Source organism: Ruegeria sp. CDSB117 (assembly GCF_059611005.1).
Genome location: NZ_JBXWOS010000025.1, coordinates 1 through 54885, shown reverse-complemented (window position 1 = coordinate 54885; position 54885 = coordinate 1). Strand labels below are relative to the sequence as shown.

Sequence of the window (54885 nt, the reverse complement as noted above, 5' to 3'; positions counted from 1 at the left end):
CGCCATCTGATGTCGAACGTTCACTGTATTTCTGGTCCAACTATGACGGTTGGGTCAGGTTCGTGTGACGTTCAACACTTGCGCCGTTTCGGCACAGCATCTCCGCCCTTGCCCCCTTTCGCGGCTGAAACGCGGGCGCGGTTCTTCTTGCTGCTGGGTTTACCCTTGGGTGGCGGCGGGCCTTTGGTGGGTTTGCCGCCGGGCTTTACGCTTCCGTCTTTGTTCTTGTTAGCGGGCGTTTTGTGGGTTTTCTTCTTTGCGCTCGTTGCCGTGAATTTAACATCCGCCTCGCTCAGTGACGAGTCGCGGTGCGGTGTCGAGCTATGTTCTTTTGATCGAGTCTGTTTGAAACCGCGTTCCGCTGCTTTTCTGGGCTTACGATCTTCGGGTTTGGGTTTGCGGTTACGGGGCGTCGGGGCATCGTTCCAATCAACGGGGGTGGTGTCCCCTTTGCGCGGACGCGGTTTACCCTTGGGCGGGCGGTTGGACCTTGGACGCTCAAACGCTGGCACGTCAGGCGCGCCATCCAAGCGTACAACATCTTTCGAACCTTCGATTTTCATGCCCGGGCCAACAGCCGCCATAAAACCCGCAACACTGGCTTCGCGGATCTCGACGTAAGACACATCATCGGCAATCCGGATCGCGCCAATATCGTCTTTGGTCAGATCACCGGCCTTGCAGATCATCGGCAGCAAATGACGCGGCGATGCGTTTTGGTTGCGACCTTCAGACAAGGAAAACCAAACGCTCGGACCAAAGGCAGCCCGAGGTTTCGGGCGGTCGGCCGTCACCGGGGCCAACTCTTCTGGCGCTGAATGGCGCAATTTATACTGACGTAGATACGCAGCCGCTATTTGCTCAGCGGTAAATTTTTCAACCAGGTGCTGAACCGCGCCCTGTTCGCTTTCGGTAGCCTCAACCTGCCAGTCATCCGAGGCAAGCATCCGCGCCTGATCCCGTTCGTTCACCTCATCTGAAGACGGGGCGACGCCCCAATCCGCCGTGAGTTTTGCGAACTTTAGAATGCGCTCGGCCTTTTTCCGCGATGACGGTTCGACCACCAGGGCGCTGACGCCCTTTCGCCCTGCTCGGCCCGTGCGCCCAGAGCGATGCAAAAGCGTCTCGTGACTGTTGGGCAATTCAGCATGGATCACCAGATCGAGGTTCGGCAAATCAATCCCGCGCGCCGCGACATCTGTCGCCACACATACCCTCGCACGCCCATCGCGCATCGACTGCAACGCGTTAGAGCGTTCACTCTGCGTCAGCTCACCGGACAGTGCCACCACAGAAAACCCGCGGTTTGAAAGCCGCGTGGTCAGTCGTGACACCATCGCGCGGGTGTTACAGAAAACGATGGCATTGGGGGCTTCGTAATACCGCAATGCATTGATGATCGCGTTATCCCCGTCCCGCGGCGCCACCATCATCGCACGATATTCGATATCGGCATGTTGGGTTTTCTCGCTGACAGTGCTCACCCGCTCGGCATCGCGCTGGTAGCGCGTTGCCAGGCTAGCAATGGCGCGCGGGACCGTGGCTGAGAACAGCAACGTTTGCCGCTCTGCCGGAGTTTCATCTAGGATGAACTCAAGATCCTCGCGAAATCCAAGGTCCAGCATTTCATCGGCTTCGTCCAGAACCACAGCCCGGATCGCGGTCAGATCAATGGAACCACGCATGATATGATCGCGCAGGCGACCCGGCGTTGCGACAACAATATGCGCCCCACGCGCCAGAGCCCGGCGTTCATCACGCATATCCATGCCACCAACACACGAGGCCAGAAACGCACCAGCATCCGAGTACAGCCAGCTCAGCTCGCGCTTGACCTGCATGGCCAGTTCCCGCGTTGGCGCAACCACCAAAGCCAACGGCGCGCCGGACGCCCCGAACGTCTCATCTTCGCCCAGCAACTGTGGTGCGATCGCCAACCCGAACCCGATGGTTTTTCCCGATCCGGTTTGCGCCGACACCAACATATCGCGCCCTTCCAGCTCGGGCTGTGTCACGGCCTGCTGGACTTGTGTCAAAGTATCGTAACCCTTGCGGGCAAGCGCATCTGCGATGGTCTGTTTCACGGTGGTGTTCTTTGTATCAGCCGGGGGATACGTGCCTTGCGGTATTGCAATCAGCGCATCTTCCAAGGTTAAAGACCGCCTCTTAACGGGAGTCGCTGGCAATGTATAGCCGTGTCTTATGTGGTGACCGAGTTAAAAGACCGCCAGTCAGGAAGGTGTATTTTGCTGAATTGGTCTGTGGCTTCAGCCTGCTGTCAAAAGCCGATGCGAAACCAATACTTTACCAGATAAAGTGGTGCCCGGGGGCGGAATCGAACCACCGACACGAGGATTTTCAATCCACTGCTCTACCCCTGAGCTACCCGGGCACGGGAACGGCGTTTGCCGTTGGGTGGAGGCCTTCTATGACTTGCTACAGGCAGTGTCCAGAGGCTTTTTCACATTTTTTCAATGTGGACGTTGTTGCTCTGGTTCGGGATCGGAAACTTCGGTTTCAACATCCTCTTCCCGCTGCGATGGAACCGCGTAGGACCCGTTCAGCCACTTGGCCAGATCAATATCAGCACACCGTTTCGAACAGAATGGCCGAAACTCGGTTACAGACTTTTCTGCGCAGATCGGGCAGCTCATTTCAGCACTTCCGACAACGGGATACGGCCTCGTTTGCGCTGCAGCTCGTAGTGGCCAAGCGGGGTCCAGCCTGCAAGCGTGGTTTCGATCGAATCTGCCTTCAACGCAGCGCGCAGAGAGGCCTCAAACCCACGGCGATCCTTTTTGGGCATTGGTGCTAGGTCCAGAGTGATTTGCCCCCCTAAACCACGAACGCGCAATGCCCGGGCAAGCCCCTTGGCACAGGCGAAATTGGCCTTGGTTCCGGCCGCCATCGACGTGTCGGACCCGGTGTTGACATCCACAGCGACCAAGGCCCGGGTAGGCTGAATATATAGATGGCCGCCTCCGGGCAGTGGCTCAGAAATACCACGCGCCACGTCCAATGCGTCCAATACACCATGCGTTTCGAAACTACCTGGCTGTGTCACAACCTCCGCCGGGTCGGTCCAGTCGCGCCAGGCCAGAACATGGGGTCCGTCACCTTCCAGCAGCAGCTCGGGCTCAGTTCCCGGATCGTTCAAAACCTGATCCGCATGGGCCAGCATCGCGCCGATATCTTCGGCGATTTCAGCCGCGCCTTCGCCCTCACAACAGGATCGCAGGATCAGGCCATGGCTGCTGCCCTCCATGCTCTCGTGAGCGATCTCAAGAAGGCGGTCACGCTCATCTTCGTCGTGGATGGAACGTGAGATATTCAAACCGGGCGCATCAGGCGTGACGATCGCATAGCGGCTTTTAAACAGAACCCGATCGGTCACTGGCAGCGCCTTACCGGGTTCGGCATAGCCCGTCACCTGAACCAACATCAGTGCACCGGGTGCGAGCCCTTTGACCTGTCGTAAAAAGGCCGGACCATCTGGCGTGGTCAGGAACATGCCACCCTGCCCTTTGACCGGTCGGTCGGCACGGGCACGGTAAATCGTACCCGGCGCGGGCGCGTCAGCTGCAATCAGGAAATCGTCCAGCTGACCGTCGACCATAAGGGCGGCAGCTTCGCGGTTTTCGATGTGATCCAGAACAATGGTTCGACCCTTCATGACACCTCACGATACAGGGGATAGCCGATGCCTTGCAAAAGCGCGGCAGTCTCGGACAAGGGGAGCCCCACGATGCCGGTAAACGAACCAGAAATCCACGGGATGAAAGCCCCGGCGGGGCCTTGAATGGCGTAAGCGCCTGCTTTGCCCTGCCAATCTCCGGTCGCCAGGTAAGCGTTGATTTCAACGTCTGACAGGCGTTTGACCTTGACTTGAGACACCACATCACGTTGCAGAACGCGATCCCCGCGCCGTACAGCGACCGAGGTGATTACGCGGTGCCGCCGACCGGACAAAGCATGCAGGAATTCAGCCGCCTGGCCCGCGTCTTCCGGTTTTCCCAGAATACGGCGACCCAGTGCGACCGTGGTATCCGCGCAAAGAGTTACATCGTCGCCATCGGCCTGTACCGCCTGCACTTTTGCCCGCGTAATGCGATTGCAATAGGGCACCGGCAGCTCACCTTTCAGCGGCGTTTCATCAATGTCGGGTGCACGGATGGCATCGGGCTGCACGCCAAGCTGGGCCAACAGGTCCAGCCGCCTTGGGCTGCCCGATCCTAAGATAAACGCCATTGCGGCAGGCGTTACTTGAAGCGGTAGTTGATCCGACCCTTGGTCAGATCATAGGGGGTCATCTCGACCTGAACTTTGTCGCCGGCCAGAACACGGATGCGGTTCTTGCGCATCTTGCCTGCCGTATGTGCGATGATCTCATGGCCGTTTTCCAGCTCGACCCGAAACGTCGCATTAGGCAGGAGTTCCTTCACGACACCGGGAAATTCGAGCGTATCTTCCTTGGCCATGTTGTCTCCACATTTAAGTTGCACTCGCAGAATCTGCGAGGATGTGCGCTTAAATGAGCCCATTTTGGGCTTATTTCAAGGGCGGAATCACCTAAAGGGCGGATAATGTGACCGATTCGACTCGGGGGGCTTGTTCTTCCCATTGCGTTCGGTTCAGCACCTGGCCGTCGGCACGCACTTCCGCGATGGCGGACAGATCGATGTCTGCATAGGTCCAACCGGGGTGGTTAAGTGTGCCTTCGGCCAGTACGCCGGTGGCCGGAAAGCCCTTGTCTGGCGGGCCGAAAATGCCACCCGTTCCGGTATTCATATCTACAGCCTCGGACCAGTCGTTGTTCCCGACCAATGACGCCATAACCGTAACGCACTGATTTTCCAACGCTCTTGACATAGCACCAATCCGAACGCGCCAGTAACCTGAAAGCGCTTCGGTACACGAGGGGACAAGGATTAGGTCGGCGTCGCTGAGCGCACGGCCCAGCAACGGAAACTCGCTATCATAACAGATCAACACCCCGATCTTGCCCAGCGCCGTATCGAACAGTTTCAATGGGCCGCCAGGGGCGATATCCCACGACTCGCGTTCGAACCGGGTCATGATCTGTTTGTCCTGGTGGTCCTGTTTGCCATCTGGGGCATAAAGTGCTGCCCGGTTCACAGGTCGACCGGGGCTGTCCACAACCGGGGCCGATGCGCCCAGAATGTACGCCTTGTACTCCTGTGCGAGGCGCTGGTGCAGGTTTTGCACATCCTCCATCCGATCCGAGACTGCATGGATCGAACGCTCCAGATCACCCGCCACCTCGGTTCCATCGAGTGTCGACAGTTCCATCGCGCCGTATTCGGGGAAAACCAGCAGTTCCGCCCCCTGCCTCGCGGCGTCTGAGACCCAGCGGTCCAGCTTGTCCTCATATTGCGCCCAACTGTCGAGCCAATCGAGGTTATAGGCGGCGGTGGCGACTTTCATGGGCTTTCCTTGCGGTCCAAACTCGGGCGAATTTATGTGTGAGTTCGCGGGCTGTATAGCCCCATCCTGACACCTTGTGATTTGAGTTACCCTTTCCGCAATGACCCCGAACTGTCAAATGCCGCAGGATACATGAATGACTGCCAAAGCTTGCTCTTGTCGGAAATGAGCGGCCAACGAAACCGTCATTGTTGACCGGTGAACCAGCACACAATTCATTTTTGAAGTGCTGGTATGTCAGCATGCAACCATCTGTCAGTCTGCAAGAGACAGATTCAGTTGATGTCTTGGCAATGATGAGAGAGCCTGAGGGTAGGTTCTGAGGGGCCATCAAACACGCACCCAATAATCCAGTTCAACTTAGGGAGAATGAAAGTGGCGAATGCAACCTACAAGAAAATCGATGTCGTCGGCACGTCAACGGAATCTGTTGATGCAGCTATCAGGTCGGGTATCTCAAAGGCGGCTGAGACAGTTAAAAACCTTGATTGGTTCGAAGTTTCGGATATCCGAGGTCACATAACGGATGGCGAAGTTGGTCACTTCCAGGTCGCTATGAAAATCGGGTTCAGGCTCGACTAAGACAAGGCACAAGAACAGCAAAAGACCGATTTGTCCGCAGAGCAGACGAAAACTATCTACAAATCCCGCATCCAAAACTGCAGTCGCTTTGCTGTCTCGCCCTCTTCGCCAACATCCTTCCACGAAAACTGCGCGATCACACCGGGCAGCGGCTCATATCCCCGCGCGCGCCAGAAGGTATCCAAGGGGCGATAATGATTGGGCCGCATCGGGTGGTCTGGGGCGCGCTGTACACTGCAAAAGGCGCATTTTCTGTAGCCCAGCTTGCGCGCGTGTGCCTCGCGAAGGTCAAAGAACTTATGCCCTACCCCCTGCCCCCGATAGTCCGGCAAAAGGACAGATTCGGCGCAGTAGAAGATGTCGGTCAGGTCCAGGCCCGAGCCTTCAAAGGCGGCGGCGAAATCATCAGCGTGATCGGTCAGAGGGGCACCGGTTGAAGCGCCTATCAGGCGGTCACCATCGAACGCTCCAACAACGACCGCTTTGTCGCTGTCACGGTAAGATTGCAGGTACTTCCGCTCGTAATCGATGTCGCCGTCATACAGATACGGCCATGCCCGAAACACTAGAATCCGCAAACGCGCCACATCGTCCAAAGCATTTGTCAGCGCCGCGCCAGTCAGGGGGCGGACAGCTGTAACCTCAGCCATTCGAAACCTGCTTTGTCCAGTCAGCGAGGTTGTAGAACGTGGTAACGCGGGTGATCTTGCCGTCTTTCAAGTCAAAGAACGACCCAGCGGGCAAGCGATAGGTCTGGCCGTGGGCTTCGGGCAAACCCTCATCCGTTTGCAGATAGGTGCCGTTCACAGTGAACTCGGCCGAAGCGCGGGTGCCGCCTTCGGCCTCAAACACCACGATGTCCGTCAGGTGTTCCTTGTAGCAGCGGTTCATATGGGCGCAGAAGGCTGCAAATTTTTCCTTACCGGTGCGAATCTGGCCTTCGTTCACGTGATGCGCCACGTCATCTGACAGGCAAGCCAGCATGCCGTCGACGTCACCGGTATTGAAAGCGTCGAAATAGGTTTTGACGGTCTGGTTCATGGTCACTCCGTAGGTTCGCCCCAGCGACCTTTGAGATGCTGAATGATCTGGTCGCGGGTCTGTCGGTAGTGAATTAACTTGTCTGCGCGGCTTTCGCCCAGTCCGGTAGGGTCCATTATTGGCCAATAATCGACATCCAAGTGAAAAATGCGCGTCAATTCCAGAGCCTGGCGCTGACTGGCTGGAGACAACGCAACGATCAAGTCGAACGAGCTGAGGTCGTCACCCCATTCCTGCATCTCATCAAACGAGCGTGACCGATGGCGGGACAGTTCAACGCCGACTTCCTGACAGACCGCAATGCAAAACCCGTCAATCTCAAGGTCATTTCGCACACCGGCGGACTGCACATAAGTGCCCGTACCATAGAACTTTTTCATGAGCCCTTCGGCCATAGGGGACCGAACCGCGTTATGGTCGCAACAAAACAGGACCGACTGCGGTAAAGGCTTCACGCGTCAGCCCCCGAAATGCAGCACGCAGATCAGCGTGAACAGACGACGCGCGGTATCGGTATCTATGTCGGCCTTACCTTCAAGTCGCTCCTGCAAGACGCGGCTGCCTTCGTTGTGGATGCCGCGACGGGCCATGTCGATGGTTTCGATCTGGCTGGGCGGCAGAGTTTTCACCGCGTTGAAGTAGCTTTCGCAGATCTGAAAATAATCTTTGACCACTTGCCGGAACGGCCCCAGCGACAGGTGAAATTCTGCTGCCTTCTCCTCGGCCTCGGTGGCTATGTCGAAGACCAGCCGTTTGTCGCGGATCGACAGCTGCACACGGTATGGTCCATCAGGCGTGACACGGTCATCGCGCACCGGCAGCGCAAAGCTGTTTTCTTCCAGCAGATCATAGATCGCAACCTTACGCTCCTGCTCGATCTCGGGGGTCGGCGGAGGCAGGTTTCGGTCGTCTAGTTCGATGTGCGAGATACGAGTCATAAGGCGTGGTCCGTTCAGGTCGGCACAGACTTATAGCAACAAAATTGAATGGGCAACGCACACGGACCAATTCCTGACAAACTCGCTACAAAGGGTGATCCGAAGGGTCAATTCCGTGCTTCAACAACAATGTGTCAACAAGCGAGCCTTTGGCGATTTCACGATCCATAAAAATCTTCCGAAACCAAGATCCAAAGAAATGCACGGACATCTTATTCTGCCAGTCCAGAAACTCGAGCGCCGACATATCCGGATCATTCCAGTACTTTCTGTACCTGAGAGGGATCGCATAAAGCTCGGCGCGGGCAGAACACATATCATGTTCCGGCGTGTTATAAATGTAGTGAAAGAACAAAGGTGGCCCAAAGGTCGAAAGCGGCAAACTCCAGACAGTTGATCTGCCGAATATGTCGATGTAGCTCATTCGCCGATCCTCTGCCCACCAGGGCGGAACAAGGTCACTGTCAAAAGCAAAATCACACATTTTTTTCAATGCCGGACTGTCGCTTGGAAAGGCAACAACACCATTCATCATACGTCGACGTTTCAAATTCGCCTTTGGAAACAAATATCCCTGTTTGGTCTCGAACGGTCTGTTCGCGTAGGCATCGGCATCCACCCAGATATAGTCAGTATCCTGCATAAGCTTCAGGCGGAACAAATCCGCGTGTACGGCAACGGACCGGGTGATCGGGTCGCGATAAATCTCGGACGTGTCAAAAATTTCGCGTGCGTCGCGCGCCTCGATGTAATCCGGAATATCCTCGAGGTCGCCATAGTGGTAGACGATCGGCTTCTGGTCCACATCCGCGAAGGACTTCAGGCACAAATGCTCCAGAAAACTAAACCGTTTGCCGATCCAGAGTGTTGCCACGCGTTCCAAGTCTGGCTCCTTTGTGCCGGGTCGTCTTGCGGCTAGGGCGCCGTTGAACACCCATATGTTTCAAGTCCAATCCCTGAAAACCAATGCAGGTTCACAGCAGGTGTGACCCCATAGCCATAAACCTTCAGCCATTCAGACGCTTCAGTCGCGCCGTGACAGACAGCCCATGCGCCTCAAGGCTTTCGGATTGTGCCAGTTGCTCAGCTGCTGGTCCGATTGCACGCAGGGCTTCTGGTGTCATTTGGCTGAGTGTGGTGCGCTTGAGAAAATCCATCACGCTGAGACCGGAGGAGAAGCGGGCCGAACGGGCCGTCGGCAGCACGTGGTTGGGGCCGCCAACATAGTCTCCAATGGCCTCGGGCGTGTACTGGCCCAGGAAGATAGCGCCAGCGTGGACAGTCTTGGCGCTCAGCGCGACCGGGTCGGCCACGCACAACTCAAGGTGTTCGGGCGCGATGCGGTTCGACAATGCCGCCGCCTCGTCCAAATCACGCACGGTGATGATCGCGCCGAAATCACGCCAGCTGGCCCCCGCGATTGCGCGGCGTTGCAGGGTTTCAAGGCGTTTATCGACGGCTTTGACGACAGCCTGCCCAAACCCGGCGTCATCTGTAATCAGAATCGACTGCGCGCTTTCGTCATGTTCTGCTTGGCTAAGCAGATCCAACGCGATCCAGTCGGGGTCGTTGTCCTTGTCGGCAATCACCAGAATCTCGGACGGGCCGGCAATCATGTCTATGCCAACCTTTCCAAAAACGCGGCGCTTGGCGGCGGCGACAAAGGCGTTGCCCGGCCCGGTGATCTTGTCGACGGGCGCGATACTGTCGGTGCCATAGGCCAGTGCGGCAATCGCCTGTGCACCGCCTACACGATAGACTGTATCCACACCGGAAAGCTGCGCCGCCAGCAGGACCAGCGGGTTCACCTGCCCGTCCGGCGTTGGCACCGCGATGGCCAGACGCTCGACCCCGGCAACCTTGGCCGGGATTGCGTTCATCAGCACTGATGACGGATAAGATGCCAGCCCGCCGGGCACATAAAGACCAGCAGCCGACACTGCAGACCAGCGCCACCCCAGCGTTGCGCCTGCTTCATCGGTCCACGCGTGATCCTCAGGCATCTGCCTTTCGTGATAGGTCCGGATACGGTCGGCAGCCAATTCCAGCGCGGCCCGATCTTCGGCCGAGACCTGATCCACAGCCTCAGTGATCTGTTCAGCGCTGAAGGCCAATGTTTCGGGGGTCAGCTCCAGCCGGTCAAACTTGGCGGTCAGTTCGATCACCGCCGCATCGCCGCGTTTCCGCACGTCATCGATAATCTCAGCGACAACGGCGTCCACATCCGGGCTGTCCTCGCGCTTGGCGGACAATAGTGTTTTGAAGGCGGTCTCGAATTCAGACGACGTCGTGTCGAGGAAAACAGGCATGTTCTGGCACTCCGGAGCGTTTGATCGGGACATACCGCCCAGATGGGCCGGCCTCAACCCTCAGTCCTGTAGGTGCAGCGATTTGCGCATACTCAGACAGGGCACGTCATTGCGCTGACTGCATCCTCCGGTGGCTTCCCAGCCGTGCCGCGCATAGAAACCCTGTGCCGTTTGGGTGGCTTCAAGCTGCCCCTCGGTACAGCCAAGAGCGATTAGTTCCCGCTCAAGCGTCTTCAACAAAGCACCGCCAATACCGCAACCAATGTGACCTGGATCGATATACAAAAGCGTGACTTCTCCGGCTTCGGTCAGCCCACCGACTGCCGCAGGCTGCCCGTTATTCTCGGCGAGCCAGATTTGTGCCCCGTTCCTGATCCAGCCTCTGATCGTCTCCGGATCCTTGTTTGCGGTCCATTGCGCGATCAACTCAGGATCATCCTGATGGTCCGCCTTACAAAGTTCGGTAATTGACCGGATCAGAACATGGCTCAGATCGAACACGTCGAAAACGGTCGCACGCCGCAACTCCAGGCCCTGTGGAGACCCGGTAAATGCCTGCGCTATGCCGCGCTTATTCCGGATGAGACGGTGCCTGACCCGATGGGGCCTGATACGGCCGGGTCACATCCTTGAGGGTGACATCCAACGCCTCGACCGACAGGCGGATTGCACCGTCGCCTGCCAGCGTCAGCGTAATCTGTCCGGCGCCATCTTCTCCGGCTTCGAAATCGATGGACAGCAGAGACATCACCATGTCCTTATCGCTGCGGTCGACACCCTGACTGGCCACTGACAGGACCGAGCCGACAACCAAAACCGCCTGCACCCGTTCAAACGGGCGGTCACGGCGCGCGGCAGCGTCCTTGTCTTCCCAGCGGAAGCGATTCAGCAACAGACCAAAGCGACGTTCAGAGGGTCGCCACGTCATTTCGGTAATCGGGAAAATCGCATCCTGCGCCAGGGTCGAGATCACCTGAAGGTCATCGGCGTCCTCGGCCCCCAGATTCAGTGGGGCTTCGCGTCCGTCTTCGAAACTTGCATCTGTCATTGGCCTTTGATCCGTTCAATCTTTGCGCCCACGCCTTCCAGCTTACGCACCACATGTTCATATCCGCGGTCCAGATGATAGACCCGACTGACGGTCGTTTCCCCCTCAGCTGCCATTCCGGCCAGAATCAACGAGACTGAGGCCCGCAAATCCGTCGCCATCACGGGCGCTCCCTTCAGGCGTTCAACTCCGGTCACGGTCGCTGTACCGCCATGCACTTCGATATTTGCGCCCATGCGCACCAATTCGGGGGCATGCATGAAACGGTTCTCAAAGATACGTTCTTCCAGAACCGAAGTTCCCTCGGCCGTGCACATCAGTGCCATCATCTGCGCCTGCAGGTCGGTCGGAAAGCCGGGGAATGGCTCGGTCACCACATCCACGGCGCTGACACGACCGTTCTTGCGGACAACCTTCAGGCCATTTTGAGTTTCTTCGACATGCACGCCTGCCGCATCCAGCTTGGCCGCAAAGGATTCGACCAAAGCCATACGACCTCCCAACAGCTCAACCTCGCCGCCGCACATCGCAGGGGCCAGCATATAGGTGCCCAATTCAATCCGGTCGGTCACCACCTGATGTGTTGCACCATGCAGCCGATCTACGCCCTGAATCTCGATGGTCGAGGTCCCCTCACCCGAAATCTGTGCACCCATCTTGCGCAGACATTCGACCAGATCGACGATCTCAGGTTCTCGTGCAGCGTTCTTCAGAACGGTCGTGCCTTTGGCCAGCGTCGCAGCCATGACGATGTTCTCGGTCGCGCCCACCGAGGCAAAGCGCATTTCATGCACCGCGCCTTTCAACCCTCCGGGGGCTTTGGCGTGCAAGTAACCGTCTTTCAGTTCAATATCCGCGCCCAGCGCTTCAAGTCCTTCGACGTGCAGATCCATCGGACGCGCGCCGATGGCACACCCACCGGGCAGCGACACGACGGCCTGCCCGAAACGCGCCAGCAACGGCCCCAGCACCAGATTGGACGCCCGCATCTTGCGCACGATCTCATAATCCGCCGTCTGACTGGTCAGGTCATGGCTGGACATCGCCAGCACCTGCCCATCCTGCAACGAGGACACTTCGGCCCCCAGCGATTGCAGTAGCGCAGTCATTGTCTTGATGTCACTCAGCCGTGGCGCATTGGTCAGCGTCAGCGGATCTTCGCTGAGCAACGTTGCGGGCATCAGCGTCAGACATGCGTTCTTGGCCCCCGCAATCGGTATCTGACCGTTCAGCGGCCCGTTGCCCGTTACCAAAATCGAATCCATCTGCTCTTATCCCTCGTCCTTGCCGGCCTTGTCTCCGGAAGCCGCTCGCGCCTTGGCCTGCGCCTTGCGCCGCGCCATATTTGCCTTGAGCGCGGCCTTAAGCCGTTCTTCGCGCGCGTCCCCGGATTTACCGTCTTTTTTAGGTGAATTTTTGTCTGCCATTGTCTTTCTCTACAGGAGACGAAAAAAACCGTCCAGACACCCTTGCGCCGCGTTTCGTTTGAGTCTAATCACCCGCCCACAGCGCTGCTGTAGCTCAGAGGTAGAGCACTCCCTTGGTAAGGGAGAGGTCGAGAGTTCAATTCTCTCCAGCAGCACCATCAAATCAAAAACTTAGAGGATTGTCGACGTGGCCCCACAGGGGACTGGCGACCACATGGCGACCATCGCACAGGATCCCTAAGCCGGTGGCTACGTTGCGCCGATTGGCCTGAGCATTCGATAATAGGCTGCACCTATCTGACGAACCCGCCCCCCGGCCTACCCCCTCAGTCAACCGTGCGCATGCCAGTGAGGCTCGCCGATTTTGCGAGGCATGATTTTCAAAGGCCCATCCTCTCTGAGGTAAGGTTCTAACTGTTCTTTGAAGGCTGTCGAAATGGGGGCTCGGGACGAATGCCCGCTTCTGCCCGACAGGGGGCGTTCACACAAGACGGAGCTACGTCCTAGGTGCGGACAAAACCGACATTAGCTCTACTTGCCTGAATGACCATTTAAAGCCCCGCCGCAGACATTCATATTTCTGTAGATTGTGCGGAAAGTGAATCCTCAGGCTGTTTTGGCGGTTTAAACGCTAGCCGCGCGTACCATCAGCATCGCGCTTGCCGCGTTGATGGCCAAGGCAACAAATACCAGCAAGATGAGCAGAGTCGCTTTTTCTGCGCGAAAGAGATTTGTTGAGGGGGTGATCATGGTGGTCTCCTACCTTACCGTTTCTGGGTGGGGACGGATTTGAGGCTAGTGGTTTCGGTCGCCTTAAAGCGGGTTTGTTCCGCTCTGGCTGCCGGGGCTACTGTTTTGATCCTGAAAGCGGTGAAGCCCGCGAAGGCGGCCATCGCAAGTACAAGCGTCCAGCCCATGACCGCATCGCCAAATACCGCCGAAAGCGCGCTGGTCATGAGAGGGCCTGCAATGCCGCCGATGGTGAAGACAAACAGCATTGTGACAGCACTGGACGCGACATAGACGGGCACAGTGCGGTCCATCGCGTGAGCCAAAAGCAGCGAGTAGAGGGTGAGCATCGATCCGCCCAGCAAGATCAATCCGGCGAGCATTGCAATGTATAGTGGTGTGCCCACGATGTCAGCGTGGCGCGCACCGTCACCAGTGGCGAAAGTGGCGAAGGCCGCAAGGGCGCCGGTTGCGACTGTCGCCGTCACTACAATGACGCGGCTCCGATCCATGCGGTCTGACAAAAATCCAATCGGATAGAGAAACAGGATACGCCCGACGTAAATAGCAGCGATGCCAATAGCCACATCCGTGGCATCAATGCCAATGACAGCCGCCCGATACGGCACAACATTCATGAACACGGTGGACACGATACCAACGGTGAGCGCGCCGAGGGCGGCAGTGGGCGCGTCTTGAAACAGCGCCTTGAAACGCACATTTGCCCGTTCTTTGCCCTCGGGCGGCGTGCTGGGCGTGGCGGCGATCACCACAATGGCCAGACAGTAGAGTAAGGACATCAGCACAAAAGACTGATTCAGGTCGTCGGGTGAAACGATGACGAGAACCTGACTGAGAACCGACATCAACCCGAGGATAATGGCAAACACGGCAAGCAACCGGCCCCGCGATTTTTCGTCGACGGTTTCGCTGATCCAGGCGTCACCGATGGCAAAAAGGCCCGCGGTTGCAACGCCGGTCATCAGGCGCACGATTAGCAGCGTGGGCTCGTTCTCAGTCACGGAAAAAAGCAGGGCGGCAGCGGTGCATATGGCCGCCCCCGCAGAAAATGCACGAATATGTCCAATGCTGGTGATCCAGCCTGCAATGTAGAAACAGCCGATCAGGAATCCCAACGAGTAAGCAGCGGGCGCCAGCGCAGCGATTTCCTGAGACGCGCCGGTTTGGGCAAAATAGAGCGCGACGATGGTACCCGATGCCGCAGTCACCAGCTGTATCGCCGCGACCGCGATAAACAGGTATTTCAGGGTGTGGATTTGATCGCTGAATCGGGCCATGGAACTGCTCCAGGAAAGAGAGGAAAAGTGGGGCGCGCCTGACGCGCGACCTGCTTTAGTTTGGAAAGCTGACTTTGACTTCGACGTTCAAGCCGGGAATAAGGCCGCGCTCAAGATTTGGGATTTCCGCCCAGATGCGCAGGGTTTCGTTCGCGGCCAGCACGCTTTCAGCAAAAAGCACGCTGCCACCCTGTGCCAGTGGCTGAACGTCACCTGGCAAATGCAAGTCGACCTGAAAGCGCTCTATCAGAGCACTCAGGCCCTCTGGCGTCGACTGGTCCAGCGCGATCAGGGATTTGTACGGCATTCCGTACACAACTCGGACCGTGTCTGTGTGCACAATCTGCGCCAGCGCCTGACCGTTTTCTGTGTCCAGATAGGTGCCCACCTGTTTTTGGGCGAGCCCAATTTGCCCCGAAATCGGCGCCCTGATCTGTGTCGAAGCCAGCTCAAGCTCTGCCAATGCACGGTGCGCCTGCGCCTCTTGCAACGCCACCTTGGCCAGTATCAGCCGGTCCGTAGCGTTTTGAACGGCCAGTTCGGAAACCGCATCGCGCGCGCCAAGTTTCGCCTGCCGTTGCGCCTCGGCCTCCGCTGTTGCCAATTCGGCCTCACGACGGTTTTCGATCGCACGGCTGGCGGCGAGCTTTTGTTCGTAAGCCGGGGCCGCAATTTCAAACAGCAATTGGCCTTTCTCAACCGTATCGCCCGGCTTGAAATGCACCGCCGCGAGGATGCCGCGCACCGAATTGGCCACCAGGGCGCTCTCACTGGCCTCTATCCGTCCGGTAAATGTCTCTGCGGCGAGCATGTTGGTGAAGTCTTTAACAGGCTCTGCATGGGCACTGTGTGTCATTAGAAGACCCAACAGCAGAAGCGGGAGTTTTGCAAAAACGGTCATTGTTGGTCACTCCAGATGCAGGTCAAAGAAGGTGTTGAGCTCACGCCAAGCGTCATGAGTCTCCGGCGCGTTCACGAAGAAACCTGCCATGTAGTCGCCGTGTGACTGGCCGTCGTAGACATGTAGATCGGCGGCAACTCCGGCGGCGCGCAGGGCGCGGTGCATGCGCACCGTGTCGCTCAGCAACAGGTCGCGTGTGCCGGTCAGAAGAACCGCCGGCGGCAGGTTGTCCAGATTGGCGTAGATCGGGGACAGTCGCGGATCGGTACGGTCGGTACCGTCCGCATAAATGTCAAACGTGCCTTCAATCACACCCTCGCGGGCGCCAAGCGGATCAAGACCCTGCAACGTGATCCAGCTGTCCGACGTCTGCGCCAGATCCACAGCAGGCGTGCCTGCCATAATGGCCCCAGGCAAAGGGGTGCCCATGTCGCGCAGTTGTAAAACCGTCGACAACACCAGGTTGCCCCCCGCAGATGTGCCAAACATCGCAACTTTGGCTGGATCATAGTCCTTGATAACTTGCTGCCACACGGCGATCACATCATCTGTTGCGGCAGGAAACGGATGCAGCGGTGGGCGGCGATAGTCGACAGACACCACCTCAACACCCAAACCATGGGCCATCCAGATCGCTTCGGCCATGGCGGCCTCACCACCATTAAAAACGAAGGCCCCGCCGTGCACATGCACAAAAACGGTGTCCGCCCACCGGGGATCAATGGTGATTGGCGTGACACGGTAGGTGGTCACCCCCGCCACGTTCTCGATGGCGAATTGAGCGCCGGTCATCTCAAGCAAACGTGCGACCCCTTGCAGGGAGGCAGCGTCAAACTCGGCTTGCAACGTAAGCCATTGCTCGGTGGAGGATGGCGTTTCGGCATGCGTTCCAACTTGACGGCTTTCGATGAGCCCGGCCAGTTCCGGGGACACGCCCGCAGGAACCGGTGCGGTCCGCGCCGCCATTGGCAGACCTTCAATCACGGGCTTTGCGCTGTCTGCGGTGGCGACTGCAGGCACCGAAAGAGCCGCAATCAGTGCGCTTGTCAGAACAACTTTCAGGACGGAACGGCGTTTCATGTTTGGTCTCCAACTTTCAGTTTGGGTCATTCGTTTTGCTAAACTGGAGGTAATTTGTGGGGGGAGGCCGCGCCACTTCCAAAAGTGATCATTTCACGACAAACTGTCCGTCATGGACACGGTTTTGCAAAGCACCTTGGCGTTTCGCCCCGCGCTACAAGGGCTTGACCAAATTGCATCGCCGCGGGTGTCCGAACATGCCCTGAAAGAAGCTGGACTGTCGCGAGCGGTAATGGAAGACCCGACGGTGTTCCTCCCCTATCGGCTTCAGGCGCGATTCATGCAATCCGCCAGCCTGAAGATCTCCGAAAAACACATCGGTGCATATATCACGCAAGACTTCCACTACGCCTCCTTTGGGGCCTACGCAGACTATGTGCTCGGCGCGCCGAAACTGGATGCGGCCCTGGCGCGGGCCGAAAAAATCTTGCCGTTCCTGCAACGGGGGTCAGTTATGCGCACCCGCGTGGTTGGCGATCATTTTGTGCTTGGGTTTGATGCCATGCTTGGCGGAATCGCCGGGGCAAATTTGATCGATCAGGACCTGCCATTTGTGCTGCAGTCTGTGGTGCGCGAGTTCTGTGGACGCCGCTGGCGGCCGAGCTGGGTGGAGATGCCAGAGGTGCACCGAGGCACCGAAACCGCGCTGCAGTACATCTACAATGCAGAGGTGCGCGTGGGGGGATCCGCTGCCAGCATTGCGATCCCTCTGTCAGAAATCGAAACCCCTAATCCGCGGACAACCGATGAGAGGCTGGCGATGACGTTGGCAGGCATCCGCGATGTGCGGTCGCGGCAAACGCCCTCAACCACCAAAGAGGTGGTTGGGAACGCCTTGCGCGCGCAACTCGCCATGGGGCACGCCGACATCGAAACGGTGGCGGCCACATTGGGTGTCAGCGTACGCAAGCTGCAACGGCAACTCACTGCGGAGAACACCAGTTTCAAAGAGATCCGTGTGGCTGAACAGACAGATCGAGCCAGGTCGCTGCTGTCGGGCACTGACCTTTCTGTCGCGGAGGTTGCCTTCAATCTTGGGTTCAGCGAGGTCAACAGCTTCCGCCGCACATTTGCCAGCTGGTTTGGAATTTCACCATCTAAGTTTCGCAAATTGAGCGGTACGTAGGTAGCAAGGCCTCAATGGAGCGGCAATTGACGCAATGCGCAGCGAAGGTTCAGTTTCCGCCCAAATTGATGAATGCTGCGTAGCGAACCAGTGTCCACTTTGGGCTCAAAGCGGACGTTCGCTGCGCTGCTCACGAACGTCCACTTTGCGGACAAAGCTGCCGTCCACTCAGCGCAAGGCAATGCCCGCACCCGGCCCAAAGCGGACATTTCAGATCTGCGGTTCGAATGGAGAGCCGAACTTTGTTGCGCGCGCAGACCAAATTGAACGCCGGCAAGTAAGCCGACATTCAAAGGGTGGGTGTCTCAGGATCTTAGCTGCGCTAACGCAAGTCGGTTCTACATCCAATCCAAACAGAAATTAGAGAACTATCGATCGGGAGATTCATCGCGGAGAAGATTGTAGACTCTAGTAACTCAAGGTTTATGGAGCCAATATTGGCACCTGAAGCAAGCGAGAAGACTATGTGGTTGCCTAGTCTTCGCTTGGCCTACAGTGTTGTTGGGAAACTCTCCCACCGAAAAAGGAGCACCTATGCCTCGACTTTCAGAACGCAGAGACTTTGCCACCGAAGTCTGCGAGGAGGCTGGGCTACTTGCCAAAAAGTTCTTTGCAGATCGGGTCAATCTTATAGTTGATCAAAAAGGCGCTCAGGACTGGGTGAGCGAGGCGGACAAGAACGTCGAGACTTTCATTCGTCAAAGGGTCGCGGAGGCGTGGCCCAACGATGGCGTATACGGTGAAGAGCATGGCGCGGCAGCGGGAGAGAGTGGCTTTGACTGGGTTATTGATCCGATTGATGGGACCACGAATTTCGTGAACGGTATTCCTGCATGGACCATTGTTCTGGCTGGTGTCACTGAGGGCCAAACGGAAATTGGTGTGATCCACGATCCAAACGTGGATGAAACTTTTGTCGCAACTCGCGGAGAAACTGCGACACTTAACGGATCACCGATAAGCGTCGCGCTAGGAGTGCCGTTGCAAGATGGAACAGTGGCTGTGGGATACTCGAACCGGATTGAGAGCCATCATGTCTTACCTGTTATCGAGGATCTGATCGAGCACGGGGCGATGTTTCACAGAAACGCCAGCGGAGCGCTTTCATTGGCTTACGTCGCTGCCGGGCGCCTGTTGGGTTACGTGGAGGAGCACATGAATGCATGGGATTGTCTTGCTGGGCAATTGCTGGTCTCGGAAGCGGGTGGCGTTGTCGAGGATCAGGACGCCGATGAGATGATCCGAGACGGCGGGCGCGTGATCGTGGGGACACCAGATGTGTTCGAGACGTTGCGTGAGATCGCAGAGAACGCTTGGAACGCTTAGCTCCTACGTCAAAGAGACCCAACATGAATCAGGCTTGAGCGTAACTAAATCTGCCTGCCAGAAATGGCCTTGTGAGGGTTGGTCGTGCTTGCGGTCTATCGAACAATTCGAGAGTGCGCACCAAAGCAATGTGCCCACTGCTCCGTGCGTTACAATTGCAAGATCCCCGGCATTATGCGACCGGATAATCTTAGTGACTGTCCGAAGAATGCGTATCTGTGCTTCGATCGCTGGTTCCCAACCGCGATAGCTACTTTCCGGCTGAGCAAAGAAAGCATCGGCCGCGGCTTCGAAATCTTTCAGCGGCAAGTAACCGGTTGCGCTGCGGTCATTCTCACCAAGATCCAAGTTGCATTTCACTGACAGCTTTCGTGGTGCAGCAAGAATCTCGCCTGTTTCGCGGGCCTACCGCTCGTCGCTGGTCCATATCTGAGTGACGTTGGACAAGATTCCACTGGATGCAAATTCAGTAGCGCGCTTACGGCCCACAGCATTCAAGCCCCACTCAGTTATCGGGACGGTCGGATCGATAGAGACCTCGGGGTGAGTGATGATAATGAGTTTCGGCATTTAATCCGGCAGAAGAACGGGTCCTTTGTCAGCAAAACCCATTCTGATTTCGGTGCCGGGATCAAGCGGCGCATCGACGTCATCGTGTACGGCAAATACCTGACCGAATGCACCAATCAGCGTATATTCCATCCGAACGCCAACATAGGTCGCCTTCGCCACCTTGGCTGGTATGCCTTGGTCTGAGCCGATCACCAGACGTGAGGGTCGCACTGCAATCGTTGCGTTTCCTTCGGACAAACCGCGACGTGGCAGCGTGTGGCGGTAGCCTTCTATTTCTATCGTTGCTACGTCGCCACTGATATCGACGATTTGGCAATCCAAAAGGTTTGCCTCACCTATGAAATCGGCAACAAATCGGTCGTCCGGGGCATCGTAAAGCTGGCGTGGAGTGCCCATTTGGGCGATCGCTGCGTTTCGCATGACGACAATTTCGTCCGAGACCGCCAGTGCCTCCTCCTGATCATGGGTCACGTAAACAACCGTCAAACCAAGATCTTGCTGGATTGCCCGAATATCCTCTCGCACCTGACGGCGAAGCTTGGCATCGAGATTGGACAGCGGCTCGTCGAACAGCAGAACCTGAGGCTCAAGAACCAGCGCGCGGGCGACGGCAACACGTTGTTGTTGGCCCCCTGACAGTTCAGAGGGAAGACGGTTGCCGAACCCCTGAAGACCGACCAGTTCCAATCCATACATAGCGCGGCCGCGGGCTTCATCCTTTGCAAAGCCCGAGAATGTGAGGCCATACATCACGTTTTCCAACACGCTCATATGAGGGAACAATGCGTATGATTGAAACACCATGGAAACATCGCGGTCGGTGGCCGGCAGTTTGGTCACGTCTCGGTCACCAATCAGGATTTTGCCTGAGCTTGCCATCTCCAACCCGGCAATCATGCGCAACGTAGTTGTTTTTCCGCAGCCTGACGGACCAAGCAACGTGACGAGTTTTCCTGCGTCTACTTGAAGATTGATGCTGTCGACGGCGACGACATCCTTGCCGAACACTTTCGACACGTTCTCAAAGCATACCGGCGCGGCCTTGGAACCGATTTTGGTGTCGGTCATGGCGATCTCTCCGTTCCGTGCTGCGTACGTCGACCAATTTGGACCCGACCGACGAGAAGTTGTAATAAGCCGACTGCCGCGAGCATTACGAAAATCAGCGTTGTCGAATAGGCGATAGCAAGGCCATAATCGTTATTCTCGACCCGACCGATAATATAGCTGGTTGCCATGTCATACTCAGCGCTAACCAGAAAGATGACTGCCGAGATCGCCGTCATGGCACGGACAAAGCTGTAAACAAGCGCGGCAAGTATCGCGGGGCGCAGCAGCGGTAAGATGACGTTTCGAAAAGTCTGCCAAGAGTTTGCACCAAGAGTCAGCGAGGATTCATCCAGGCTGCGGTCAAGTTGCGACATGCTCGCGATGCCCGCGCGAACACCAACCGGCATATTGCGGAAGATGAAGCTGACAACCAGGATAACGCCAGTCCCAGTTATTTCGATTGGCGGAACGTTGAAGGCAAGGATGTAGCTGACGCCGATCACTGTTCCGGGAATTGCGAACGACAGCATGGTGCCGAACTCAAATGCGTTCTTGCCTGCAAAACTCTGCCGGGTCAGCAGATAGGCTGTCACCAATCCAACGGCCGCAGTCAATGGTGCTGCAACGGCCGCAATGGTTATGGTGGTCCAGAAACTGTCCCAAGCCGCCCCGGTCCAGCGAATACCCTCTTCTTCGAAGCGAACCGAGAATGCAGTGATGTAGTGTTTGATCGTCAGCGAGTTATCAACGCCCCATAACTCGACTACACTGCCGTAGATGATCATCGCGTATACAATTATGGTAAACAGCGCCCAGCCCAAAGCAATGAGCAGCACTGGAACCGAAAGGCCGGTTGGCATAAGCGGGTGAACCCCTGCATCGCCTTTGCCGGTAACAGTTGTATAGCTCTTTTTTCCCAACCAGACACGCTGCGCGTAAAAGGCTGAAAGTGTAAAGAACAGCAGAACCATGGCTAGAACTGCCGCCCGACCTTGATCGTATTGAGCGCCGACGATAGCAAAGAATATTTCGGTCGAAAGCACGTCGAAATTGCCGCCCAATACAAGCGGGTTGCCAAAATCGGCCATGCTTTCAATGAAGCCCAGAAGAAACGCATTAGCCAGACCAGGGCGCATCAGGGGTAAGGATACGGTCTTGAAGGTCTGCCATCTGCTGGCCCGGAGGGTCTGGGCAGCTTCCTCCATCGAAGGAGAGACGCCTTCAACCACGCCGATCAGTACGAGGAACGCAATTGGTGTGAACGCAAGTGTCTGCGCAATCAGGATGCCCGGCATTCCGTAAAGCCACCGTGTCGGTTGCGTGCCGAATAGTTCAGCAACGAACCGGGTGACAGACCCGGACAGGCCAAAAAGCAGGATTAGCGCCAGGCCGATCACGAACGGCGGGGTGATTATTGGCAGAACGGTCAGAGCTCGCAGCGCACGCTTGTAACGAAAGCCTGAACGCGTCACGACCAGTGCAAAGCAAAGACCTAGGGCGGTGGTGATGACGCCAACTAGGATGGCAAGGAACAGTGAATTCCAGGCCGCGCCACAACGCGCACCCTGAAAACACCCCAGACCCCACAGTCGATCATCGAAAAACTTCGAGAAGAATACCGCAATGGAATACGCACCATCTTCGGTGATAAAGGCGGCGAAAAGCATTTTGGCAATTGGGAAAAAGACAAACGCGGTAACAATTGTAATCACGCCGCCGATGGCGCTCACAACAAAGACGTCACCGTTAATGGCACCTCTTGCTGCGATCCCCTGAGTGAGCAGGAACAGAAAGCTCGAGGCACATATCATTGCGCCGTAGCCCATACCGAACTGACGATCGCCAAGGTCGCCAAACAACGCTTCCAGCCAATCGAAATTGAATCCTCTTATGCCGATGCTGAACCCTTGGGCAATCAACCAGCCGAAACCGAGCGCGCCGGACAGGATCAGAACGCGGGCATAAAGTGGATCAGATTTGGTGCGTTTCAACACCAAAAGCGGCAGCGCCAGAGCGATCAAGAGCGGCGCCAGCCAGAGTTTTTCACCCTGCCCAATCAGAAACGCAGCGGGGGCATAATCCTCATTGAAAGGGTAGCCGTCCAAAAGCCACTCGAACGACCACAGGCCGCCGTCGACCATGTACCAGGGCAACAGGCAGAATCCGACCCACCCGGCGATGATCCAGAAGATCAGGACCGGATGGGTCGTTTTTGAGTTCTGGTCAGTCATTTATTGCGGCAGAGTCGAAACCTCTTCGTCCCATTTCTGCAATAGACGCTTCCGTTCGTCTGAGGAGCCATACTTTTTGAAATCGTAGTCAATCAGCTTGATCTGGCTCATGTCAGGCGCACTGTCCGAAGTTTCCGCGCCCTTGTTTGATGGCACCTGAAAGGCGTTGACTTGAAGAGCAAGGTTCTGAGCTTCGGGCGAGAGGGCCCAATCGTAGAACTTTTTCGCCTCTTCCTCGTTGCGAGCTCCGTCTATGATTGACATTGAGCCAATTTCATACCCGGTGCCTTCGCATGGTGCGACAACTTTGATCGGGAACCCCGAAACGGCCTGTTTCACAGCATCATGCATGAAGACAATACCAATGGTATTCTCGCCACGACCGGCGGCCTTGATGGGTGCTGAACCAGACTTGGTGTACTGATTGATGTTCGAATGCAGGCCTTTCATGAACTCAAAGCCTTCATCCTCGCCGAAGATCTGCACCATTGAGGCCAGCGTCGTATAAGCCGTGCCGGACGAGTTCGGGTTCGCCATTTGAACATGGCCCTTGTACTCGGGCTTCAGCAAGTCTTTCCAGCAGGCGGGTTCGGGCAGGTTGTTTGCGGTGACAAGGTCGGCATTGTAGCCATACCCAAGCGCACCCGAGTAAATACCGATCGTCTTGTTGCCGGCGCTTTCCGCCTGAGATATCGCCCAATCATGAAGCTGGTCGCGCATTGGCGACATGTATTCCATCGTCAGGCCTTCTTCGGCGGCCTGCAAATGCGGGTCACCCGTGCCACCCCACCAAACGTCACCCTTCGGGTTCGAACTTTCGGCTCGGATTTGTGCAAAGGTTTCGCCTGAGGATTTCCGGGTCATATTGACGTCGATGCCAGTCGCATCTTCAAAGCTTCGCGCCATGAGCTGGCACCAATCTTCTTGCGCCGAACAATAGAGTGTCAGCTTATCGGCCTGTGCCGCCGACAGTGACGCAGCCAGAGCAATCACCGATCCAACCGCAGTGGATGTCAATTTCCTCATTTTTTCCTCCCTTTGAGCTTAGTACGTCCGGGTTTCCCGGTTCTTTCATGCCCTTCCTCATGCAGCATTTCGAAGTTTCTTTATAACAATTTTGACTTCTGGATCGTCCGTTAGATTATGCAGCAAATCTGACAGGTCTCTTTCTTGAACTAACTTTGCGGCCTTTGCCGGTGAGAACCAATGGCGCGTTCGTTCACCTTCTTCCTTCCAGCGTCGCTTCAACTTTTCGACGACCAGAGGATAAAGGGTAACGCGGCAGCGAACGCTGCTTCGCCCCTCGTATCGTTTATCATAGAAAAAATGACCGATTGGCCGTTGCGATATGGTACCGACTGCGCCTGCTTCTTCTTGAGCTTCTATTTCTGCGGCATGCCAAGGTTTTTTGCCGTCCATTGGCCATCCTTTTGGGATAACCCACCGACCGGTATCCCGCGAAGTGACCATAAGAACGCGCAACTTGCCAGTCTTATCCCAGCGCATCGGAAGCGCCGCAATCTGATCTGCCGTTTCGCTGTCGCCCATGCCACCCCTCAATGCCAAACGATCAAAAACCAAAAGGAAGCTGTCTGAATGGCAGGTTGGCCGGTTAACGCTTTGCCTTGGCTCGTATTCTGAATTTGATCAACCTGTGCATCTTCGCTTTGCGCTTCGAATTACTTGTGTTCGCTCGAATTCTCACAACTTTCTGAGGGTTATGCAACAAAAAATATTGCAATATGACCGAAAGCCCACAAAAGTAGGTTGCGAAGCCTAGTCGGGTCGTCGGATGTCCAAAACAAAAACGCGCGGCAAAATGTCTGAAAAGAACCAGAGCCGGGTAAAGAAGTCCGACCGGCGCCAACAGATATTGTTGGAGCTGAAGTTGCGCCCGCACGTTCGCATCACCGAACTGGCACAGCGGTTCAACGTCTCCAACGAAACGGTACGTAGAGATTTCGATGCTCTGTCGAACGACGGGTTGATAGCCCGGGCACACGGGGGGGCATCAGCCGCTGCGCAAGGGCACTATCCGGGTTTGGATGAACGAACAAACGCTCAGGTTGAGGAACGCGAACGGATAGGTGCCATTGCTGCAGAACTGATCCAGAGCGGTGAAACGGTCATGATTGATTCCGGCTCGACCACAATCGAAATGGCACGTGCACTGGCTTATATTGGAACGCCTTGCACGGTAATTACCAATTCCATTCCCGTAGCTATGACCCTTGGCCATGGGGCTGCACAAGTCCTGTTATGCCCAGGGGAATATTTGGCAACTGAGTCTGCAACTATCGGAACCGAGACGCTGGAATTTCTTTCCCGTTTCAACGTCGACAGGTGCATGATCGGTGCCTCTGGGTTGTCGACAGAAGGTCCTTCAGAAACAGTGCGGGGCTTTGCGGCAGTAAAAACGGTGATGCTGACGCGTGCCGAGAAACGGCACCTTCTGGTTGATTCCGGGAAATTCGGCCGGAAAGGCTTGTCTCAAGTAGGAGACCTTAACGACTTGGCTTCCATAGTCACCGACAAAAAACCAACAGGAGAATTGCGTAACGCTATTGAGGGCGCCGAGGTCGACGTTCTTGTCGCCGGGTAGACATAAAATGATTGATTAACAGCGGACAAAAAGCACCGCACATGACTGGGAGGAAAACATGAAGATCGATATCAAACTATTGCTTGGGGCATCTGCAATCGCACTCATGTCGATGAGTGGAATAGCGTCGGCGCAGGATTGTCCACGCGGTGACTTGGACGAGCGTTTTTGTGATGCCGACGGGGATTTGATCGCGGATATCCCTACAGACCCTTCCGAGCAAATAGATCCAGACACCTTGATCTTTGCTTACACGCCGGTTGAAGACCCGGCCGTATACAAAACTGCGTGGTCAGACTTTCTCGACCATTTGAAAGCAGAAACGGGCAAGGAAGTTGTCTTTTTCCCAGTCCAGAACAACGCAGCCCAGATCGAGGCGATGCGCTCAGGGCGCCTGCATATTGCGGGATTCAACACCGGCTCCAACCCACTTGCGGTAAACTGCGCAGGGTTCCGTCCATTCACAATAATGGCTTCGAAGGACGGTAATTTTGGTTACGAGATGGAAATCATCACCTATCCGGATTCGGGTATCGAAAAGGTTGAAGACATCAAGGGAAAGCAACTGGCTTTTACATCCCCTACATCGAACTCGGGATTCAAGGCGCCTTCCGCGATCCTGAAAAGCGACTTTGATCTTCTGCCCGAACGCGATTTTGAGCCTGTCTATTCGGGCAAGCATGACAACTCGATCCTAGGTGTTGCCAACAAAGACTACTTAGCGGCTTCAATTGCGAACTCGGTAAAATCGCGAATGATTTCGCGCGATGTGATCAACGAAGATGACGTCATCACGATCTACAAATCGCAGACTTTCCCAACAACTGGATTTGGCACTGTTTACAATCTGACACCCGAGTTGCAGGAGAAAATCCGCAATGCTTTCTTCAGCTTCGACTGGGAGGGCACGACACTTGAGGCTGAGTTTTCAAAGTCGAACGAAGGCCAATTTCTTGAAATGACCTACCAGGAATTCTGGGACGTCATTCGCAAGATTGATGCAGCAAATGGCGTTTCCTACGCCTGTCAGTGATACTCCAATAATCAGGCGGGCCTCAACGGGCCCGCTGTCCACCCTAATCTGGGGCAATTCATGCTGCGTCTTCAAAAGCTGACGAAAACATACAAGACCGGGGATCAGGCTTTGAAAGCTATTGATCTTGAGGTGCCTAAGGGACAGGTTCTTGCGTTGATTGGGCCCTCGGGCGCGGGCAAATCGACCATGATCCGTTGCATAAACCGCTTGGTTGAACCCACAAGCGGCGGCGTCCTTCTGGATGACGTGGACCTGACCAAGCTCGGCTCAGGTGCGCTGCGGAAAGCACGTCGTGAAATGGGTATGATCTTTCAGGAATATGCCCTGGTCGAACGCCTGACGGTAATGGAAAACGTGTTGTCCGGCAGGTTGGGTTACGTCGGGTTCTGGCGCAGCTTTCTGCGGCGGTATCCCCAGCCAGATGTAGATGAGGCCTTCCGATTGCTTGATCGGGTTGGCCTGTTACACATGGCGGATAAACGGGCAGATGAACTGTCGGGTGGTCAACGCCAAAGGGTTGGTATTTGCCGCGCCTTGATTCAAAACCCGAAACTGTTGCTGGTTGATGAGCCAACTGCGTCGCTGGACCCAAAGACCAGCCGTCAGATAATGCGGCTAATCACTGAGCTGTGTCAGGAGCGCGGATTGGCGGCGATCATCAATATCCATGACGTGGCACTCGCCCAAATGTTTGTTCCTCGCGTCGTCGGTCTCCGCTTTGGCGAAATTGTATATGATGGCCTTCCGACAGGCCTCACCCCCGAGAAGCTGACCGAAATTTATGGGGAGGAAGACTGGGAAGCGACAATCGAAAAAGTGGACGAAGATGAAGATGTCGAGGCTGCAGAATGAGCCATCAAGAATTGGACGACATGTTGGGAAAGGGCTGGCGTAAGCCTGCCTTTGTCAAAAACCCACTGCTCCGGTGGGCATTGTTTCTTGGGTTTTTCGCCTATCTGATAGCGGCTTTCATGACCATCGAAGTTGATTGGGGCCGCGTCTATGAAGGGTTGGACAGGGGTTGGGCGTTTGTGCTTGCATTTACCAGCCCGGACTTCGTTTCGCGGTGGTCAGACATTTGGAGCGGTCTGCTCGAGAGTATCATTATGACCGTGGCTGCGTCGGTCGTGGGTATCGTGATTTCGATCCCAATTGGTCTGGGGGCCGCACGCAATATTGCCCCCTTGCCAATCTACATGATTTGCCGGGGCATTGTCGCGATAAGTAGGGCGTTGCAAGAGATTATCGTGGCGATTTTGCTAGTGGCTATCTTCGGCTTTGGTCCGCTGGCAGGGTTTCTAACACTCTCTTTCGCGACCATTGGGTTTCTCTCAAAACTCTTGGCCGAAGATATCGAGGCGATGGACAAGGTTCAGGCCGAGGCGATCAAGGCCTCCGGCGCACGTTGGCCGCAATGGATCAATTATGGAGTTCAGCCTCAGGTGATGCCGCGACTTGTAGGGCTTTCTATGTACCGGATCGACATAAATTTCCGAGAAAGCGCAATTCTGGGTCTCGTGGGCGCTGGCGGTATTGGTGCGACACTGAACACTGCGTTTGATCGCTATGAATACGACACGGCTGCGGCCATTCTGACCCTTATCATCGGGATCGTCATGGCTCTTGAATACCTTTCGGGAGTTATCCGGGCGAGGGTTCAGTAATGCCGGTACTTGAACGCGACGATACGCAAATCTGGCGCCGGCGGACGACCGGTCAGAGTTTGGTTCGATGGTTCGGTTGGCTGTTGGGGGTAGCGATCTTCGTCTATTGCTGGCAGCTCATCTCGGAGTCGACGACGTGGTTTTTCGTTTGGGACGCACCCCGCATTGCCAACGATATCTGGACCCGTGCAACGCCTCCGAAATGGGACTACATCACTCAGCTGGGCCGCCCGATTTGGGACACCTTGAACATAGCTACACTGGGTACAATCATTGCCTTGTGCCTGGCTGTGCCGGTAGCCTTTCTTGCAGCCCGCAACACCACACCGTCGGCCCTGTTCATACGGCCCGTAGCGCTGCTGGTCATTGTCTCAACCCGCTCAATCAACTCGCTAATCTGGGCGCTGCTTTTGATTGCAATTATTGGACCTGGCGTCTTTGCCGGTGTTGTAGCAATCGCCATCCGTTCAATAGGGTTTTGCGCAAAGCTTCTTTATGAAGCCATAGAAGAAATCGATCGCACGCAGGTCGAGGCGATCACGGCAACCGGTGCGTCGCGCTGGCAGGTCATGGCATACGGGATCGTTCCGCAAATCCTACCAGCTTTCGCAGGCATTGCTGTCTTCCGTTGGGATATCAACATCCGCGAATCCACTGTCTTGGGGCTGGTTGGTGCCGGGGGGATAGGGTTGCAACTTTCAGCTTCGCTAAATGTTCTGGCTTGGCCCCAAGTTAGTCTGATCCTGATTGTAATTCTGGTCGCGGTTATGATAAGCGAATGGGTTTCGGCGAAAGTAAGAGGGGCCATCATTTGACTGGTTTCTCTGCGCAAGAGGCTTTTGAGGCCTACGAGGCTGTAAGACATCGCCTTCCGCAACCCAGATCTACTGAAGTGAGCTATCATCAGGCGGACACGCTGGAGGATATCGCTCACGAGTTTGACGTGTTCCTCCTCGATGCCTTCGGGGTTCTCAATATTGGTGATACGGCAATCCCAGGTACACCAGATCGGGTCAGGTCGCTGACAGCCGCCGGCAAACGTGTTCTGGTCGTATCGAATGCTGCAGGGTTTCCCCACACAACTCTTATCGAGAAATACTATGGGCTTGGCTACAACTTCGCGCCACAAGACGTGATCACCAGTCGGGCCACGTTGTTGTCTGAGCTAAATGGCCAAAATGAGTTACATTGGGGATTGATGGCAACTCCAAGTGCCGGCCTTCGCGATCTGGAGGAGTTGAATCTATCCTACCTGGAGGATGACCCGAAGCCCTACGAAACCGTCGACGGATTTTTGATGATTGGGTCAGCTGTTTGGAATGAAACGCGACAAGCCATGTTAGAGGCCGCTTTGCTGGAGCGTCCCCGCCCGGTATTGGTGGGTAATCCTGACATTGTCGCTCCGCGCGAGTACGGTTTCTCCAAAGAACCCGGTCTTTACGCGCACCGGCTAGCAGACCGGACAGGCGTCACCCCTCAGTTCTTTGGAAAACCTTTCGCCAACATCTATGATCTTGCATTCAGCCGCCTGGGGCACATCAACAAGTCCCGGGTTCTGATGGTTGGCGACAGCCTGCACACCGACATTCTAGGTGCACGAAATGCAGGCATAGCTTCCGCGCTCATCTCTGGATTCGGTTTCTTCGCAGGGCATGATGTTGAAGCAGCGATCATGAAGGCAGGGATAGTACCGAACTTTGTTTTAAACCGGCCTTGATATTAGGCACGATCCCTTCGCGTTCGTAGTAGCGGATCGTTTCAATGCCGACACCGCTTTGACGGGATGCTTCCCCAATCGCAAACATGTGAGATTTTCCGTCTTGATCCTGTAGTCACTACAGAGGTTATACCAGTAATCGCCGCTTAGACAATTCCGCACAAAAAGGCGTCAGGAACAAAAATGCAGAAATACCTTAGCCTCAGTTACATAGGATCTCTGTCCGCGCTTGGCGTCGCGACCTGCTGCGTAATGCCCATGACAATGATGCTTCTAGGACTGGGCGGCAGTTGGCTGGCAATCTTTGGGAAGATAGCAGCGGCTAGCTACCATGTGTTGGCGATATCGACCGCGCTCATCGCGGTATCTTGGATGGTATCTTACCAACACAGATCCCTAGAGAAGTTGAGATGGTGGCTTTTGGGAACGACCGCGATGACCGGCTTGGCTTGGGTCGTCGTGTTCTATGAGGCTCGTATCAACGATTTTCTGATTATGCAGATGTGAGACAATGACAAAACAAACTGTTGTGATTGAAAGCACGCTGACTTGCCCAAACTGTGGGCACAGCGAAACCGAAGAAATGCCTACGGATGCCTGCCAGTGGTTCTATGAATGCAAATCATGCAGAACAGTCTTGAAGCCGTTGGAAGGCGACTGTTGTGTCTACTGTTCCTATGCAACGGTACCATGTCCTCCAATACAGCTAGGCGATGGCTGCTGCGGATAGTGTGAAGGGTTACAGTGTTACCGCCTTGGTAAACTTGCCACCCGAGAATTTCGACCAATTGCGCAACTGTAGCCCCGATCTATGACTGCGAGAAACGCGCCATTCAGTGTTTGCGCAATGTAAAGTAGTCTGGGCATATTGCAGAAAGAGGGGCCGGCATATTGACCAGAACCACTTCACTCGTTTTCGCGGCATGGGTTTCACTGTGTATCACGGTTTTGTCTTCCAAAGCTGATGTGTTGCATCATTGGGTCCAACTTGGACCCGACGATGAAATCATTGTAAGAGCAATCTCTGCCGCGCCTGAATGCCCTTTATTGCAAATCGATGGTCAGGCCGTTGCGATGAAAAAACGAGCGAAGCCACAGGTCCAGTTTCCTCATCTGGTTTGCGAATACCGAGCGCCAAAACTGGCTCCGAAGTTAATGCTCGGAGGAAGCCCGCTGCCAACCCTCAATCCAAGCGTGCAACGGATTGCCGTGATCGGGGATACCGGGTGCCGAATTCGCGGCACCAGAGTACAGAATTGCAATGATACAACCACTTGGCCGTTGAAATCCATCCTCGAGGAGATCGCATCCAGATCGCCGGATCTGGTTATCCATGTTGGCGACTACCTGTATCGGGCATCGGAATGCCCGGACGCAGAAAAATGCGGCGGATCTCCATTTGGTGACACTTTCGAATCCTGGTCCGCGGATTGGCTGGACCCGGCGGACGGTTTGCTCGGGCGAGTCCCGTTTGTCTTCTTGAGGGGCAATCACGAAAATTGTGGACGCGGCGACAAAGGATGGTTCCGGTATTTCGAAGTCGGGCCCGTTCCCTCGAGTTGTCCCGCTGTAACCCTGCCGTGGATCGCTTCCGTTGATGGTCTTGATCTGATTTCGTTTGATTCCTCCGCCGGCCCGGCACCGCAAAGCAGCACCAAGCTGGTAAACGTCTACGGACGAATGGCCAGAGACGTGTTTGGAAAAACCAGAGGTGAAGCTTGGTTTCTCACGCACAGACCACTTTGGGTGAATATGCAAGCGTTTGGAGAGCTGATTGATGGTGACGACACACAGCGGGAGGCGTTCAGCGGGGTCATTCCAGAATCAGTCAACCTTGTTTTGTCAGGCCATATCCACGCCTTTCAGGCGATCGATTTACTGGACGGGCCAGTGCAGGGGATAAGCGGTAATGGAGGAACGCAGCTTGATCCTATGCCCACTGACATTGCTACCAACGTTGAAGTTGCTGGCAGCCTGGCAAGTAAAGTAGTCAGCAACAGCGTTTTCGGCTTCTTGATGTTGACCCGGAAAACGGATGGTGTCTGGTTGATGGACGCAATCGATGCAGAAGGAAAAACCCGCAATCGATGCCGTCTTATCGGGCGCGCGCTTTCTTGCGCGTAACCCAAGCTGATTATCGCCGGCCGGAAGCAACGCAAGGCCACCGTGAAATATGACAAAGGCCGCTACAAGCCGCGCAATCGGATCGAGATTACGTTCGGCAAGCTCAAGGATTGACCGCGTGTAGTAAGGCTCCTCGGTTCGTGCTTCCCAAAGGTCAAATCACACCGGGACTCCGTCCCTTTCAACAATTCAAAGAGCGGGTTGCTTAACAACGCAGGTCAGATTTATTTCTGTGAACTTCAATAAACTTCGCAACAGAACCGCGGCCACCTTGTGCGTAATTGATGCCTGGTCCAAATCCAACTGTAAGAACACAGCTTGCTAATGCAAATTTTTGCCACAGGTGCCAATCAGGGTCTTGGCTTAGCTCTTCGGCGGTTTCTTCTTCTGACGTGGCCTCGCTCGAATCTTCGAAGTACCTTTAGCCCGCCACACCGACGTCCGAGAAGGTCCCAAGGTTTGGGCTGACAGCAGCAGCCCACTTTGAAAGGGATGGCTTCAGTTCTTCAGGTTCGACTTTACTCTCTCTGTGTTCTTGAGTGTCAATGTTCAAAGTTTGCAGCCGATACCGGTGGGTTCAGCTATCCAAGCCCCAGAGCCTGCCCGTCTTTATCAAAAAAATGCAGATTGTCGGTTGGGAAGTGCAGACCAATCTGGGTGCCCGGTGTAAGGTCCGTATCGCCGTTCAGACGGACTGTGGCCTTGTCTTCGCCTCCACAATCCACAATCAGGAAAGTATCTGCACCCAGGTATTCGATCACCTCGATGACGCCGTCAGTTTGACCTTCGCCCGCAGCACCCACCTGAATGTGTTCGGGGCGGATGCCAAGCTTTGTGGCGGCTGCAGATCGTGAAAACGGGCCACTGCGGCCGTGCTCAAGTTGGAAACTGTCACCGTCGGTCGTGCAGGGCAGGATATTCATCTTTGGACTTCCGATAAACTGGGCCACGAACAGGTTCGCAGGGCGTTCATAGAGTTCGCGCGGCGTACCGACCTGAGCGATCTTGCCGTATTCTAAAACCACGATGCGGTCGGCCAATGTCATCGCTTCGACCTGGTCGTGCGTCACGTAGATCATCGTGCGCTTGAGGCTTTGGTGCAGCTTGGCGATCTCATACCTCATCTCGACTCGCAGGGCGGCGTCAAGGTTGGAAAGCGGCTCGTCAAACAGGAAAGCGGTGGGATCGCGGACGATGGATCGGCCGATAGCCACCCGTTGCCGCTGACCACCAGAAAGGTCTTTTGGTCTGCGTTCCAGGAACGGTCCAAGCTTGAGAACCTCTGCTGCGCGGTTGACCTGTTCGGTGATTTCCGCCTTGGGAACACCGGCAACCTTCAAAGAGAACCCCATGTTCTCGGCGACTGTCAGATGTGGATACAGCGCGTAGGATTGGAACACCATCGTCAGGCCGCGCTTTGAGGGTGGGTGATCCGTGACATCGCTGTCATTGATCTCCAGCGACCCGCGCGAGATATCCTCGAGCCCGCCGATCATGCGCAACAAAGTGGATTTACCGCAGCCCGATGGGCCGACGAAGACGATGAACTCGCCCTCCTCGATCTTGAGGTCCACGCCTTTGATGACCTGGGCCGAGCCGAACCATTTTTCGACTGATTTTAGTTCGATGCTACCCATCAGGCCCTCCCTGCCCAGTGAAGCCAAACCGCTGCCGTCCAAGAGAACGCCTTACCGCCAGCCGGGCTCCCGGTTATTGGATCGAAGTATTCTGCGAAACCGAAGCCCGAGATCAGATCTCCGGTTTTTTTGCGCAACTGATCTGCTTGCTCGGTGTGACCCAGATCCTGCAACCCGAACCCAATCATCATGTTCATGAAGGCCCAAGTGGGCCCGCGCCAATAGCGGCGCGAGTCGAATTTCGGCATTTCTGGATCATAGCTTGGAACCGGATAGGGCACGGTTTCCAGCGTGGTTTTCAACCGTTTCAGCATCTTGCCTGATTCAATACCTGCATACCAGCACAGGTAAGACGCATTCGATACGCTGCCTGCCATCTCGCCGGTATGTGCGTCGCGCGCGTCAAAGCTGCCCAGCTCTTCGTTCCAAAGTGAGCGAGCACCAACTTCCAGTATTTCGATATCCGCGCTTAAGCCTTCAGCTGCCAGATCAAGCTGCTCACTGATCACCAACAAGTCCCGCGCGGCCCGTAATGTGGTGAATGTCATCGTCGGATCGGCGACCCGGAACGGGTTCAGCGACAGCAGTTCCTGCTGATCCCACCCAGCATTTCGACCGATCTGTACCAGCTTGATGTATCGGTCATAGTCGAACTTTGTCGGGCGGTCCTCGCTGTTTACATGGCTGGTATCGCGGCGTTGATATTCTCCCACATCTGACGCATCCATGCGCGCCATAGAGTTGTCCCAGTCAGGCGCGTTGTCGCGACCCGCTTCCCAAGGGTGTGTTGTGCAAACAGCCCCGAATTCATCCAATCGCCATTTCATGATCCAGTGGTGCCAAGCTAGCATCTTGGGGAATAGCGCCTTCATCCGCGCGTCTCCAAACGAAGTATCCTGTTCCCAGATTTTGCGCGCCATCGTGGCCGCAATGGGTGGTTGGATAATGCCCGAGGAGGGGATTGGACCGTTGCAGCCCCAGACATCCGGGCCGGGAAAATACCCCTCGTCTTGCTGGTGGAACAGGATGTGTGGCACCATGCCGTTGTCCCATTGTCCGGCAAACAGCGTCTCGATCTCGGCCCAGGCGCGGTCAAGGTCGAACTGGGCAAATCCAAGCGCAGTAATCGCGCTGTCCCAGTTCCATTGGTATGGGTACAGCCCTTCGGTTGGGATCGTGTAACCGCCGCGATCATTGGCGATCAGGATATTGCGCGCCTCGCGGTCTGGGTTTGTGTGTTGGTTCATCTCGGTCATCCTTTGACAGACCCCGCTGTGAGGCCTTTGGTCATGAAACGTTCAAGCCCCAGGAACAGCGCCATGATCGGAACGGTGGCGATCACCGCACCGGCCATCAGGTGCTGACGGGGAATTTCTGAGGAGTTCAGCATCGTGACCCCTCGGGTCAGGGTGAATTTCGACGGGTCGTCCAGAAGCATGAAGGCCAGCAGGAACTCGTTCCAGGCAATCATGAAGACATAGAGCGAGACCGACGCCAGCGCTGGCAAGCTCAGCGGCAGGGTGATCTTCCAGATCACTGCCAGACGGGACAGGCCGTCCATCAGGCCTGCCTCTTCCACCTCGATCGGCAGGCCGCGGAAGTAACCTTGCAGCATGTAAAGCGCGACGGGGATTGTCGTGACCGGGTAGATCATAACGATACCTAGGATCGAATTGCGCAGACCAGTCAGCGAGAATGCAATATAGATCGGAAGCGCCAGAACGATCATCGGCACCATGTAGATAAGCAGGATCGAGCGAGAGAACGCCTTTTGCCCCTGAAACCGGAAACGAGCCACGGCGTAGGCACCGGGTACGCTGAACAGTAGCGTGATGAACACGGTCAGCACCGAAACATAGAAAGACGTCCAAAGATAGGTGCCGAAATTGAAGTCGCGGAACAATTCAGTGTAGCTGCGGAACAGGGCGGTTCCCTGGGTTAGGTCCACCGAGAAATCCAGCGGGTTCTGCAACAATGCTTGCTGGGATTTCAGGCTGGTCATCACCATCACGTAGAAGGGGATGATCACGATCGCCGTGAAAAAGATATAGCCGAAACCGGTGCAGAACCGGATCACCGCGTCCTCGTATTCATGGCGGGTGAGCTCACCGATCGGTGTTTCCTTCAAAATCGCCGCCATCGACAGATGCATCACGACGGCAATACCGATCACAGTTACCAGCACGGCCTGCGTTGACGTGTCAGAGCCAATCAGAACCGGGCCAAATCCGGTGAGGCTGGACAGGCCCAACAGTGCTGAGATGCCCAGACGCGCGGGCGCGCGCTGTAGCGGGAACCGGACATATACGAGACCCGCCAACGCGCCCCATATCAGGCTCAGCAAGACCTGCGGCCGGAATGCGTCGCCTGTTGAGAACGACATGGTGATGGCGGCGGTGGTTGCGATCACCACCATCCAGAGCGCGCCCAGAACCGGGCCGGTAACATACCCTTTTCGCATCACAGACCCTCCTCTCGGCTGATGAAGCGGAAGAAGACAAAGCTGAAGGCAATCAGGCACATCAGGATCACCACGGCCACCGCCGCCCCTGCCCCGATGTTCGAGATCGCAAAGGCTTGTTCATAGACATTCACAGTCAGCGTGCGGGTGCCCGCATTGCCGCCGGTCAGCAAGAAGATGTCGTCGAATTTGTTGAACGTCCAAATGAAGCGCAGAAGGAACAGCACTGACAGAATGCCCAACAGTTGTGGGATGCTCAGCAGCCAGAACTTCTGGAACGGCGAGGCCCCGTCCATATCCGCCGCCTCGTACATGCTGCTGTCGATGGATTGCATTCGCGCCAGAATGAACAGGAAGGACAGCGGGAAGTAGCGCCAGATTTCGAACACTGTCACCATGATCAACGCCAAGGGGCGTTCGCCGAAAAAGTTGATCGGTTCACTGCTCAGCCCCATTTGAACCAACAGTGCATTGGCTGAGCCTGAGAACGGATCAAACAATGTAACCCAAGTGAACGCCACCGCGATCACCGGAGCGACATACGGGAACAGGTAGAGACCGCGTATGAACCCTTGGCCGCGGAAACTTTTGTTAAGCAGCAGGGCCGCGAACAACCCCATGACCAATGCCCCGATGGTTCCGAAGACGGTGTAGAACAGCGTCACCCAGAGCACGCCCCAGAACTCTGCCCCATCGAAGACACGGGCGTAGTTTTCCAGGCTGAATTCGAGGTTTGTCAGCACATTGGGGCCGCTGCCTGTGACACCAGGTTCCGACCCTTCGACCAACTCTTCGAACGCGTCAGGGTCGCCGTCAACGGTTACCGGAATACGAATTCTCTCGCGTTGGCCGCCATCCAAGATACCAAAATCGCAGAACAGGTCTTGCCCGTCCAGCACACACGGTTCCGCGATTTCATCAGTGGGTGTCATGCCCTCAGGCAGCACATCACTCAGAGTGACGCCGCCAATAGCAATCTCCTGACTGGAATTGCGCAGGCGATACTCGATCCGCAGATCATCGCCCGATCCACGCAAGCTTTCTCGGACAACCGGCGCAGGTGGGCGCAGGTCGGACAGGGTAAAAGGCTTGAAGCTGATCCAGATGATCGCCAGCAGCGGCAGGATCACAACAAGAGACACGCTTATCACGGTCGGAGCCAGCAATGCCCAAGCCAGGCGCGCTTCGCGCTTGGCAAGAGCCCCGGTTCCGGTCGGTGGGGTGGCCGAAGACATAAGAGACCTCAGAGGGTTGGGTGCAGCGGCGAAAATGCCGCTGCAGTTGCCGGTTGAGACAGAGTTTTACTGAACCTTGGCAAGCTCTTCGTTCATGGCTGCGACTGCGGCAGCAGCGTCAATCTCATCGTCGATATATTGACGAACGACACGGTTGATGGCCTGAGAGTTGATCATCTTCGACGCCAGAGAGAGCTGCCCGTCGGTTACACCCCAGCGCTGCGCGACATCCAAACCTCCGACGATCTCATCAATCATGGCCTGATCGTACAGTTCACCCAAAGGTGCTTTGCGATCCACACCTACCGGCAGTTCCGCCCAAGCGTCGGCAAAAGCTGTTGGATTGTCAGCATTTCCGCGACGTACCGGAAACTTGCCTTCGGGTGCGATGGCCAGAGTTTGCGTATAACCGTCATCCATCGCGAACTTCACAAAGTCCATCGCAGCGTCGGTATCGGCATCACTGGTGATCCCGAAATACCGCACGTCACCCCAGGCTGCACCGTCTGGATTGGATGGACCGGAGAAATTGGTGACGATCCCCGTTTTGGTTGCCAGCTCGCTCGACGTCGGGTCGTCGGAAATGGTCGGCGGGGCGCTGTCACGCAGACCGGCCAGTTCGTCCAAAATGAACGGCGACCAGATGATCATTGCGGCCTTGCCATCGAAGTACAGCTCGCGGGACTGCTTCCAATACAGCTCACCGGGGGGCGACGCTTTCGAGATCGCCTTATAGAAGTCCAGGACCTCGGTGGTTTTGGCTTCGTCCAATGCTTGGAAGCCGTCCGGGCCTACAGGGCTAACGCCGTTGGCAAGGAACACATGTTCCAGAACCTGGCTCATGAAATTCTCATCAACCTTGGTCGCGGCAACAAATCCGTACATCTCTGGCGGGTTGTGCAGTTTCTCCAAAGCAGCCAAAACGTTGGCGAATGAACTCGGGGCATCCAGTCCGGCTTCGTCGAACAGATCCTTGCGATATACGACCATCTGTGTCCAACCATCGACTGGCACGGATGCGGTTTCATCGTTGAAGGCTGCCATAGTCAGCGCACCGGGCGCGAAGGTATCGGCCCCCAGCTCTTCGATCACTTCGGTTGCGGCTTCGGTGTCCAGAATACCCGCTTCTGCCCAAGGCAAGGCGTATTGCAGCGGATGGTAGACCACGTCCGGCAAATCTCCGGCCGCGAAGGCCGCAGTAGCACGAGTGCCCAGGTCTGTTTCGGTTACCGGGATGACCTCAACTGTGGTGCCAGTTTCGGCTTTAAATTGATCCGCCATTTCCTGCTGCTTCGCCAAGCGTTCAGGCTGTTCCTCGGTCGTCCAAAAGCGAATTGTATCTGCTTGCGCAGATACCGCCGTCAAGACAATCGCGAGTGATGTTCCAAGCAGCAATCGAGATGCATTTGGTGAATGTTTCATAGGCGGTCTCCTCCCCGGTTATGATCATTGGAATTTCGTATTTTTTGCGCCAGCTCTTCAGGCGTCAGCCTTGGTGGCCCGTCAGATTTCCGTTCAATAAGAACTGCTTCTCTGATTTCGCGTAGATTTTTTGGTTCTTCACCTCTGGTCTGGCGTATGAGTAATGTAGCAAGACGCTCACCAGCACGCTGCGAGTCCACACTAAAGGTCGTCAGTCCTGGATTGACGTATTGGCATTCGGGAATGCCGTCATATCCAAGGATTGAAACGTCTTTTCCGATTTCAAGGCCAAGCTCAGCGCAAACTGGATAACACCCTAAAGCAGCTAAGTCGGTCGCAAACACGATCGCGGTTGGCGGGTGTTCCAAATTTAACAGCGCCCGCGCTTCGATCGCCCCTTCTTCGCGTGTCCGCGCACCTTCCCGGATCAATTCGGGATCATCCCGCAATCCCGCAACTTTTTGACCTTCGAGATACCCGTCGCGGCGCAGGTGGCTGTAGTTGAACTTCGGATCACTGCCAACATACCCGATACGAGCATGACCAAAATTGACCAAGCGAACGACCGCATTCCGGATTGCCGTTTCACCCGATATGTCAAACCAAGACATATCATCCATAGGATTCGATCGGCCATAATCTGTCCTCCCGTAAAGAATAAACGGGACCTGCAATTCTCTTAAATACTTTACCCGTGCGTCGTCCACTTCGGTCCGGGGCAAAATGAAACCATCTGCCTTGCGTTCTTCGACAAGACGTCCCAACACATTGAGCATATCTTTCCCGGACTTTGCCGTGGAAATTGTCATTGTCCAGTCCGACGCGCTGGCTGCTTCGCAAGCGCCTGCCAGAAAATCCTGAAGAAACGGGTTGTGCTGGTCCGGTTCTTCGCTGTTGATGACCATCGCAATAGCGCGAACTTTTCCTGTTCGAATAGCCTGCGCGTGACTGAGCGGGCGATAGCCCATCTTTCTTGCCGTGACCGCAACTCTCTTTCGCGTGACTTCTGAGATGTCTGAATACCCGTTCAATGCGCGCGATACCGTGCTCTTTGAAAGCCCGAGATGATCCGCCAATTCGTCGAGTTTCACCCGCCGTGGCGGTGAGGGGTTCCTAGACTGAGATTGGCGATTTTGCAGATTGGGATTCGTTGTCATCCTACTACTTGTTCGCTCCGAAACCGGTTTCGGCAACAAAAAAGTCGAACGACCTCTCAGGTGACTTGTTTGAAACGTTAAACGTACTGTGTTCCGACGTTCACGCCGCCATCCCGACGCTTCGGTGAGTTGACAAAATCCAGCCTGCCCCGGCGAGCATTCCAGTGGCACGCAATGGTCGCTCCGGCTCGGAAATCTGGACCAGGGTTATTCACCATCCGCATTCGTACACGCGGCTTTAGGCAATCATCTTGGGCGCGTTATTTACACTCGCTCCCTGCTCCCACATGTGTCGCTAAACCAAACTGTCTGCGAGAGTATGAAATGCGGGCGGCGTGTTGGTTGACGACGCAAAGGTCAAACTCAACTGATGTCCAACGTTGGGGTTGCCTTCCGATGTCGAACGTTCATCCCGATTCTGGTCCAACTGTGACGGTTGGGTCAGGTTCGTGTGAGGTCCAACAGTAAATGTGGAACGTCACTGATATTTGACTCAAACGACTTCCAAAACCTCAACAACTGGGTAAATCGCGTCACGCAATTCCGACCCAAACGTCAAGCATTTCTGACCCAAAACGAGGAGCTAACCGTCATCGAAGGTGCAGGAATACTCCCAAAGACGCTGTATGACACGTTCGTACCAGTCTCAGTTATCCGCCTCAAGCAATGCTCTCTTTGCAAGGCCGACAAAGACTCTAGTAAAGACCTGCGACTTTTGCCCTCAGTTTGATCAGTGATGCTACGGTGTCGATTTTGGGCGTTGAGATCCCTGTAAGTTGCCCCAGTTCTTGCACCGAAGTGACCAAGGCATCAATTTCCATCGGTCGGCGCAACTCCAGATCCTGCCACATTGAGGTTTTGTGCGCACCGACAGCCGCTCCGCCGTCGAGGCGTTTTTCAACATCTATCGGGAATTTTACGCCAAGATTTTCACCGACTTCTTGAGCCTCGAGCATCATTCCGCGTGCTACCGAGCGCGTGCCTTCGTCGGCACACAGGACATCAAGTGTTGAGTGGGTAAGAGCGGAAATCGGGTTGAACGACAAGTTACCCCACAGTTTCAACCAAATTTCATCCCGGATTCTTGGTCTGACGGGCGCACGCAGTCCGGCGGCGGATAGCGCAGCCGAAAGCTTGGCAGTACGGTCTGATTTAGCACCATCGGGCTCGCCCAACGAAAAACGATTGCCTTCGATATGCTTGATTGATCCAGGAGCTATGACCTCGGCGGCAGGATAAACAACACATCCGAGGACGCGATCTGGTCCAAAACCGTCCCACTGCACATTTCCCGGATCGACTGACGCCAACCTCGTCCCCTCGTACGGGCCGCCCAGTTTGTGGAAGTACCACCAGGGCACGCCGTTCACTCCACTTACTACGGTTGTCTCGTCTGCAATCAACGGCTGCATTGAGTCTACGACTGCCGGGACAGAATGCGCTTTCAGTGTGATGAAGACGTAGTCTTGTGGCCCGAGATCGGCAGCATTGTCTGAAGCGCGTATTGGAACGCTAACCGGATCCTGCCCTTCCTCAAACAGGGTCAGTCCTTTTTCCTGCATTGCCGCCAAATGGGGGCCACGCGCGACGACACTGACTTCTGTGTCGGTCTGTGCAAGTTTCGCGGCAACGTAACCTCCGATAGCTCCGGCACCAAAGATACAAACTTTCATGTGTCTAAGCCTTTGCCAGTCCCAATTTAGCAGCTAGTCCGATCCTTTGTATCTTGCCAGTCGCGCCTTTTGGAATTTCTTCAAGAACAACCACCGAAGTCGGCACCTTGAATTTTGCGAGCCGCGCGCCGACAAAAGCCCTGACCTCCTGACCTTGGATCGTCGCGCCTTCAGAAAGCACCACAGCTGCCGCCATGTCTTCACCCAGTTTTTCGTGTGGAACGGCAAAACAAACTGCCTGAGCGACTTCTGGGTGGCTTAAGAGTACAGCGTCAACCTCAAGTGGACTGATTTTCTCTCCGCCGCGATTGATAAGCTCCTTAAGACGACCGGTCAGTCGCAGATAATTCTCTTCGTCGAATGAACCCTGGTCGCCAGTGCGAAACCAAGTTTTTCCGTCCACTTCAAAGAAGTTGTCGGAATTTGCCTGCGGGTTGCTTTCGTATCCCGGTGTCACGTTCGGACCGCTGATAACGATTTCTCCGACGTCCCGCGAAGAGATCAGAACATTTTCATTCTCGTCTGCAATTCTGACTTCGGGGCCTGCTGCTATTCCAACAGATCCGGGTTTTTGCGTTTGGGGAGTAAGCGGGTTGCAACACATTTGATGTGTCGCCTCAGTCATACCGTAGGCTTCGATGACGGGCGCATTAAAAGTTGCCACCAACTCTTCCATTACCGGGCCCGGCAACGAAGCAGAAGAAGACCGAAGAAAGCGCAACCGCGATTGCTCAATGATCGATTGGTTTCGTGCAGCTCGGGCAAGAATAGTTTGATGCATTGTCGGAACTGCGGTGTACCAGGTCGGATCAACTTCAGCGACTTGAGAGAAAAAGCTAAGAGCGTTGAACCCGGGCGCGCAGCTAATTTGAGATCCAGCACCTAAAGACGCGGCAACAGCCGCAATCAACCCGTGGATATGAAACAGCGGCATAATACTCAGACAGCGATCATCGATTGTCAGTTTCAAAGACGAAGCCACATTTCGCGCGGATGCGTAGATATTAGCCTGCGTCAAAGGGACGATCTTGGGACGCGACGTTGTTCCTGACGTGTGCAGTATCAGGGCGACATCATCTTCACGCGGTGCGGATGTGTCAGCCGTACCAATTGGGTCACAGGGCAAAATGGAAAACTGACCGGCCGAATGTAAGCGATCGTGAGAGGCCCTCAAGATAGCGATGCCAAGGTCCCTAGCAGCTTTTACGGCAGGTCCATCGTCGTTCTCGTTTACAAGAAGGGCCTTGGCCTTCAGATCTTTGAGGTAGAAAACGTATTCTTCGTAAGTGTACGCCGGGTTCAAAGGTGCCGTCGTCGCCACTTGGGCGACGGATATGAAGGCCGTCGCCATTTCGGGGCCATTGGGCAACACAATTGCCACTCGGTCGCCGCGACCTACTCCGATCTGATGAAGATCTTTTTTGACCTTTGCGCAAAGCTCTCGCAGCCCGAGGTAGTTCAACCAAGATCGACCTGGGGCACCGATAGCATTTGCGGTACCAGAATGGGGTGCGATCAATTCGGCAACTAAGTGGGGCATCTGGGATCCGTTTACAAAAGCGTTGGCCTATTTCGCGGAGAGGGTTCGGTCTGGGTGCTAAGTTACCCTGACAGTTAGGCTACCCAATTTGTCGACCGACAGCACCAATACATCGCCGCGGTTTACTGGACCAACTCCAGAGGGCGTGCCAGACAGGATAACGTCACCGGCGGCAAGTTCGAAGTAATCGCTTAAGTAAGAGATCATTTCGGGGACTTTCCAGATCATCTGGTTCAAATCACCTTCCTGCCGAGTTTCTCCGTTTACCGATAGGCGAATTGCGCCTTCGTCGAGTGGCCCAACATCTTCTGCTTTATGCACCGGTCCGCATGGAGCTGAGCGCTCAAATGCCTTCCCGATTTCCCAAGGACGACCCATTTTCTTCATTTCGCCCTGTAGATCTCGACGGGTCATATCCAGTGAAAGCCCGTAGCCGTAGACGTGATCCAGAGCATCTTGCACAGAAATTTTCGTGCCGCCGGATTTAAGCGCCACATACATTTCAGCTTCATGATGTACGTCCGAGCTGTGAGCCGGATATGGAAATTCTCCGGATGGATCGAGGTTGTCAGGGTTCTTTTGGAAGAAAAATGGGGGTTCACGATTTGGGTCGTGGCCCATTTCTATGGCGTGCGCCGCGTAGTTTCGACCAATGCAATAAACCCGACGTACCGGGAATATGCCACCGCCTTCTACCGGTATTTCGTGAACCTTCACCGCGGGAATTACAAGATCGTGCATCGCTATCCTCCTGAACACATCGTTGCCAAAGATCGGGTTGCCAATCTGTGGCCTTGTTCCGATCGATGCTGTGCCACACCCGAAAAGACGTAGCTCTTGTCTCAGTCATCGCCAATGTGACCGTCGATTTGCAAGAGGTTCAGCCGCTGCTTAGCCCAACCATTTCCCAAATTGGTCGGGCGCTAGTTTAGTGGTCGGCCTCAAGACTAGCTGGCAACACGCGGGAGTAAACGGACCTCAGATGCGCCAACATGGCCTGCGCCGCCTGTTCTCCGTCTCCACTCGATATCGCCGACAGGATTAAGTCATGCTCTCGAAAGCTGGAATAATCATCGGGGGGTTTATAGGTTTTACGAGGTTGTCCCCACACAATGGACCTTCGAACGGAATTCAGAGTCTCGAAGAAGTACAGGAAAAGCTGGTTACGAGTTGCCCGGGCGATCGCGTGATGCAAATTATTGTCCCATGCTTCATATGTGCGCCAGTCTTCTGCGGCTCGGCACCTCTCAACGCAGAGCCTCATTTGCTCGCGGTCCGAACGCGTAGAATGAAGCGCGGCAAGGCGGCTAAGCTGCGGCTCGATGGTAAACCGAACACCCACAACCTGTTCAGGCTTAATCTGTGCACCCAAATAGGTCACGTCCGTCAGATTTAGAACCGGTCGGGCACCAACGAACGTGCCCCGACCCACATGCCGCCAGATAAGGCCCTGCGCCTCTAGTTCGGCCAATACGCGCCTCAGCTGATTTCTGGTTGTGCCTAGCCATTGGCACAGTTCCCTTTCAGGTGGAAGTCTATCGTTGTGCCGGTATCCCGCATTGTCGATCAGGTCCCGGACACGTTGCGAAAGTTCTGAAGGCTCACTCACATTGCCACCCAATTTGCTGATTGGTTGATTGATTGAAACGCCAAGTCGGCAAAAACTCAAGGGCAAGTGACAACCAAATCTGAGTCGCCGGCCAAGATCGGTGACCTAAGTGGGCGCCAGAATGTAGGAGGAGAGCCGAGTGCGTTTAGCGACTGTTTCAGTAGATAGCCACGCCGTTTGCGTCGCATTTCTTGCTAACGGAAGCAGGTTGGATGTTTCGCGTGCGATTAAGATGCTCATACCGGATACGGCTCTTGATGTAAGCACGATGCAGCTGATTATCGAAGGTGGTCAAACCGCGCTGGAGGCGTTGAGTGCCGCTGTTGCCGCGGGTGAGGCAGGCGAACTCAAGGACTTGCTCGTCCCCGAAGACGCGCCTCTTCTGTCGCCCATTCCCACGCCACGTAAGAACGTTTTCTGCGTGGGGCGAAACTACGCCGAGCACATCGCAGAAGGCGAACGGGCACAAAAAGAGAAAATCGGCATCACCGAACATCCGGTTTTCTTTACCAAGCCGCCGACCTCGGTCGTTGCACCAGACGCCGACATCCTACTTTTTCCTTCGGTGTCGCAGTCCATCGACTACGAAGTCGAGTTGGCAGTCGTGATAGGGAAGCGCGGGCGTAACATCACCAAGGCAGATGCGTTTAATCATGTCTTTGGGTATTCTATTCTGAACGACATAACCGCCCGTGACATACAGCGCCGCCATGGCGGCCAGTACTTCAAAGGCAAAGGGCTTGATGGATCTTGCCCAATTGGTCCCTACATCGTGACCGCCGATGCCATCCGCGATCCGCAAGCTCTGTCGATCGGACTGACAGTAAACGGTGAGCAGCGCCAAAACGGGATGACGTCGGACATGATATTCGACATTCCAACGTTGATCACATCCTTGTCAGAAGGCCTGACACTAGAACCAGGAGACATCATTGCGACAGGTACGCCATCAGGCGTCGGATACGCAATGGAACCGCCGCAGTTTTTGAAAAACGGGGACGTCGTAGTTTGCGAGGTTTCCGAAATCGGCACGCTAAGGAACACAGTGCGCGCCGTATAATGGCTCCTACGCAGCAATCGCTGTGAGGCGTCAACATTCAAGGGAGGAAGACTACAATGATGAACAGAAGGACTTTCACAGCGTCCCTGCTTACTGCTGTTCCGGTAGCAGGAGCACTAGGAACAATGGGTTTTGCGCAAGACTTGCGTGAAATCACCTTCGTGCAACCAAGCCCTTCGGCAATCAACTCATTTCCTGTGTTTGTCGCCATTGGCGAAGGGTACTTCGCAGATGAAGGATTGAACGTGACGGTCGAGGCGATCAACGGCTCAGGCGCCGTGCTTCAGGCATTGTCTGCTGGGCAAGCGCATTTCGGTCGCCCGGGACCCGGGCCTCTGATTGCAGCGCGGTCGCGCGATGTGGATGCCGTACATATCTACAACGTTGCGGCACGCAGCAACTTCGGCATCGCGGTGCCGGAAGACTCTGAAGTCCAAAGCGTTGAGGAACTGCGCGGAAAGGTCATCGGAACCGGCACCGCAGACGGTGCCGAAGTGGGTTTTGCACGAAACGTCTTGACCGGTGCAGGTATGAAAGAAGGTGAGGATTTCACATTTCTTACCGTTGGCGACGGCGGCCCGGCGACAGCAGCTTTCTTGAACGGCGAAATCGACGCTTATTCTGCTTCGACGGCAGATACAGCAATCCTGAACCAGCGCGGAATGAAGGTGCGTGACATCACGCCTGCGGAATTTGGGCGTTTCTTCGGAAACGGTATCGCCACAATGGCTGACACAATCGCCAACGATCGCGAATTGGTCGAGGCCTGGAGCCGCGCGTTCGCACGTGGCCATGCCTTTGCTCTCGATGATGCCAACCGAGAAGCTGTGCTGAAGCATCTGGCGGACGGCAATCCGCAGGAAGGCGAAGACAAGGAATTCCAGGCAGCGCTGTTCGATGCCGTACGCTCGAAAACCATAGCTGCGGATCCAAGCAATGGTCTGGGATGGTACCCCGCCGAGGTTTGGCAAGAATGGCAAGACGCACTTGTCGCAGGGGGCGAAATTCCGGGACCGCTTGATGACTTGAGCGCCGCCTGGACCAATGAATTTGCCGCCATTGGCAACGAGGCCGCCAGCAAATGAACGCTGCAGCCGCACAAGAGTTTTCCGGCGCGCCTTTGGGCACGCCGGTCTACGAATTGACCCATTTAAGCAAGACCTATGCCCGTAATCTTGTTGTTGCACTTGAGGACATTAATCTGACGCTACGGAAAGGAAGCTTCACTTCTGTCATTGGGTCCAGCGGGTGCGGGAAATCCACACTGCTCAAGATCATGGCGGGTCTGATCCCTCCCACCAAAGGGCGTGTGATCCTACAAGGTCTGCCAGTGACCGGTCCCCGTCGAGACATTGGTATGATGTTCCAACAGGCAACACTATTTCCCTGGAAAACGGCAGTGGAAAACATCGTGTTGCCAATCGAGATCCGCGACGGAAAGGCAGCCGCCAAGCAAGCAATGGGCAAGGCTCACGAACTTTTGGACATCGTGGGTTTGAAGGGGTTCGAAAACGTATACCCGAACGAATTGTCGGGCGGCATGGCTCAACGCGCCTCAATCTGCCGTATGCTGATCACAGAACCAGCTGTGCTTTTGTTAGACGAACCATTCAGCGCGCTGGACGAGCTGTCACGCGACATGATGAATATGGAACTGCAGCGGATTTGCCATGAACAAGATGCGACTGCTTTTCTTGTTACGCACTCTATTCAGGAAGCCGTGATCTTGTCCGACGAAATTGTCGTTTTGAAACCACGCCCGGGCAGGATTGCCGAAATTGTAAAGGTCGACCTGCCACGCCCACGCACGTTGGATATGATGACCACGCCCAAGTTTGGCGCTATTGTAGACTACATTCGCGGCCTCCTGGATAAGGGAGAAGAAATGTGAGCGACGTTCATAACTACTCACCTACCCTAAAAGACGCCGACACCGCAGAAGACACGGTATGGGAACAAAAAGTTCACTTTATCGACTCGGTCCCACGCTGGCTGGCGATGACCTTTGTCTTCGTGGTTTTCGTCGGCACTTGGCAAATTGTTACGAGCCTTAAGCTGGTTTCCCCAATCATTCTGCCTACACCGTTGGAAACCCTGAAAGATATGATCTTCGTGGGTCAAAATCTATTGACTGGCGGCTACATGCTTGGGGCGCTGTGGATCACAATCAAAGAAGTTATCTATGGTTTTGCACTGGCAATCGCGATCGGTTTTTCGCTGGGCGTATTGGTGGGGGAAACGGCATTTGGTGAAAAGGCAGTGATGCCTTACCTAGTGGCGATAGATACCATGCCAAAGGTGGCATTTGCCCCACTCTTTGTAGCGTGGTTGGGCTTTGGTATTGAATCAAAGGTCGCGCTTGCTGCCTTTATCGCGACATTTCCAATCGTGGTTGGTACTGCGGCTGGGCTTCACGCCGCCGATGAAAACGCGCGTATGCTTTTCAAGACGATGGGCGCAAGTCGGATGCAGACATTGTTCAAGATGAAACTGCCGACTGGCCTGCCGCAGATTTTTACGGGCCTTAAGATCGGAGCAGTCGGCGTAATGGCTGGTGCGATCACAGGAGAATTCCTGGGCGGTGGCAAGGGATTTGGCGAACTTATCCGAGTTGCGGCCTCGCAGCTCAACACGCCGCGCGTCTTCTCGTTGATCCTGTATCTCAGCCTTGTTGGTCTGGTGGTTTTTGCGTCGGTGGTTTGGACACAGCGTAAATTGGTGTTCTGGCACAAAGAACAGGTGGGAAGAGATGACTTCTGAGCCTGTGAAAATAGACTGCCACACCCTGCGTGAATTTGTGGCGGTCGCACTCGAAACTCGAGGTGTGCCAAAAACAGATGCGGACAAGGTGGCCTCGACGATGGTTGAGGCCGACATTTATGGCTATGGCACGCACGGTGTTTTTCGCCTGCGACAGTACCTAGCCCGGCTGGCGGGAGGCGGCTCCAATCCTACGCCAAAAGTCACAGTAGTACATGAGACCGTTGCAACCGCTTTGATCGACGGAGATGACGGCCTCGGCCATCTGGCTATGTCGGCGGCTCGGGATCTTGCAATTGAAAAGGCAAAAGAGGCCGGCATCGGATGGGTTGGTGTTCGGCGCGGCAATCATGCGGGACCACTGGCACTTTATGTACGTCCACAAGCCGAGGCAGGGCTGCTTGGTATGGCCGCGGCAGTGGGCAGCGCGAACCACGTCCCGCCCTATGGCGGTAGCGACTTGCTTCTTGGTACCAATCCCATTGCTTTTTCCGCCCCCGTCGATGGCCCCGACCCGTTTGTGTTTGATATGGCGACGACCGTAGCGGCGATGGGTAAGATCAAAACCCTGTTGCAGCAAGGCAAGCCTATGCCCGAAGGCTGGATGGTTGGGCGTGATGGAAACCCATTGACGGACCCCGCCCTCAAGTCAGAAGGGTTTCTTTTGCCGATCGGCGGTCCGAAAGGGTTCGGTCTTTCGGTGGCTATCGGGTTGATGGCCGGGGTCTTGAACGGCGCGGCCTTCGGCTCTGATGTGGTTAACTTCACCTCAGACACAACGTCGTCCACGAACACAGGGCAATTTGTAATGGCGCTTGATCCGGCAGCTTTTGGATTGGACAAAGACTTTGCTTCTAACGCAGCCCGCGTGTTTTCTGAAATGCGTGCATCTCCCCCCCTGCCTGGTCATGATCCCGTGCGCCTGCCGGGCGAAGGCAAAACGGGTGCCGCTGAGGCTCGCCGCAAAGACGGCGTTAGGCTCAACCCGGCCCTATGCCGGGACCTCAACAAACTTGCCTTGGACTGTGGGCTGACGCCCCCGTTTCTTGGTCTAAAGACTGACTAGCGGCGTATCCGAGGGTAGCTGACAGGCGCATTCGACCAGTCTTTAACTAAGCGTCTCATCCTCAGCCTCCAGCGCTTTCACAAGGGCCGAAAGTTTGTTCATCATGTGAAGTTTCATGGACTTTCCAAGCCCATCTGCATCTCGGTCCCTGAGCAACTCCATCATGGCTTCATGTTCGTCAATGGCCTGTGCCCAGCGCTCGTCCGACAAGTTGGCCATAAAACGTGCGCGGCGGACCCGTGCGGCCAACAGCTTGTGGTGGCTTTCAAGGATATCGTTTCGCGCTCCACGTATCAGTGCCTGATGAATGTCCTGATTGGCCTTAAAATATGCCTGTCGGTCATGTGAACTATAGGCTTTCAGCATATCGGCGTGGCGACTTTCGATTAGTTCAATTTCAGCGGAATCCATGTGCTGACATGCCAACTCTCCCGCCAGTTGCTCAAGCGTCGCAAGCACTGGAAACGTATTCTCCAATTCCTCTCGCGTGACACTTGCGACGCGGGCCCCCCGGTTGGCTTGAAGTACCACAAAGCCTTCTGATGCAAGCACCTTTAAAGCTTCTCGCAAAGGTGTCCGAGAGACTCCCAACGAGTCGCAAAGCTGTTTCTCGGGCACTTTTTCACCCGGCTTTAAAACATCTTCGACAACCAGGTTACGCAGCCTTTCGACTAATTCTTCGTGAAGGGTCGGGCGATTAATGCTGTCCGTCAGGTTCATTTCCATTTCCTAAACATCAAGAACCATATCCAAGAGGCGCGCGACGTGCACAGCTTGATGCTGCGTACCTTCCGCGATTTGATGGCGGCAAGATGTCCCGTCTGCCACGATAACTGCATCTCCGGGCGCTGCTTCCAATGCCGGGAACAAGTCGAGTTGTGCCATCTTTATCGAAACATCGATAGTGTCGGGCGAATATCCAAATGCTCCTGCCATGCCACAACAACTGCTTTCAATCATGTGAACTTGTGCCCCTGGAATACGCTTCAATAGGTCAAGCATCGGTGTGACAGCATCGTGTGCCTTCTGGTGGCAATGCCCATGCAAATAGATCGGGCGATCCAACGGCTTCAGGGGCAAGTCCGGCTGATCGGCTAGAAATTCCTCAAAGGTACACGTTGCGTTCGACAACATCTCCGTTTCCGGCCCCGGGCAAAGCGCCAAAAATTCATCCCGGAACGTGAGGATAGAGGAAGGTTCGAGCCCGACTACTGGAACACCTTTTGCAACCGCCTCTCGCGTCGCGTAAATCACGCGTTGTGCCTCGTGTCGCGCTTCGTCCACGCACCCCATAGCCAAGAGAGTACGTCCGCAATCCAAGGCCCTGTCAGATTGATCGTCTCGCGCCACGGCCACCCGAAGTCCTTTTGCCCGCAAAACCCGGACAGCGGCGCGTAAATTTTCCGGTTCGAAATACCGGTTGAACACATCAGCAAACAGCAACACCTGCGGATCATTGTCCTGAGCCTCGACATCACGGAACGGAGCAGAAGACCACACTGGCAGATCGCGTCGCGCTGAAATACCAGTCGGCCCCTCCAATAGCTTACGCGAGAGTCCAATTTTGTTTCGTAAATTTACAAGCCACGCGACTTTCGCGGCTTTTGGCGCATATCGGGGCAGGTAAGCTATCAATTTGTCTGCCAACGTCAGCCCATCTTTTTTACGCTTTGCTGACAATACTTCGATTTTCATTCGCGCCATGTCGACGCCAGTCGGACATTCCCGAGCGCAAGCTTTGCAGGACACACAGTACTTCATTGTGTCCAACATGGCATCAGACGACAAACCGCCCGGCATCTGCCCGCTGATGGCAAACCGCAACGAATTTGCCCGCCCACGTGTAGCGTCTCGCTCGTCTCGGGTCGCTCGGAAAGAAGGGCACATAACGCCGCCCTTGAGCTTGCGACATGCACCATTATTGTTGCACATCTCGACGGCGCCCTGAAACCCTCCTCCGGCACCCGGCCAAGCAGACCAGTCCAGCGTCGTTTCGAATTCAGGAACCGAATAGTCCTGGCTGTAGCGGAACAGTCGGCGGTCATCCATGGCGGGCGCGTTCACGATCTTGCCGGGATTCATTACCCCGTTAGGATCAAACCGTTTCTTAACCTGTTCAAACGCAGAAACGATACGCTTACCGAACATCTTTTCATGAAATTCTGATCGTACGATCCCGTCACCATGTTCACCTGAATGAGATCCTTTATACTTTTTGACCAGATCAAATGTTTCTTCGGCGATCGCCCTCATTGTCCGGACGTCTTTGTCTTGCCGCATGTTCAGCACAGGGCGCACGTGCAAACACCCCACCGCGGCATGCGCATACCATGTTCCCCTTGTGCCATGCCGGGCAAATATTTCGGTTAGGCCAGCGGTGTAATCGGCGAGGTCGGGCAAAGGGACGGCGCAATCTTCGACAAAAGAGATCGGTTTGCCTGCCTCTTTCATCGACATCATGACATTCAACCCGGATTTTCGGTACTCGGCGATAGCATTCTGCAAAGATTTGTCCGTAACAGAGACAACGCCGCCCCACCGATGTTCCGCACCGCTGAAAGCAAAACCGAGGTCTCCCATCAGTTGCGAAAGCTCGACCAGTTTTGCAGCATTGGCCTCGGCGCTGCCCTCGGCGAATTCCACCAGCAGCAGGGCTTCGGGATTGCCTTCAACAAATGCATTAATCGTTTCGCGAAACAATGGGATTTCACGCCCCAAGGCAATCATGGTGTCGTCGACCAACTCTACCGCCTGCGGGTTGAGTGTCACGATGTGCTGGGTGGCTTCCATGGCAGCACGGAATGTCGGGAAATGGCACACACCGGTAACTTTCGCGCCCGGTAGATGAGCCAGGCTTAATTCCAGTTCTGTGAAATAGGCCAATGTGCCTTCTGACCCCACCAACAAATGGGACATGTTGATGTCGTTACCTACGAGCGCGTCGATATTGTACCCGCCCACACGGCGCTGGACTTTAGGAAAACGAGCGTCAATTTCAGCAGCCTCGCGACGCCCAAGAGCGCGCATGTCACCAACAAGATCCGCATAATCGCCTGATGCGGCCGTATCAGCGCTGAACCGCGCTTCCGTGCCGTCAACCATGATTGCGTTTATCGCACGGACGTTGTCTCGCATGATCCCGTATCGCAGAGATTTTCCGCCTGAAGAATTGTTTGCCGCCATCCCCCCAAGAGTGCAGCGAGACGCTGTTGAGGGATCCACGGGAAACCACAGGCCATGCTGCTTCAACGCTTGGTTCAATTGATCCAGAACAACACCGGGCTGAACGCGCGCGATACGTTTCTCAACGTCTACGTCAAGAATACGATTCAAGTGTTTTGTGTTGTCCAGCACAACACCCTTATTGACCGTTTGCCCGCATTGCGACGTGCCGCCGCCGCGCGGCAGAACCGAACATCCTTCGTCCCGCGCAATGGACATCACGGCTTGGACATCTTCTGTGGACCGAGGGATCACCACAGCGTCCGGTATCATCTGATAGATTGAGGCATCGGTCGAGTATCGTGCAAGCGATGCCGGATCTGACATCACCTCTCCCCGAACATCAGACAACAGTCGGCGGTACAACGATCCATTCTCTACCATCAGGTTCGCCTTCCCTTCCCTGTACGCCTAATTAGACGCTTCACTTCATCGTTGACTGAATAATGAATTCATAATTAACTTTTGCAATAGGCAATAGCGCAACTTTTTTGGCACCAAGCGTAAGGATCAGTTCAAATGCGTCAGGCGGGTAGACACTTTTTGCAGATTCCTGGGCCAAGTGCTGTGCCAGATCGAATCCTGAGAGCCATAAGCACGCAGACCATTGATCATCGAGGACCGGATTTTGCTGAAGTGGGGAATAAGGCCCTAAATGGCATGAAGACGATTTTCAGGACAAAACAGAACGTCTTTATCTATCCTTCATCCGGCACCGGCGCATGGGAAGCCGCACTTGTGAACACGGTTTCGCCGGGCGAAAAAGTTCTGATGTTCGAAACAGGGCATTTCGCCTTCATGTGGTGCAACTTGGCTGGAAAACTAGGATTGCAACCAGAGCTGATTGAAGGAGATTGGCATGGCGGCGCTGACCCCAATCAAATTGAAGACCGTCTACGTGCAGACAAGCAACACGACATCAAGGCGGTTTGTGTCGTCCACAACGAAACGTCTACCGGGTCAGTCTCACCAATTGAGGAAGTGCGCAGGGCCATAGACGCAGCCAAACACCCTGCACTTCTAATCGTGGACTCCATCTCCGGCCTTGCGTCGATTGACTTTCGGTTCGATGACTGGGGGGTCGATGTGTGTGTCTCCGGCTCGCAAAAAGGACTGATGTTACCGCCTGGTCTGAGCTTCAACGCCGTGAGCGATCGGGCGCTAAAACACTCAAAATCCGTGACCACGCCGCGAAGTTACTGGGACTGGCAAGATATGGTCGGACCAAATCAGAATGGGTATTTCCCCTACACTCCCGGCACCAATCTTCTCTATGGATTGAATGAGGCCATAGACATGTTGCACGAGGAAGGGTTGGACAACGTTTTTGCCCGTCACGCCCGACACGGAGCCGCGACACGGGCTGCCGTGCTCGCCTGGGGTCTTGAGGTTTTGTGCACACATCAAGGTCAGGAATCGAGCGTCTTGACTGCGGTTAAGGTCCCAGAAGGTCACTCCGCCGATGCGTTTCGTGCTACGGCGCTTCAGCACTATGACATCTCACTAGGAAATGGTCTGTCCAAGGTAGCCGACAAGGTGTTCCGCATTGGTCATTTGGGCGATTTCAACGACCTAATGTTGATGGCTACCCTTTCTGGCGTAGAAATGGGGCTAACCAAGAGCGGTATGCCTCATAACGGAGGCGGCACTCAGGCTGCCTTGGAACATCTCAAGGCTGCGTAGCGTGGGACAGAGTTTCTTAAAACGCAACCAAACCACGACCCTTTGATCTGACAACCGCTCACTTCGAACTGCCTATTCATAAGGAGATTCACTATGACCCGTATGACGGCAAA

55 protein-coding genes, 2 tRNA genes and 2 pseudogenes are annotated in these 54885 nt (G+C 55.3%); 20 read left to right on the top strand and 39 right to left on the bottom strand.

What is annotated here, in order from left to right:
• Positions 1 to 71 precede the first annotated feature (71 nt).
• From AC2FJC_RS20790 to AC2FJC_RS20760, 7 genes are all read right to left on the bottom strand, one after another.
• Positions 72 to 2084 (bottom strand): DEAD/DEAH box helicase, encoded by a 2013-nt coding sequence (locus AC2FJC_RS20790; protein ID WP_496741288.1) that lies wholly within the window; start codon positions 2082 to 2084, stop codon positions 72 to 74.
• 233 nt (positions 2085 to 2317) lie between these two features.
• Positions 2318 to 2392: transfer RNA gene (locus tag AC2FJC_RS20785), tRNA-Phe, on the bottom strand.
• Positions 2393 to 2471: 79 nt separating this feature from the next.
• Positions 2472 to 2654, bottom strand: coding sequence for a DNA gyrase inhibitor YacG (locus AC2FJC_RS20780; protein WP_058275399.1), 183 nt, complete (start codon positions 2652 to 2654; stop codon positions 2472 to 2474).
• Positions 2651 to 3673: a ribonuclease E/G gene (locus tag AC2FJC_RS20775; RefSeq protein WP_496741286.1), complete on the bottom strand. Its 1023-nt coding sequence runs from the start codon at positions 3671 to 3673 to the stop codon at positions 2651 to 2653. Before AC2FJC_RS20775 ends, AC2FJC_RS20780 begins: the two co-directional genes overlap by 4 nt.
• Entirely contained in the window at positions 3670 to 4248 is a 579-nt protein-coding gene (locus tag AC2FJC_RS20770) for a Maf family protein (RefSeq protein WP_109312466.1), read from the bottom strand. The genes AC2FJC_RS20775 and AC2FJC_RS20770 overlap by 4 nt, the downstream gene beginning before the upstream one ends.
• An 11-nt stretch (positions 4249 to 4259) precedes the next feature.
• Positions 4260 to 4478 carry a translation initiation factor IF-1 gene (infA, locus tag AC2FJC_RS20765; RefSeq protein ID WP_005978431.1) on the bottom strand — a complete coding sequence of 73 codons (219 nt, stop codon included), beginning with the start codon at positions 4476 to 4478 and terminating at the stop codon, positions 4260 to 4262.
• Positions 4479 to 4569: 91 nt separating this feature from the next.
• Positions 4570 to 5445 carry a carbon-nitrogen hydrolase family protein gene (locus AC2FJC_RS20760; protein ID WP_496741284.1) on the bottom strand — a complete coding sequence of 292 codons (876 nt, stop codon included), beginning with the start codon at positions 5443 to 5445 and terminating at the stop codon, positions 4570 to 4572.
• 375 nt (positions 5446 to 5820) lie between these two features.
• Here AC2FJC_RS20760 and AC2FJC_RS20755 point away from each other — a divergent pair, with 375 nt between their 5' ends.
• Positions 5821 to 6027: a dodecin gene (locus tag AC2FJC_RS20755; protein WP_496741282.1), complete on the top strand. Its 207-nt coding sequence runs from the start codon at positions 5821 to 5823 to the stop codon at positions 6025 to 6027.
• 56 nt (positions 6028 to 6083) lie between these two features.
• Here AC2FJC_RS20755 and AC2FJC_RS20750 read toward each other — a convergent pair whose 3' ends face one another.
• From AC2FJC_RS20750 to AC2FJC_RS20705, 10 genes are all read right to left on the bottom strand, one after another.
• Entirely contained in the window at positions 6084 to 6677 is a 594-nt protein-coding gene (locus tag AC2FJC_RS20750; RefSeq protein WP_496741280.1) for a GNAT family N-acetyltransferase, read from the bottom strand.
• Entirely contained in the window at positions 6670 to 7068 is a 399-nt protein-coding gene (locus AC2FJC_RS20745; RefSeq protein WP_496741278.1) for a ketosteroid isomerase-related protein, read from the bottom strand. The genes AC2FJC_RS20750 and AC2FJC_RS20745 overlap by 8 nt, the downstream gene beginning before the upstream one ends.
• 2 nt (positions 7069 to 7070) lie before the next feature.
• Positions 7071 to 7523: an arsenate-mycothiol transferase ArsC gene (locus AC2FJC_RS20740; RefSeq protein WP_058275393.1), complete on the bottom strand. Its 453-nt coding sequence runs from the start codon at positions 7521 to 7523 to the stop codon at positions 7071 to 7073.
• 3 nt (positions 7524 to 7526) lie between these two features.
• The gene (locus AC2FJC_RS20735) at positions 7527 to 8006 is read right to left on the bottom strand and encodes a UPF0262 family protein (RefSeq protein ID WP_496696377.1); all 480 of its coding nucleotides are present in this window, start codon (positions 8004 to 8006) and stop codon (positions 7527 to 7529) included.
• An 85-nt stretch (positions 8007 to 8091) separates the two neighbouring features.
• Positions 8092 to 8889: a hypothetical protein gene (locus AC2FJC_RS20730; protein WP_496741276.1), complete on the bottom strand. Its 798-nt coding sequence runs from the start codon at positions 8887 to 8889 to the stop codon at positions 8092 to 8094.
• Between the two features lie 124 nt (positions 8890 to 9013).
• Positions 9014 to 10315: a histidinol dehydrogenase gene (gene hisD / locus AC2FJC_RS20725; protein WP_496741274.1), complete on the bottom strand. Its 1302-nt coding sequence runs from the start codon at positions 10313 to 10315 to the stop codon at positions 9014 to 9016.
• A 60-nt stretch (positions 10316 to 10375) separates the two neighbouring features.
• Complete coding sequence (locus AC2FJC_RS20720; protein ID WP_496741272.1) at positions 10376 to 10840, bottom strand: GNAT family N-acetyltransferase; 465 nt, start codon at positions 10838 to 10840, stop codon at positions 10376 to 10378.
• 46 nt (positions 10841 to 10886) lie between these two features.
• Complete coding sequence (locus AC2FJC_RS20715; protein ID WP_496741270.1) at positions 10887 to 11363, bottom strand: DUF2948 family protein; 477 nt, start codon at positions 11361 to 11363, stop codon at positions 10887 to 10889.
• Positions 11360 to 12628 (bottom strand): UDP-N-acetylglucosamine 1-carboxyvinyltransferase, encoded by a 1269-nt coding sequence (gene murA / locus AC2FJC_RS20710; RefSeq protein WP_496741268.1) that lies wholly within the window; start codon positions 12626 to 12628, stop codon positions 11360 to 11362. Before murA ends, AC2FJC_RS20715 begins: the two co-directional genes overlap by 4 nt.
• A gap of 6 nt (positions 12629 to 12634) precedes the next feature.
• Positions 12635 to 12790 carry a hypothetical protein gene (locus AC2FJC_RS20705; protein WP_496725483.1) on the bottom strand — a complete coding sequence of 52 codons (156 nt, stop codon included), beginning with the start codon at positions 12788 to 12790 and terminating at the stop codon, positions 12635 to 12637.
• 83 nt (positions 12791 to 12873) lie between these two features.
• On the opposite strand from AC2FJC_RS20705, the gene AC2FJC_RS20700 reads away from it, so the two are divergent.
• A tRNA-Thr gene (locus tag AC2FJC_RS20700) sits at positions 12874 to 12948 on the top strand.
• A 466-nt stretch (positions 12949 to 13414) separates the two neighbouring features.
• Here AC2FJC_RS20700 and AC2FJC_RS20695 read toward each other — a convergent pair.
• Genes AC2FJC_RS20695 through AC2FJC_RS20680 form a run of 4 tightly spaced genes read right to left on the bottom strand, consistent with a single transcriptional unit; the run spans position 13415 to position 16798 of the window.
• Entirely contained in the window at positions 13415 to 13540 is a 126-nt protein-coding gene (locus tag AC2FJC_RS20695; protein WP_496741266.1) for a hypothetical protein, read from the bottom strand.
• A 14-nt stretch (positions 13541 to 13554) separates the two neighbouring features.
• A complete protein-coding gene (locus AC2FJC_RS20690; protein ID WP_496741264.1) occupies positions 13555 to 14817 on the bottom strand; it encodes an MFS transporter in 1263 nt (420 codons plus the stop codon).
• Between the two features lie 55 nt (positions 14818 to 14872).
• Positions 14873 to 15718, bottom strand: a complete 846-nt coding sequence (locus AC2FJC_RS20685; RefSeq protein WP_496741262.1) for an efflux RND transporter periplasmic adaptor subunit — start codon at positions 15716 to 15718, stop codon at positions 14873 to 14875.
• Between the two features lie 6 nt (positions 15719 to 15724).
• Positions 15725 to 16798 carry an alpha/beta hydrolase gene (locus AC2FJC_RS20680; protein WP_496741260.1) on the bottom strand — a complete coding sequence of 358 codons (1074 nt, stop codon included), beginning with the start codon at positions 16796 to 16798 and terminating at the stop codon, positions 15725 to 15727.
• Positions 16799 to 16910: 112 nt separating this feature from the next.
• On the opposite strand from AC2FJC_RS20680, the gene AC2FJC_RS20675 reads away from it, so the two are divergent.
• Complete coding sequence (locus tag AC2FJC_RS20675; RefSeq protein WP_496741258.1) at positions 16911 to 17924, top strand: helix-turn-helix transcriptional regulator; 1014 nt, start codon at positions 16911 to 16913, stop codon at positions 17922 to 17924.
• A 534-nt stretch (positions 17925 to 18458) separates the two neighbouring features.
• Positions 18459 to 19250, top strand: a complete 792-nt coding sequence (locus AC2FJC_RS20670; RefSeq protein WP_496741256.1) for an inositol monophosphatase family protein — start codon at positions 18459 to 18461, stop codon at positions 19248 to 19250.
• 3 nt (positions 19251 to 19253) lie between these two features.
• Here the strand turns inward: AC2FJC_RS20670 and AC2FJC_RS20665 are convergent.
• From AC2FJC_RS20665 to AC2FJC_RS20645, 5 genes and pseudogenes are all read right to left on the bottom strand, one after another.
• Positions 19254 to 19643: pseudogene (locus AC2FJC_RS20665) on the bottom strand (histidine phosphatase family protein); the annotation flags it as partial.
• A gap of 177 nt (positions 19644 to 19820) precedes the next feature.
• A complete protein-coding gene (locus AC2FJC_RS20660; RefSeq protein ID WP_496741254.1) occupies positions 19821 to 20891 on the bottom strand; it encodes an ABC transporter ATP-binding protein in 1071 nt (356 codons plus the stop codon).
• Positions 20888 to 23104: an ABC transporter permease gene (locus AC2FJC_RS20655; RefSeq protein WP_496741252.1), complete on the bottom strand. Its 2217-nt coding sequence runs from the start codon at positions 23102 to 23104 to the stop codon at positions 20888 to 20890. The genes AC2FJC_RS20660 and AC2FJC_RS20655 overlap by 4 nt, the downstream gene beginning before the upstream one ends.
• Positions 23105 to 24130 (bottom strand): ABC transporter substrate-binding protein, encoded by a 1026-nt coding sequence (locus AC2FJC_RS20650; RefSeq protein ID WP_496741250.1) that lies wholly within the window; start codon positions 24128 to 24130, stop codon positions 23105 to 23107.
• A 57-nt stretch (positions 24131 to 24187) separates the two neighbouring features.
• Complete coding sequence (locus AC2FJC_RS20645) at positions 24188 to 24652, bottom strand: NUDIX hydrolase (RefSeq protein ID WP_496741248.1); 465 nt, start codon at positions 24650 to 24652, stop codon at positions 24188 to 24190.
• Between the two features lie 271 nt (positions 24653 to 24923).
• Here AC2FJC_RS20645 and AC2FJC_RS20640 point away from each other — a divergent pair, with 271 nt between their 5' ends.
• The 6 genes from AC2FJC_RS20640 to AC2FJC_RS20615 are packed head-to-tail and all read left to right on the top strand — an operon-like array spanning position 24924 to position 30123.
• A complete protein-coding gene (locus AC2FJC_RS20640; protein ID WP_496741246.1) occupies positions 24924 to 25706 on the top strand; it encodes a DeoR/GlpR family DNA-binding transcription regulator in 783 nt (260 codons plus the stop codon).
• Between the two features lie 58 nt (positions 25707 to 25764).
• Positions 25765 to 26739: a phosphate/phosphite/phosphonate ABC transporter substrate-binding protein gene (gene phnD / locus AC2FJC_RS20635; RefSeq protein ID WP_496741244.1), complete on the top strand. Its 975-nt coding sequence runs from the start codon at positions 25765 to 25767 to the stop codon at positions 26737 to 26739.
• 60 nt (positions 26740 to 26799) lie between these two features.
• Positions 26800 to 27594 carry a phosphonate ABC transporter ATP-binding protein gene (gene phnC, locus AC2FJC_RS20630; RefSeq protein WP_170560047.1) on the top strand — a complete coding sequence of 265 codons (795 nt, stop codon included), beginning with the start codon at positions 26800 to 26802 and terminating at the stop codon, positions 27592 to 27594.
• The gene (phnE, locus tag AC2FJC_RS20625; protein WP_496741242.1) at positions 27591 to 28406 is read left to right on the top strand and encodes a phosphonate ABC transporter, permease protein PhnE; all 816 of its coding nucleotides are present in this window, start codon (positions 27591 to 27593) and stop codon (positions 28404 to 28406) included. The genes phnC and phnE (AC2FJC_RS20625) overlap by 4 nt, the downstream gene beginning before the upstream one ends.
• Positions 28406 to 29221 carry a phosphonate ABC transporter, permease protein PhnE gene (gene phnE, locus AC2FJC_RS20620; protein ID WP_496741240.1) on the top strand — a complete coding sequence of 272 codons (816 nt, stop codon included), beginning with the start codon at positions 28406 to 28408 and terminating at the stop codon, positions 29219 to 29221. The genes phnE (AC2FJC_RS20625) and phnE (AC2FJC_RS20620) overlap by 1 nt, the downstream gene beginning before the upstream one ends.
• Complete coding sequence (locus tag AC2FJC_RS20615) at positions 29185 to 30123, top strand: HAD-IIA family hydrolase (protein ID WP_496741238.1); 939 nt, start codon at positions 29185 to 29187, stop codon at positions 30121 to 30123. Before phnE (AC2FJC_RS20620) ends, AC2FJC_RS20615 begins: the two co-directional genes overlap by 37 nt.
• On the opposite strand, the gene AC2FJC_RS20610 is transcribed toward AC2FJC_RS20615, so the two are convergent.
• Positions 30077 to 30211, bottom strand: a complete 135-nt coding sequence (locus tag AC2FJC_RS20610) for a MerR family DNA-binding transcriptional regulator (RefSeq protein WP_496741236.1) — start codon at positions 30209 to 30211, stop codon at positions 30077 to 30079. The two genes, AC2FJC_RS20615 and AC2FJC_RS20610, sit on opposite strands and share 47 nt — an antisense overlap.
• Positions 30212 to 30306: 95 nt before the next feature.
• On the opposite strand from AC2FJC_RS20610, the gene AC2FJC_RS20605 reads away from it, so the two are divergent.
• The 4 genes and pseudogenes from AC2FJC_RS20605 to AC2FJC_RS20590 form a co-directional block, all read left to right on the top strand.
• Complete coding sequence (locus tag AC2FJC_RS20605) at positions 30307 to 30630, top strand: hypothetical protein (protein ID WP_496741234.1); 324 nt, start codon at positions 30307 to 30309, stop codon at positions 30628 to 30630.
• Positions 30631 to 30634: 4 nt separating this feature from the next.
• Positions 30635 to 30853 (top strand): GDCCVxC domain-containing (seleno)protein, encoded by a 219-nt coding sequence (locus AC2FJC_RS20600; protein WP_496741233.1) that lies wholly within the window; start codon positions 30635 to 30637, stop codon positions 30851 to 30853.
• A gap of 161 nt (positions 30854 to 31014) precedes the next feature.
• A complete protein-coding gene (locus AC2FJC_RS20595; RefSeq protein WP_496741231.1) occupies positions 31015 to 32247 on the top strand; it encodes a metallophosphoesterase in 1233 nt (410 codons plus the stop codon).
• Positions 32248 to 32259: 12 nt separating this feature from the next.
• Positions 32260 to 32358, top strand: a pseudogene (locus tag AC2FJC_RS20590) (IS5/IS1182 family transposase); the annotation flags it as partial.
• A gap of 470 nt (positions 32359 to 32828) precedes the next feature.
• Here the strand turns inward: AC2FJC_RS20590 and AC2FJC_RS20585 are convergent.
• The 10 genes from AC2FJC_RS20585 to AC2FJC_RS20540 all read right to left on the bottom strand — a co-directional run bounded on the left by AC2FJC_RS20585 (position 32829) and on the right by AC2FJC_RS20540 (position 44981).
• On the bottom strand, positions 32829 to 33884 hold the full coding sequence (locus AC2FJC_RS20585) for an ABC transporter ATP-binding protein (protein WP_496741229.1): 1056 nt from the start codon (positions 33882 to 33884) through the stop codon (positions 32829 to 32831).
• Entirely contained in the window at positions 33884 to 35131 is a 1248-nt protein-coding gene (locus AC2FJC_RS20580) for an MGH1-like glycoside hydrolase domain-containing protein (RefSeq protein WP_496741227.1), read from the bottom strand. The genes AC2FJC_RS20585 and AC2FJC_RS20580 overlap by 1 nt, the downstream gene beginning before the upstream one ends.
• A 5-nt stretch (positions 35132 to 35136) precedes the next feature.
• Positions 35137 to 36345 (bottom strand): carbohydrate ABC transporter permease, encoded by a 1209-nt coding sequence (locus tag AC2FJC_RS20575; protein WP_496741225.1) that lies wholly within the window; start codon positions 36343 to 36345, stop codon positions 35137 to 35139.
• Positions 36345 to 37580 (bottom strand): carbohydrate ABC transporter permease, encoded by a 1236-nt coding sequence (locus tag AC2FJC_RS20570; RefSeq protein ID WP_496741223.1) that lies wholly within the window; start codon positions 37578 to 37580, stop codon positions 36345 to 36347. Before AC2FJC_RS20570 ends, AC2FJC_RS20575 begins: the two co-directional genes overlap by 1 nt.
• Before the next feature lie 66 nt (positions 37581 to 37646).
• On the bottom strand, positions 37647 to 39002 hold the full coding sequence (locus AC2FJC_RS20565) for an ABC transporter substrate-binding protein (RefSeq protein ID WP_496741222.1): 1356 nt from the start codon (positions 39000 to 39002) through the stop codon (positions 37647 to 37649).
• Entirely contained in the window at positions 38999 to 40159 is a 1161-nt protein-coding gene (locus AC2FJC_RS20560) for a LacI family DNA-binding transcriptional regulator (RefSeq protein WP_496741220.1), read from the bottom strand. The genes AC2FJC_RS20565 and AC2FJC_RS20560 overlap by 4 nt, the downstream gene beginning before the upstream one ends.
• Before the next feature lie 695 nt (positions 40160 to 40854).
• Positions 40855 to 41832, bottom strand: coding sequence for a 2-dehydropantoate 2-reductase (locus tag AC2FJC_RS20555; RefSeq protein ID WP_496741219.1), 978 nt, complete (start codon positions 41830 to 41832; stop codon positions 40855 to 40857).
• A gap of 4 nt (positions 41833 to 41836) precedes the next feature.
• Positions 41837 to 43372: an acyl--CoA ligase gene (locus AC2FJC_RS20550; protein ID WP_496741217.1), complete on the bottom strand. Its 1536-nt coding sequence runs from the start codon at positions 43370 to 43372 to the stop codon at positions 41837 to 41839.
• Between the two features lie 57 nt (positions 43373 to 43429).
• On the bottom strand, positions 43430 to 44113 hold the full coding sequence (locus tag AC2FJC_RS20545) for a fumarylacetoacetate hydrolase family protein (RefSeq protein ID WP_496741215.1): 684 nt from the start codon (positions 44111 to 44113) through the stop codon (positions 43430 to 43432).
• A 187-nt stretch (positions 44114 to 44300) separates the two neighbouring features.
• A complete protein-coding gene (locus AC2FJC_RS20540) occupies positions 44301 to 44981 on the bottom strand; it encodes a FadR/GntR family transcriptional regulator (RefSeq protein WP_108859904.1) in 681 nt (226 codons plus the stop codon).
• 139 nt (positions 44982 to 45120) lie between these two features.
• On the opposite strand from AC2FJC_RS20540, the gene AC2FJC_RS20535 reads away from it, so the two are divergent.
• The 5 genes from AC2FJC_RS20535 to AC2FJC_RS20515 all read left to right on the top strand — a co-directional run bounded on the left by AC2FJC_RS20535 (position 45121) and on the right by AC2FJC_RS20515 (position 49867).
• Positions 45121 to 46041, top strand: coding sequence for a fumarylacetoacetate hydrolase family protein (locus AC2FJC_RS20535; RefSeq protein WP_496741213.1), 921 nt, complete (start codon positions 45121 to 45123; stop codon positions 46039 to 46041).
• A 125-nt stretch (positions 46042 to 46166) separates the two neighbouring features.
• A complete protein-coding gene (locus AC2FJC_RS20530; RefSeq protein ID WP_234416594.1) occupies positions 46167 to 47126 on the top strand; it encodes an ABC transporter substrate-binding protein in 960 nt (319 codons plus the stop codon).
• A complete protein-coding gene (locus AC2FJC_RS20525; protein WP_108859902.1) occupies positions 47123 to 47932 on the top strand; it encodes an ABC transporter ATP-binding protein in 810 nt (269 codons plus the stop codon). The genes AC2FJC_RS20530 and AC2FJC_RS20525 overlap by 4 nt, the downstream gene beginning before the upstream one ends.
• The gene (locus AC2FJC_RS20520) at positions 47929 to 48801 is read left to right on the top strand and encodes an ABC transporter permease (protein ID WP_496741210.1); all 873 of its coding nucleotides are present in this window, start codon (positions 47929 to 47931) and stop codon (positions 48799 to 48801) included. Before AC2FJC_RS20525 ends, AC2FJC_RS20520 begins: the two co-directional genes overlap by 4 nt.
• Entirely contained in the window at positions 48791 to 49867 is a 1077-nt protein-coding gene (locus AC2FJC_RS20515; RefSeq protein WP_496741208.1) for an Ldh family oxidoreductase, read from the top strand. The genes AC2FJC_RS20520 and AC2FJC_RS20515 overlap by 11 nt, the downstream gene beginning before the upstream one ends.
• 42 nt (positions 49868 to 49909) lie before the next feature.
• On the opposite strand, the gene AC2FJC_RS20510 is transcribed toward AC2FJC_RS20515, so the two are convergent.
• Positions 49910 to 50587, bottom strand: a complete 678-nt coding sequence (locus tag AC2FJC_RS20510; RefSeq protein ID WP_496741206.1) for a GntR family transcriptional regulator — start codon at positions 50585 to 50587, stop codon at positions 49910 to 49912.
• A 9-nt stretch (positions 50588 to 50596) separates the two neighbouring features.
• Complete coding sequence (locus AC2FJC_RS20505; RefSeq protein ID WP_496741204.1) at positions 50597 to 53473, bottom strand: FAD-binding and (Fe-S)-binding domain-containing protein; 2877 nt, start codon at positions 53471 to 53473, stop codon at positions 50597 to 50599.
• A gap of 135 nt (positions 53474 to 53608) precedes the next feature.
• Here AC2FJC_RS20505 and AC2FJC_RS20500 point away from each other — a divergent pair, with 135 nt between their 5' ends.
• Positions 53609 to 54772 carry a pyridoxal-phosphate-dependent aminotransferase family protein gene (locus AC2FJC_RS20500; protein WP_496741202.1) on the top strand — a complete coding sequence of 388 codons (1164 nt, stop codon included), beginning with the start codon at positions 53609 to 53611 and terminating at the stop codon, positions 54770 to 54772.
• Positions 54773 to 54885 lie beyond the last annotated feature (113 nt).

Excerpts from the sequence above, each read along its gene's own strand:
- AC2FJC_RS20600 (WP_496741233.1), top strand. The coding sequence starts at position 30,635 with ATGACAAAACAAACTGTTGTGATTGAAAGCACGCTGACTTGCCCAAAC.
- AC2FJC_RS20715 (WP_496741270.1), bottom strand. The coding sequence starts at position 11,363 with ATGACAGATGCAAGTTTCGAAGACGGACGCGAAGCCCCACTGAATCTG.
- phnE (WP_496741240.1), top strand. The coding sequence starts at position 28,406 with ATGCCGGTACTTGAACGCGACGATACGCAAATCTGGCGCCGGCGGACG.
- AC2FJC_RS20685 (WP_496741262.1), bottom strand. The coding sequence starts at position 15,718 with ATGACCGTTTTTGCAAAACTCCCGCTTCTGCTGTTGGGTCTTCTAATG.
- phnD (WP_496741244.1), top strand. The coding sequence starts at position 25,765 with ATGAAGATCGATATCAAACTATTGCTTGGGGCATCTGCAATCGCACTC.
- murA (WP_496741268.1), bottom strand. The coding sequence starts at position 12,628 with ATGGATTCGATTTTGGTAACGGGCAACGGGCCGCTGAACGGTCAGATA.
- AC2FJC_RS20530 (WP_234416594.1), top strand. The coding sequence starts at position 46,167 with ATGGGTTTTGCGCAAGACTTGCGTGAAATCACCTTCGTGCAACCAAGC.
- AC2FJC_RS20780 (WP_058275399.1), bottom strand. The coding sequence starts at position 2,654 with ATGAGCTGCCCGATCTGCGCAGAAAAGTCTGTAACCGAGTTTCGGCCA.
- phnC (WP_170560047.1), top strand. The coding sequence starts at position 26,800 with ATGCTGCGTCTTCAAAAGCTGACGAAAACATACAAGACCGGGGATCAG.
- AC2FJC_RS20555 (WP_496741219.1), bottom strand. The coding sequence starts at position 41,832 with ATGAAAGTTTGTATCTTTGGTGCCGGAGCTATCGGAGGTTACGTTGCC.
- AC2FJC_RS20570 (WP_496741223.1), bottom strand. The coding sequence starts at position 37,580 with ATGTCTTCGGCCACCCCACCGACCGGAACCGGGGCTCTTGCCAAGCGC.
- AC2FJC_RS20565 (WP_496741222.1), bottom strand. The coding sequence starts at position 39,002 with ATGAAACATTCACCAAATGCATCTCGATTGCTGCTTGGAACATCACTC.
- AC2FJC_RS20640 (WP_496741246.1), top strand. The coding sequence starts at position 24,924 with ATGTCTGAAAAGAACCAGAGCCGGGTAAAGAAGTCCGACCGGCGCCAA.
- AC2FJC_RS20500 (WP_496741202.1), top strand. The coding sequence starts at position 53,609 with ATGCGTCAGGCGGGTAGACACTTTTTGCAGATTCCTGGGCCAAGTGCT.
- AC2FJC_RS20610 (WP_496741236.1), bottom strand. The coding sequence starts at position 30,211 with ATGTTTGCGATTGGGGAAGCATCCCGTCAAAGCGGTGTCGGCATTGAA.
- AC2FJC_RS20745 (WP_496741278.1), bottom strand. The coding sequence starts at position 7,068 with ATGAACCAGACCGTCAAAACCTATTTCGACGCTTTCAATACCGGTGAC.
- AC2FJC_RS20760 (WP_496741284.1), bottom strand. The coding sequence starts at position 5,445 with ATGAAAGTCGCCACCGCCGCCTATAACCTCGATTGGCTCGACAGTTGG.
- AC2FJC_RS20515 (WP_496741208.1), top strand. The coding sequence starts at position 48,791 with ATGACTTCTGAGCCTGTGAAAATAGACTGCCACACCCTGCGTGAATTT.
- AC2FJC_RS20695 (WP_496741266.1), bottom strand. The coding sequence starts at position 13,540 with ATGATCACCCCCTCAACAAATCTCTTTCGCGCAGAAAAAGCGACTCTG.
- AC2FJC_RS20615 (WP_496741238.1), top strand. The coding sequence starts at position 29,185 with ATGGGTTTCGGCGAAAGTAAGAGGGGCCATCATTTGACTGGTTTCTCT.
- AC2FJC_RS20545 (WP_496741215.1), bottom strand. The coding sequence starts at position 44,113 with ATGCACGATCTTGTAATTCCCGCGGTGAAGGTTCACGAAATACCGGTA.
- AC2FJC_RS20670 (WP_496741256.1), top strand. The coding sequence starts at position 18,459 with ATGCCTCGACTTTCAGAACGCAGAGACTTTGCCACCGAAGTCTGCGAG.
- hisD (WP_496741274.1), bottom strand. The coding sequence starts at position 10,315 with ATGCCTGTTTTCCTCGACACGACGTCGTCTGAATTCGAGACCGCCTTC.
- AC2FJC_RS20550 (WP_496741217.1), bottom strand. The coding sequence starts at position 43,372 with ATGCCCCACTTAGTTGCCGAATTGATCGCACCCCATTCTGGTACCGCA.
- AC2FJC_RS20605 (WP_496741234.1), top strand. The coding sequence starts at position 30,307 with ATGCAGAAATACCTTAGCCTCAGTTACATAGGATCTCTGTCCGCGCTT.
- AC2FJC_RS20750 (WP_496741280.1), bottom strand. The coding sequence starts at position 6,677 with ATGGCTGAGGTTACAGCTGTCCGCCCCCTGACTGGCGCGGCGCTGACA.
- AC2FJC_RS20525 (WP_108859902.1), top strand. The coding sequence starts at position 47,123 with ATGAACGCTGCAGCCGCACAAGAGTTTTCCGGCGCGCCTTTGGGCACG.
- AC2FJC_RS20675 (WP_496741258.1), top strand. The coding sequence starts at position 16,911 with ATGGACACGGTTTTGCAAAGCACCTTGGCGTTTCGCCCCGCGCTACAA.
- AC2FJC_RS20505 (WP_496741204.1), bottom strand. The coding sequence starts at position 53,473 with ATGGTAGAGAATGGATCGTTGTACCGCCGACTGTTGTCTGATGTTCGG.
- AC2FJC_RS20770 (WP_109312466.1), bottom strand. The coding sequence starts at position 4,248 with ATGGCGTTTATCTTAGGATCGGGCAGCCCAAGGCGGCTGGACCTGTTG.
- AC2FJC_RS20510 (WP_496741206.1), bottom strand. The coding sequence starts at position 50,587 with ATGAACCTGACGGACAGCATTAATCGCCCGACCCTTCACGAAGAATTA.
- AC2FJC_RS20775 (WP_496741286.1), bottom strand. The coding sequence starts at position 3,673 with ATGAAGGGTCGAACCATTGTTCTGGATCACATCGAAAACCGCGAAGCT.
- AC2FJC_RS20735 (WP_496696377.1), bottom strand. The coding sequence starts at position 8,006 with ATGACTCGTATCTCGCACATCGAACTAGACGACCGAAACCTGCCTCCG.
- AC2FJC_RS20645 (WP_496741248.1), bottom strand. The coding sequence starts at position 24,652 with ATGGGCGACAGCGAAACGGCAGATCAGATTGCGGCGCTTCCGATGCGC.
- AC2FJC_RS20705 (WP_496725483.1), bottom strand. The coding sequence starts at position 12,790 with ATGGCAGACAAAAATTCACCTAAAAAAGACGGTAAATCCGGGGACGCG.
- AC2FJC_RS20680 (WP_496741260.1), bottom strand. The coding sequence starts at position 16,798 with ATGAAACGCCGTTCCGTCCTGAAAGTTGTTCTGACAAGCGCACTGATT.
- AC2FJC_RS20585 (WP_496741229.1), bottom strand. The coding sequence starts at position 33,884 with ATGGGTAGCATCGAACTAAAATCAGTCGAAAAATGGTTCGGCTCGGCC.
- phnE (WP_496741242.1), top strand. The coding sequence starts at position 27,591 with ATGAGCCATCAAGAATTGGACGACATGTTGGGAAAGGGCTGGCGTAAG.
- infA (WP_005978431.1), bottom strand. The coding sequence starts at position 4,478 with ATGGCCAAGGAAGATACGCTCGAATTTCCCGGTGTCGTGAAGGAACTC.
- AC2FJC_RS20655 (WP_496741252.1), bottom strand. The coding sequence starts at position 23,104 with ATGACTGACCAGAACTCAAAAACGACCCATCCGGTCCTGATCTTCTGG.
- AC2FJC_RS20660 (WP_496741254.1), bottom strand. The coding sequence starts at position 20,891 with ATGACCGACACCAAAATCGGTTCCAAGGCCGCGCCGGTATGCTTTGAG.
- AC2FJC_RS20575 (WP_496741225.1), bottom strand. The coding sequence starts at position 36,345 with ATGCGAAAAGGGTATGTTACCGGCCCGGTTCTGGGCGCGCTCTGGATG.
- AC2FJC_RS20690 (WP_496741264.1), bottom strand. The coding sequence starts at position 14,817 with ATGGCCCGATTCAGCGATCAAATCCACACCCTGAAATACCTGTTTATC.
- AC2FJC_RS20650 (WP_496741250.1), bottom strand. The coding sequence starts at position 24,130 with ATGAGGAAATTGACATCCACTGCGGTTGGATCGGTGATTGCTCTGGCT.
- AC2FJC_RS20560 (WP_496741220.1), bottom strand. The coding sequence starts at position 40,159 with ATGACAACGAATCCCAATCTGCAAAATCGCCAATCTCAGTCTAGGAAC.
- AC2FJC_RS20580 (WP_496741227.1), bottom strand. The coding sequence starts at position 35,131 with ATGAACCAACACACAAACCCAGACCGCGAGGCGCGCAATATCCTGATC.